The following is a 57,671-nucleotide window of genomic DNA, read 5'->3' on the forward strand; positions in this document are numbered from 1 at the left end:
CACGGACTTTTTCCGAAAAGTCCGCCATCGCGGACTTATCACCGCCTCCCTCAGCCAAAAAGTCCGCCGTGGCGCGCGCGCCATCACGGACTTTTTCCGAAAAGTCCGCCATCGCGGACTTATCACCGCCTCCCTCAGCCAAAAAGTCCGCCGTGGCGCGCGCGCCATCACGGACTTTTTCATCGCCGCAACCATAATCCAGCTCCTGCTGAGGGTTACTCTCATAGGCACGGTAGTCCGCGGCCGTGCCGAACAGAACGCCGGTTTTGGGGGTGCCGCGAGCCGCACAAAGCAGGCCGGCGGCACGGATGAGGTTCAGGGCTTTGTAGATCGACGAGCGTCGAAGGCCCGTGTCGGCCATTAGATCGTCTTCTGTGGGCATGGGTGACAGGTAGGCCCGACTGGTAGCCGTCGGGTCAACGCGGCTCGCCAGAGCCAGCAGGACGGGGCCTGTGACCGCACTAATGTCGGTGAGCCGTCTTAACTCGCCGTTGGTCCGCCAGGCGATGAGCAGCTCGATACGCCGATCACCGACAGGCTCATAGGTTGCCTTGTGGGGTTGGTCACTCGCGAAAACGTGCTGGTGGATTAGTCCGGCCACTTCAAGCCTCCGTGCTTATGCGGACAAAGGCGACCAGGCCGGACGGGACAGCCGGCCTGGTCACTTGCCATAAGAAACCCCGGCCGGCTCCGGCGCTCGAACATCGAGTGCAAAAGCGGATCGGTCGGGTCAACGCCAAAAGAAAAACCCGCGCACGCATCAGGGCGCGCACGGGCTTTGTGTGAAACTGGAAGAGGCTCGAGTTGTGCAGCGCGGCTGTCATACCGGCCCGCTACGCGAGAAGCGCGGGCGGATCGCCTTAGTGCAAGCCGAGTGAGGCGATCCGCCTCGCTGCCCGCGAGACGACCGAGCTTGAAGCGGCTCGGGTTTTCAACTTGTAACCGGGGTGATGGGTTCTTCAGGCCCATCGAGACCGGCTTGCACGAGAGCCATGTTGCGCTGATCGTCGGAGTGTGTCAACCCACTACTCGCGCAAAAAAACCCACCCGCGTAAAGCGGATGGGCTGCGGGGTGCGGTGAGTGTGCAAGCCGGTTAGGACTTTCTCACCGCAGGCCCTCATTTTACCCCACGGTTGAAGAGACCGCAGGGTTTACGACGAGTCTCCCCGTCGAATCGTCGCGGCCAGCGTCAGCCGGCCGCGGCGCGATCAATCGAGAATCACGAGCGGGCTCTTCGCGTAAGGCCGACGCTTTTTGGGCTTTGGTTTCATTTCCCAAACCCTGAGCAACCACGACGCGCCCCGCTCCGCATCGGGCTCGCTACAATCGAGTGCGAGCATCAGGTCTTCTTTCACTCTGCGTTTCAGCTCCGTTTTGCTGTCCATCCTTGGACTCCTTTGCTGGCCCCGCTGGTTAAGGGGTTCATCTCGACGCCCGGCAAGCCCCGTGGTAGGAGTGGCCGGGCGTCGCTTTATTCGTGGTCATTTCTGACCGATGTCTCTTTCACCAAAGCGGGCGAAGGGATTCGAACCCTCGACGTCCAGCTTGGGAAGCTGGCATTCTACCGCTGAATTACGCCCGCAGACGTGACGTATCGTACTCGCCATCGAAGGCGTTTCCAAACTCCCTCGCCCCGTAAAACGAGGCGACCATATCTTCATCGTCCATTCGTCTTTTCCGCTGCCTGCGACACTCCGCGCTCGCGAGGGTAGCGGACCGCAACGAATCGCTCTGCTCCGTCATCATGGCCGGAGCAACACAATGTCCGTCCAATCCAGAGGCAGCTCGATCTCGACATCGCGCTCGTTGAGTGTGCGCAGTTTCACTGCCACACCTTCGGTGCTCTCCGCATGGTTGATCCGCCCCACACCACGGAGCGTCACCTTGAGTGACTTGATCGGTTCATACGTGTAATTGACCAGCACGGCTGCCGAGGCTTTTTCGCCTTTGAGCAGACTCGACTCGACCACCGGCTGGTCCGCATGCGCCACCCCCGTCACTTGTGCGGTCTTCAGCGGCAGGCTGATGAGTTCGCGCGGCTCGGCAGTCCATTTTTCTTCCAGCGTGGTGGGCTTGAAGCCGGCCAGTTGCGCGTATGCCAGTCCGGGTAAAAATCCCACCGCCATGACCTCGCCCCTGCCGTGGGCGACGCGCACCGCCGCGGGCGATCCGTCCGTAAATGCAGGCATCGCGGGGTCCTTCTTCGCTTGACGAAGCGCAGCCTTGACGCCGATCACCGGCAGACGCGCCGCGTGTTCCCCGCCAACGCTAGCGTAGTCCATCGGCTTGATGCGGGGAAGGTCCGACCGCTCACTGTAGCGATGCCCGCGCTCGATCACGATGGTTTGCGTGACATCGTCGGGCCATACCTGTGCGGCAAAGGGCGGGCGGTATGGCTCGAAAAACTCATCTCGCGTCGCAGCACCTGCGGAAAGATAAACTCTGCCGCCCTGCCTGACCCACGCCTCGATCGCCTCGCCCGCTTTGCGAGTCAGGCATTGGCCGGTGACGTAAAGCACCTTGTAATTTTTCAATTCGCCTGACTCGACATCTTCCTCACGCAGCAGATCGGGCTGGATTCCTGAGTGTCGCAGCGCGCACCAGGTGAGCCTGTTTTCGACAAAGCTCGCCGGATCATCGGTATGCCAGAAATCATGGCTGACCGAGTAGAGCAGCGCGACCGGGTCGCGCTGAACTTTCGCGTCCATGATGACGTCCTCAGCTTTCACGAGTGCGGCTGAGAGCTTCGCGATGCCGTCGTATTCGCTGCGCAGATCGGACCAGTAGTTTTCCGTGCTGATGTAGGTCGGCCCGTACGTCCAGAAGAAAAAGCTGGTCGCCCCCTGCCCCAGTGCGGAATACGCTTTGAGCCGCAGAAATCCGTCATCGCTGCCGGTGATGAGTCCGCGCAGCGCGACCGGTCGATCGCCGATACCGGATCGGAAAATCGCGCTGAGATAAGCGAAGGCAGGCGCGCCCGTCCAGGTGGAACCGGGGCCGTACATGTGATTGAGTCCGAGCCAGTCCTCCGCGGAGATGATGTCCACCGCGCGTTGCTGGCCGATCTCAAAAAAATCCAGTCCGCGATAGGCCATCCCGATATGAGGCGGGCCCCATGCGTTGAAGAATGAATGGTCCGAGGGCAGCGTCTCGGTCTTCATGCCCGGCAGCGATCCTTTCACCAGTTCCGTGGTCTGCCGGAGTTGCTTGACCGACCACCACTGGCCGAATTTCGCTGCGTAATAGAGCACCTTTCGCGTGGTCAGGTCCGCATCGCGCGGGAGTGTTTTCTCGAACATCGCAGCCGCGGGATACTCGACCTGATCAATGGGTTTCCCCAGCGATGAGTCGGAGACGCCGTGCTGACGGAGATAGTCGCGGAAAAAGCCGTTGAGTTTTTCCGGGGCGATCGCGGCTGGCCGCAGGTCCATCGTCTGGATTTCATCCGCGACGACGTAGTGCGCGTAATGGGAGTTGAGCCATCGCCCTTCCTCCGTGGCATTGGCGCGTTCGATGGCAGCACCGTCGGATTTGCGCCACGTCTCGACCGATACATCCGGGTCGGCCACCAGATGCCAGGTGGCGGTGTAGGTTTTCACGTTGGCGTCACGGAGCACCTGCCAGGGTGCCCCGCCGATGACGTTGAAGCCCAGCGATTTAAGCGTCTCGACCTCCTGCCGCGCCAGCACCGGGTCGCTGTGGCCCCAAAGAGACGTGAGGAGTTCAAAACGCTTGAGCGTGCGGGGTTTACCGCCTGTTGCTTCCTTCGCCCATGCAGCATGACGAGCCGCCATCTGCGATCCGGTTTCAAACTCGCTCTTTTTCTCGCGCAGCGGATGCGGCAGGAGGAACGCAACCATGTTCGAGCCGCCCTTTTCCCGGAACTGGATCACGACATGCGCAGGATCAGGCTTGTCCGCCAGTTGCACTTCCAACTCGCAGCCGACGATCGGCTTTCCTGATCCGTCTGCGATGGAAATGTTCATCGCCGGCCATTCGGCAATGCCGCCTTCGCGGTTGAGCCGCCCATGAAGCTTCCACTTGGTCAGATCAAGCCACGGCGTCCACTGATCGCCCTCAGCCTCGCGGTTTTCCGTGGGCAGTGTCCAAGGCTCGACGTGGACCCACGCGCCAAAGGTGAAGGTGTGCTTGGGAGCTGCTGGCCCGATGACGCGGGCGCGGACATAGATGTCAGCCGCGACAGCCGGTGAAACGACAGCCGCCAGCAACATAAGCACGATCAGGCAGGCAATGCGACGGTACAGCATGATTTTGTCCATGGAAAGTGAGACGTTCCTCCCCGGAAACGTCACTGATCTGAGGCGTCTGTGTCGTGTCAGGCCTGTGAGTAGGAAGTCACGTATTTTTTCTGCGCCGGGGTAAGGAGCGCACGTGACTTTTCACTCAACTGCGTGTGGCCGATCTGCATATTGTAGTGACGTCTCGTGGTAAAGCTCTGGAGCACGAGGCGACGGCGTTGCTTCATCGGCACCACGCCATGCCAGTGATGCCCACGGTAGAGGACCACACCGCCGGGTTTCAACGGCACCGGCTTAAGCTCACAGTTGTCGAGCACAAAGTCGGGCTTGGCGAGGATCGGTTTCTTGTCGGGTGTCGCCCGCGCCAGATAGTGACTGCCCACCGCGCTGCAGTAGGCACCGTTGTCAGCAAACGTCTCATCGAGATACAAAAGACTGGCCAGCAACATCTGGATCGCTTCCGACTGCGGATTTTTCATCCCCACCACATCATCGTGCCAGCCCAGCGGACCATGCCGAAGGTTGGCCGGCTCATAAGACGGGCCGGGATTGGCTGGGTTATAAGAATCACGGGCACCTGAGCTGTTGGCGAAGACCGCTTCCTCACCCATGTATTCAGCGAAGGCGGTGACATATTTCATGAGGTTTGGGTGAGCCAGGTAGCCGACAAACTCCGGGATGCCGTCGAGCGTTTCCCAGTCAAACCAGCGCGTGCCGGTCTCCCTGGCGCGTCGCTCAAATGCAGCGTCGAGCGCAGCAAGCTCAGTACCGGTGAGAATGTCGGGCAGTGCGACGTAACCATCAACAAGAAGGCGAACGACGGCAGCCTGCGGGTCCATGTGAGTGTCCCTGTTGTAAAAGGAAAGCCGCAACACGCCGCGGCAGTCAATATCATCGATCATCTTTGCGGTGCTAGATCGTGATGACGTACATACCGCACTCAATAAAACTCAGCCGTCGCAAATCGCGGCCGTCAACCCAGAACCTTTTTCTTGACCATCTCTCCGACGACCTTGGCGTTGGCTTTGCCCTTGCTCAGCTTCATGACTGCACCGACGACCGAGCCGACTGCCGCGTCCTTGCCCCCACGGATCGCTTCCGCCGCTTTCGGGTTGGCTGCCAATGCCTGATCGATCCACGCTTCGAGTGATGAGTTATCGCTGACCTGCAACATGCCGCGTGACTCGGCGAGCTTGAGCGGGTCGGCTGACGGATCGTCACAGCACAATCCGTACAGATCATCCGCGGCCGCGGAGCCGATTTTGTCCGCAGCGGCGAGATCGGCGATCTGTTTCACCTGCAACGGCGTGATACCCAGTTGATCGACCCGACAGCCGCGCTCGTTACCCCGCTTGGCGAGGTTGTTCAGCACGATCGCCGCCGCTCGCTTAGGATCGACACCCGCCGTCACGACGCTCTCATAAAACAGGCAGACCTTCGGCTCGTCGATCAGTCCGCGCACATCCTTGGGATTCAGCCCGACCTTTTCGATGTACCGCTTCTCCCGCGCCAGCGGCAGTTCCGGCAGCTTTGCCCTGATCGAGTCGAGCCACGCATCATCGACGACGACCGGCACCAGATCAGGGTCGGGGAAATAGCGGTAGTCATGGGCCTCTTCTTTTTCACGCTGGAGAAACGTCGTCTCGCTGTTGTCGTCCCAGCCGCGTGTGCTCTTGGTTCCCGGCTTCATCGTCACGCCGGTTTCCAGCCACTCGTCCACCTGCCGTTCCAGTTCATGTCTCACCGAGCCGTGGACCGCTTTGAAACTGTTGAGGTTCTTGATCTCGACAATCGGCGTCTTATGCACGCGGCCATCAGGCGCGGTGATGATGACATTGATATTGGGTTCGAAGCGGATATGACCTTTCTGCATGACGCCTTCGGTCACACCCAGAAACCGGCAGATGTTGCGGAGTGTCTGCGCAAAACTCACAACCTGTTCAGGCGTGTCGAAGTCAGGATGAGTCACGATCTCCAGTAACGGCGTGCCGGCACGGTTGAGGTCCACGATCGAGTGATCGATGGCAAATCCTCCGGGCGCCTCGTGCAGCAGCTTGCCGGCATCCTCCTCCAGATGCGCGCGGATGATGCGAATTTTTTTTGTGTTCCCGGAGCCGTCACCAATGGGTATTTCCAGTTCCCCATCCTGACAAAGCGGCTGATCGTACTGGCTGATCTGGTAATTCTTGGGCAGATCGGGGTAAAAGTAGCTCTTGCGGTCCCACTTGGCGTGACGATTGATCCGGCATCCCAGTGCCAGCCCGACGAGCATCGACATCTCGACTGCGCGTTTGTTCATCACCGGCAGCGAGCCGGGCAGCCCCAGCACCACGGGATCACAGAGCGAATTAGGTTCGGCCTCGAAGTAGTCGGGATGGGCGACGTTCGGCGCGGAAGTGAACATCTTCGATCGCGTAGCCAACTCGACATGGACCTCGAGTCCGACCATGAGACGGACCTGAATATCATCGCGGGTGAGCGTGGCGGCCATTGCGGTCATCCTGAACCAAAAGCGGGATTCTAACGGGAGAGAGGCTGAGTTGAAGGCGTCTTCAATTTCAACTCCTCTTCGAGCACCTGAAAAAACTCCTCGGCGGTTGCCGGCCGGCCGGCGATCATGCGATCGTTGCTGAGGATCATCGTCGGCAGCCCGCCGCGCAGCTTCTGCCCCCGCTCGGTGGCACTGCGCCGCAGACGATTATTCAGCTCGATCTGTGCGTCAATCATCTGCGAAAGCCACGGCTGCGCCAGTTCCGCATCCAGTGTTGATCGATCGATCCATTGCTCCGCACGTTGCCGGGCGGCGGCGACAGTCGGCGGGCGGTCGCCCTGCATCAGAAAGGTGTCGAACTCCTCCAGATGACTCGGCGCGAGCCGGTACACCGCGAGCATCAGCTTTGCGTAAGCGCAGGCTTCGACGTGGAAGGGTTCCGTTTCATTGATCGTCTTGTTGCATTGGGCTGACAAAGGCACCGGAGCCAGCGCGATCGCCAACTGACCGGGATAGCGTGCGCGTGCTGCCTGGAGATAACCGTGCAATGCCCGGCAATGAGGGCAGGTGTAATCGAAAAAGCAGATGAGCAGATGCGGCGCGCTGCGTGAGCCGATGACGGGATAATTTTCCGTGGGAATGCCCAGATTCTGAAAACGCAGAACGCGATGCGTGGCAGGCGTGACGAGCACCTGCCCGGTCGCCAACCCGCCCACGAGCAACAACGCCAGCACAGCTGCGAAAACGACGCTTCCGCCGCCGACGCGGCAGGACGAGTCGCCGGCAAATCGCGGGCGACCGATCGGGGCGAGGAGCAATGTCAGCACCGTCAGCGCGACGCCGATCCAGTGTGCGCTCATGCACCAGACGCAGAACGCGCGGATGACATACACCTGAAGCGTGATGAACCACGCAGCAGCGCCGAAAATCACGAGTGACAGCACGATCATCAGCCACCATGCTGTCCGTTGTGCTTTGATGGAACGGCTGGGAGCGATCCCCAAACTCGCAGCCAGATAGGCCATGTAAACACCTGCCGCCAGCGGCGCGACGGGCACATGGCCGAGCCATATCGACCAGCGACTGCTGAGCACATGACTGCAACCCGATCCGGGTTCGCATCCAGCCAGCGAGGTACCGCGTGCGGATTGCGCGGCGATGTAACAGGTCACCAGCAGGCCCAGCAGTGCCAGCACCCGAAGCGTCCAGATACGAATGGCACTTTGCCGCGTCCCGTGGGTGATGATTTCTTCGGTCATGTCAGGGACGCCGATAGATGGAAAAAGTCGTAATCGGTTTGAAACCCGCCGCCTGAGAGAGAGATTGCGCCGGATCGTCTGCGGTCAATCCCAGAACCACATTTTCAAACAATACACGACGGCAGAACTCCAGCGCATGGCTCAGCAGCGTCGAGGCGACGTTCTGGTCGAGAAAATCCGGATCGGTGGCAATCCGGGTTATCACGCCGATGTTACCCAGCGTCAATACATTCACCAGCCCCACGGGTGTGCCGTTAAGTCTGCCGAGCAGTGATTCGAGCCTTGCCTCGTCATGGTGATCGATCTGCGTATCCGCCAACCGTGCAGCGAAGTCGTCGCTCGCCTCCGAACGCGATTTAGCGATCCGTACCAGCAGGCGGCGCAGCTCCGCATATGCGGCTCGACCGGGGATGATCTGCAATCGAGAGTTCTGCTGCGTCAATGGCACGGGCCTGTCGAGGAGCAGAAGCTGCATCACCTCCTCGCGGCAACCACGAGCCGTCAACGCCTCGCGCAGCGGCGCAGGCCATGTCGGATCGACCGCTTCCCATTGCAGGCAGCGCAAGCCACGCGATGCAAAGTGGGCATCAATCTCCGACAACACGGCTTCCGCAGTCATGCCTTCAGGAATCCGTACCTGAGTTGCACGATTAACGATGGCGATATCAGGCCGTGCGAGGTTTGAAAACACCGTCGCGCCGGCAAGCTCCGTTTCCTCCGCGGCTGTCCGCACGAGCACCTCATCAGCGCGACGAAGCGCGCGCACGAGGGCTTCGGCGGACGGCAGGTAACTCTGTCTTGCGATTGGAAGTTCCATGATTGATCACTGACGATCGAGTCCAGGCGGTACGACAAACGCTGCGGCGGTCAGCAGGGACTCATCACGCAGCGTATTACGATTCCGGCGGTTTCTCCCGGTAGATTACCGTGACGCCATGCCGGTGCTCAGCGAGTCCGCTGCTTCATAACATAGCCGTCATTGGGGAAACTCTCAGCCGCGCATACACGAGACGATGGCGTCGATATCACGCGGGGTCGTGTCCCACGAGCACATGAAGCGCGCGCCGCCTCCGATGAAGGTGTAGTACGACCAACCGCCGCGTTTGAGTCGTCCGGCAATCGCGGCGTCGAGCTTCGCAAAGACGGCATTGGCCTGAGTCGGGTAAAGCACCTCGACGCCGGGGATCGTCCGCATCTGGTCAGCCAGAGAAGCGGCGGCGGCGTTGGCACGCTGACCGTTGCGCAGCCAGGCGCCGGATTCGAGCAGGCCGACCCAGGGAGCCGCGAGGAAACGCATTTTCGACGCCAGTTGTCCTGCCTGCTTACAGCGGTAATCGAACTCACGCGCCAGATCCTTATTGAAAAAGATCACTGCGTCGCCGACCGCCATTCCGTTTTTCGTCCCGCCGAAACAAAGCACGTCCACGCCCGCCCGCCAGGTGATTTCACGCGGCGCGACATTCAGTGACGCGGCGGCGTTGGCAAACCGCGCTCCGTCCATGTGAATATGCAGATGATGCCGCTGCGCGACTTCACGGGCCGCAGCCAGTTCGGTGACGTCGTACACCGTGCCCACCTCGGTTGATTGCGTCAGGCTCAGCACGCGCGGCTTGGGGTAGTGGATGTCCCGTCGCCTCGTCACCATGTTGCTCACCGCTCCGAGGTCCGCCTTTCCCAGTGCCCCGCCCACGAGCAGGACTTTCGTGCCGTTGGAAAAAAACTCCGGCGCACCGCACTCATCCGTTTCAACATGCGAATTCTGGTGGCAGACGATGCTGTGATAGCTCTGGCAAAGCGACGCCAGCGCCAGCGCGTTGGCAGCGGTTCCGTTGAAGACAAAAAACACTTCGCAATCGGTTTCAAAAAGCTCGCGGAGCAGATCGGAAGCCCGCTGCGTCCACTTGTCGTCGCCGTATCCGGGAACGTGACCCTCGTTGGCGCGGAGCATGGCGTCCCACGCTTCGGGGCAGATGCCCGAATTGTTATCGCTGGCGAATTGCCGCACGGGAGCGGCGGTTGCGCTGACGCCGGAATTCATGGTTGGAATCGCCCCTGTTTTGCTGGGAATGTTAGCACGGATGACCGAGAGCTACGGATTTCGGAGCAGCAGCGCAGCGGACGGTTTACCCGCCGTCCTGATCTTCACGATCGGGAGAAATCGGCGTGACCACGAGAGTCCGGGCGAGGATGTCACCCAGACGCTGTCCATGCGGACGAACCAGCGGCAGCACCAGCAGAGGCCAGGCGAGCAGGTCGCAACTCTTGAGCAGGTTGCGGCAAAGCACCTGCCAGATATTCGGCGGTTTGCCGTCCACACTCACGACACGCAGGCCGAGCATCATTTTTCCCAACGTCCGCGCGGTGAACATTTCGGAGATCGTCGTGTGCAGGAGGAGCAGTCCGATGACGGCGAGATTCGACTGGAGCGTTTCCAGAGAAGGTAATGCGTAGTACCAGCTCGACACCAGATCAATGGGAGCAATCTGCTGGTAATAGGCGACGATCGCCACGGGAATCGCCATGTCGATCATTGCCGCGATGAACCGGCGCACGAGGTCTGCGGATTCATACCCATCGGGCAGGGTGATTTTGCCGCCGTCGCCGCCGCGTCGCCAGACCAGTGCCGCGACGAGAACCATTGCCAGCCCCATCATCATGAGCTGCATGGGTACACCCTTGCCGAAGAGGAGCACCTGGTTGTCCTCCTCGAGCGGTGAAGCGGGAGCAACCTCCTCGTTCATCAGATTTTTTCGGGTCCACAGGAGCTTTTTGCCCTGTGCGGAAATCAACGCGATGGTCTGTCCCGCGGTGGTCACACCCCAGACAGCGTCCTTGGGAACAACCATTGAAATGGTGCCAAAGCGCCGAATGCCTTCGGGACGGACGATGAGCAGTTCGAGCGTGACCCCCGCACTTTTGTCCTCTACTGGCCGCGCCAGGACGAGCTGATGATCCACCCCCAGAGGAATGATGTCTCTGGACCCTTCGAGGGTGAAGACTGACTTTTGCCAGTCGGTTTGCGTCGGGCGGTAAAGCCACAGCTCGGAATCCTCGCCGGCGGGTGCCGTCAGCAGCAGCGGTTTTTCATCCTGACTCGACTCGGCGACGATCCACGCTTTGCCCCGCGCCGGCCAGTCATTGGGCAGCTCGACCTTGTTCCAGCGGTTCTGCTCAAGCCGGAGCAGCCGATCAGCACGAACCACGCCGGGCGACGTTCGCTGCGTCGTCGGCTGGCTTGCCGCCGGCTGCGAAGCCGCTTGCGTCGCGACTTCCGCTTCCGTCATCCCGCTGTCAATGCGATCGAGCGATGCCTGGTCCTCGACGCGCACCAGTGCCCACGGCCCGGACTGCACCGCCCCGAAGGCCACCAACGCCTCGTGACGCGGGAGTTGCTGTTCCATCCGAGGCAATTCCAGAGGCAACTTGCCCGGCTGCGGGTGCAGATTGAGCGGCATGGATTGGACGGTGAGCTTGTCGGAGACCAGCCACAGGCAGTCGTTGCCGACCGCAATCCCCTCCGGCGCAAGCCGACCGGAAAAAGACGGTGCCTTGAGTACGCGATTGGCCGCGTCGAACTCGTTGCGCTGATAGACCTGGATCGAGTCGTCAGCGTTGAGGGCGATCCACAGATTTTCACCGTCGCCGGCGACGGGCAGCGTCTGGGCGGCGGCAGCCATGCACCAACCCATGACGAGCAAAATCGCCAGAGCCATACCGCCCCGCCGACGAATGAAACAGGCGCAGCTACGAAGCGGAATTGGGTGTGCCGTCATCACGCGCCACACGATACTGGATCGCCTCGCGCCCTGCCATGTTTCACCTGCTGCCCCGCCGGGTTGCTAACATTGCCGACATGCTCAAGTACCGGCTGATCTTCGGCCCGCTGATGATCGCGGCCTTTGCCGTCATCTTTCATTTTGATAACCGGCTCGACAATGTTCCCCTCAACGGCACCGTCTTTCAGCGGCTGTTCCTGGGGCGCGAATATCTGCCCGCCGGCCTGCTCATGCTCGGAGCATTCATCCTGCTGATCGTCCTGAGTGCCCGCGAGTTTTCCGCGATCGCCACCGCCAAGGGCATCCCTGCCGACACCTTCATGCTCACGCTCAGCGGCATCACCGGATGCGTGCTGATCTACATCATCCCGGTGGGAGTCAATTCACAGGTCGCCACCGCAGCGGTTGCCACGCTCATGAGCGTGCTGTTTCTGATGGCTCTGGTGAAATACAGTTGGGTCAACCAGCGGACACAGGGCGCGATTCTCGTCGGCGGACTGACGATGATGGCGTTTGTTTACCTGGGCATCCTGCCGGGCTTTTACGTGGCGATCCGCCGCTGGCACAGCGCCTGGGTGGTCGCGGCGATCATCCTCATCACCAAGTGCTGCGATATCGGTGCCTATGCCACCGGCAGACTCATCGGGCGACACAAACTTATCCCCTGGCTCAGTCCGGGTAAGACCTGGGAAGGTCTCATCGGCGGCGTCCTCCTCTCGGCGGTGGTCGCCACGGGACTGACTGCCCTCAGCAATGCCCTCAACAGCTCCGCTTCTCCTCACGGCCTGCATGTGTACGACAAAATCGGCGCGATCCGTCACGCCAGACCCGTCATCTTTCCGCTCTGGGCAGCTTTTCTCGCCGGTGCAACGATCGGCGTCGTCGGACAGTTCGGCGATCTGGTCGCCAGCCTCTTCAAACGCGACGCGGGATTCAAGGATTCAGGGAAATCCATTCCCGGCTTCGGCGGGTTGCTCGATGTGCTCGACTCACCCGTGATCGTCGCGCCGCTGGCGTACTGGCTGCTCTACCTGGCATCGCAACTAAGCGAGTCGGGCATCTGGGTACAGCACTGACCAGCAATGCTCAGGACTCCAGATTCAGATAGCGCAACTCCTCAGCGGTCAATTTCAGAGTCACCCCTTCGATGGATGTCCGCAACTCCTCGATGGTCCGAGGTCCGATCAAGGCGAAAGTGGGGAACGGCTGGTTGAGCACATATGCCAGCGCGATCTGCGTCGAGGTCACTCCCTTCTTCTTCGCCAGTTCCTGCGCCCGCTCCAGTCGCTGGAAGTTGTCATCGTTGAACCAGGTCGGCTCAAGGAGATTGACATACCAGTCGTCGATCATGACAGGCTTGACGCCTTTCTGGTATCGACCGGTGAAAAAGCCGTTGGCCTGACTCGACCAGGAAAACAGCGGCATCTGCGTGCGGGTGAACCACTCCCGCGATTGCGGGTCCGAAGCGGTGGTGCAGCCGTCCCAGGTGGGCTTGTTCCACCTCGCCAGAGAAAAATTGGGACTGCTGGCAGCGAAGGGCACGAGGCCGTTTTTCTTCGCGTAATCGTTGGCTTCCTGTATCCGCTGGATGGTCCAGTTCGACCCGCCGAAGGCGCGGATTTTCCCTTCTCGGTGATGCTTGTTGAGCACATCGACCAGCACGCTGACGGGCAGGTCGGGGTTGTCGCGGTGAAGGACATAGAGGTCGATGTAATCGACGCCGAAACGCCGCAGGCTTTCGTGCAGCTGTCGGGTGATCGCTTCGGGGTTGCAGTCGGGGGTGTGGCCGCCCTTGCCGAGGATCACGATCTGCTCACGGTTGCCTCGGTTCTTGATCCACTTGCCCACCGCCTGCTCGCATTGTCCGCCGCCGTAAATGTAGGCCGTATCGATGCACGTACCGCCGATCTCGACGAAGTTATCGAGCAGCGCATGGGTCAGAGGAAGCGCGCTGTTGTCGAAAATCATCGAACCCATCACCACGCGCGAGATGGGTTTGTTGACGCCTTCGACATGGCCGTAAGGCATGTTGTGATTGGCACGCGGGCGCAGAGGACGATTGGCGATTGTCGGGAAAGGCGCGTCAGGCTTTTCCGTGTCCCACACCAGGCCGGCTGACCTGCGCCAGGCGTCGAGGAACTTCATATTGGAAATCGTGTCCGCCCAGCTCATCGCGGGCGATGTCGCCTGCTTGTTATGCAGTTCGCTGGCGACACGATCCACTTCGATGCTGTAAAGGCCGGCCCCGCCATCGACTTTGATCGTCTCCGGCTTCTCTTGTCCCGCACGGTGGAGGGTCATGATGTTGTCTTTTTCCGCGGGGAACCACGGGTTGGGCACGCTCAGGTTGCCGTTGGTGCCGTAAACGCGGAGCGTTGAATCAATGGCGATGTTCATGCCGCAGGTCAGCGTGGCAAGGATGTTGCCGGGAAAGCGGGCGGTGGCTGTCGCCCAATGATCGACGCGGGTTTCCGGGCTGATCTGGGCGATTCCCTTGACCTCGATCGGATTCTCAAAATCCTTACCCACTGCCGCACCGGCGATGAGTCGCGTCATCGAAGCGGTGTAGCAGCCCACGTCCATGATTCCGCCGCCGCCCCACTCGTTGACACAGCGGATGTCCTTCCACTGATCGGGCGCTCGAAAGCTGAAGTTCGCTTGGATGATGCGTACCTCGCCCAGCGCACCGGAGCGGACGATCTCGACGATCCGGGCCGTCTGCGGATGACAGCGGTACATGAACGCTTCCATCAGGAACACGTTGTGGACCCGCGCGATCTCCGCCATCGTCATCGCCTCGGGGTAATTCATGGCGAGCGGTTTTTCGCAAAGGATGTGCTTGCCCGCTTCCGCGCAGCGGAGCGTCCAGGGGGCATGTAGATGATTGGGCAGCGAAATGTAAACCACCTGAACGCGAGGGTCATTCACGACGCCCTCATACGAACCGTATCGCTGCGCTGCGGTGAGCTTGAACTCCTCGCCGAACTTATCCGCCGACTCCTGCGTCCGGCTGCCGACGGCGACGAGTTCGCCGGTCGATGACGCTTTCAATGCTTTAGCCAGAGTCTTGGCGATGCGACCGGTGCCAAGAATACCCCAACGTAATTTGTCAGCCATGATGAATCTCCGCCTTGTGTAATAAGCAAATACAGGGGGAGGATCATAGCAATAGATGCCGCGACGCAACGAGTCGCATGTCGAAACGCAAAACGCCTAGAGATGGCGAGTCGGTGATTACGCCTGGGGCGGATCGGTCGGCGGAGGCGGATCGGTAGGCCGGCTGGCTTCGCGGCCATGAATCCCCGCCAGTCGATCCGCGAGCGGTGCTGCCGTGCTGATCGCCGCCTCATTTCCCACAGCGAAAATGGCGAGCGACTCCGTAGCGAACATCTGACCGACGCCCAGCAGTGCCAGCAGAACCGCGATGATCGGGAGAACAACCTTGGCCTTGACTCGGCGGCTCGGCGTCGCCGGGACGGTTGCGCGCGGGCCGGCGGCGGCGTCATCCAGCGCATTTACCAGCGCGGCTGCCTGTTCACGCCACGTCCGCCGCAACAGAGGAACCTCGACCTCACGCCACGCTTCACGGAGCAGTTGCGCATAACCGCCCTCTCGCGCCATGGATGTCTGGGCGATGGCGGCAACACTGCGGCTCCAGTTGACCGCTTCGGCATCCTCCGCAGCCAGAAGCCGCTCCAGCAGATCAAACATCGTCCGCCAGTGCGGATCGTGACGCAGATGAAAATCATGTGAGGCTGCGACCGCCTGCATCAGCCGTTCCATACCCTGCTGCCGCTGACCGCTGTGAAAGAGAACCACACCCGCGTAGGCGTTCATATTCACCGACGGCTGCACAGCCGCGAGAATCGCCTCGACCCGCGCGATCTGCTCGCGCACCAGACGATCAGCCTCCTCATCCGCCACGCCTTCATGCCTGAGTCGATCGATCAGCGGAGTCCATTCCGCACCCGGATCAACCACGGCCGCCAGTGCCAGCAATACGTTCTCCGACGCACGGCAGCGCAATGTCTCGCCGTTGGTGTTCGACGGCCTGGAGTCATCCAGACCGCGCGCCACCGCGAAGAACTCACCAATGCGGTGCAGCGACTCGAAGAGCGACCCCCGCGAGTTTTCCCGTAATTGGCGCAGCCGTACGCGATGAATCTTGAACGCCTGCTCGTCATCACTGGACCAGACCGCATCGTCGTCCGTCGCTTCGTTGACCACGTTTGGATCGCTCGTCCTGGCGCAGACGACCATCGCTGCCTGAAGAATCTGCATCGACCGGGGACGGTTCGGCGTGGGGACGTGCGGATCGACCGGATTGAGAACGCGCGAGAGCAGCGAGTGATCGCAACGATAATCCGCCTGACCGCGCCGCTGCCAGAACTCCTCGATGCAGCGAACCAGCAATTGCTGACTGGCATGCGTGCGGGCCATCCACTCGAACACCAGTTTCACCATCGCCTGGTGTCGCTGAATGTCCTCGGTGCGAACCACACCCTGAGATGCGTTGAAGCCTGCCTTTGTGTGCGTCCTTGTCATAACCAAACTCCTCATAGGCCCGACCAGCCGTGTGAACGGGCACCGAAGGTTAAACGCAGCCGATGCCTCGTTCTTGCACAAGGTCGGTGAAACGCTGCCATCTCTTGCATTATCCGCCACTTACGCGCAGCCTACCGCCTTTCACATGCCTGTGTGAACCTGCGACGATCGCAGTCGCGTTAGCCTTTCAGGTCGTGAGTGTGGACAACCCAAAACCTTTTTGCAAAGGAGTGCCGTCATGAAAACGAAATTGATTTCCTGGGTAGTCGGAGCAGTGGTTGCGTCATCGAGTTTGGCGTTGATGGCAAGCCCCGCCAACGCCGACCATGACAGCGGCAAAGGCCACTGGCGCGGATCGGATAGAAGTTGGTCGAGCTATCGCGAACGCGGACACGATAACGACCGTCGTGACAGTGACCATCGTGACAGTGATCATCGTGACTTTGGCGGCTGGAACAACCGTGGATGGAACAGCCGTGGGTGGAACCGTGATGACCGATCTTCGGATCGAGGTTCCAGCTTCTCATTCAGCATCAAAATCGGCGATCTATCCCGGCCGGTGTCGGCAATCTGCGCCCCGCCGACCCCCGTGTATTACGCGCCTCCTCCGCGGCGTGTCTGGGTGCCCGCTCATTATGAGGAACGTCAGGTCCAGGTCTGCGTCGAGCCGGCGCGGATTGAGCGGCGGTACACGCCGCCGGTGATCCAGCGGCGCTTTGACGACTGCGGCCGCCCCTACGAGTTGGTCGTGCGGCCCGGAACCTGGTGCGACGTCCGTGTACCAGCACGATATGAAACTCGCTGCGAGCAGGTGCTGGTTCCCGGTCACTGGGAGGAAGCGGACTGTCGGTAACGCAGCTTAGGTAATCACCCTGTACCTGCGGAGGCGATGTCGATGTCGCTTCCGCAGGTTTTTTTCGACTCGTTTGGAAGGCTTTGCGTCTTGCTTGACACGCGAAATAAGGCTAGTCTGTCTTTAAGTCCGGTTCAGGTGTTGGGGGTTATCGGGCGTCTGGATGCGACCCGAATCCCAACCGCCGGTGCCGCGTGGAAGCGTGACTCAATGAGTCGTGCGACCTGTTGAAAACGCGGAGCTTGATTCCTCTCTGGAGAACTGGCCATCGGCAAGGGACGATTTCAGCCGCCGCAACGGGACACCGGCAAGCGGCTACGTATCAACGATCTCATTCGCATCTCTCCCATTCGTCTGATCGACGACAACGACGATCAGGTAGGCGTCATCGACCTCGATGAAGCGAAGCGTCGCGCACGCGAGGCAGGCCTCGATCTGGTCGAAGTTTCCCCCATGAGCAAACCGCCGGTTTGCAAAATCATGGATTACGGGAAGTGGAAGTACCAGCAGAAAAAGAAAGACCAGAAGGCTGCCAGCCACTCCAAACAGAGCGAGCTTAAAGAGCTGCGGCTGCGCCCCAAGATTGATAAGCACGATCTGGACATCAAGACCGAACGTGCCAAGGAATTCCTCGGCGAAGGCGATAAGGTTCAGTTCACCATGCTCTTTCGCGGTAGGGAAATGGCGCATCAGGAAATCGGCCTGGCGACGCTGCGCTCCATCCGCGATGCACTCACGGAAGTGAGCAAGGTCGAAGCTGAACCCAAGCTCATGGGTAAGCGCATGACAATGACGCTGGCACCGGATCGCAAGCCCAAGGCAGCCAAGTCGGGCGGTCTCGGCATCCCTACCCCCGGAAATCCCGGAGCCCCCGGAAACCCCGGAAACCCCGGAACCTCAGGTACTGCCGGAGCCTCTGCGGGCACTGCGGCGGGCGGGCTGTCTCCATCGCCGCGTCCTGCGGGAACTGTCGCGCAGCCGTCCGCTTCCGCCAAGGCTTGAACCCTTCTATCACCCGGCTTCATCGCGCGGACTCGACAACCGCGGCGGCTGTGTTGTGGAGTTGTTGATTTTTCTACCGTTGATCTGCTGCTCAGCGCGGCGCGAGCAGGTTGGATTCGTGGCAGGGAAAAAAGCGGTGCATCAGTTCGTCGCAGTGTTCCTCCGCTGCGGCCCGGACAAAGCGCGGATCAAGCTGGGAGAGCATCTGGAACTTTCGCACGACCTTAAAGACGTGCGTCTGATCGAGGTCGAGTGAGCGTGCGGGCACGCCGACGAATTCCGCCAGGTCTGCTGACCGCTCCATGAGTTTTGTGACATCCACGACCATCAACCGCGACGCAGGCACCGCCTGGAGCACGCGCCGCATGTGCATTTTCCAGTAGGAAAAATAACCCGCCAGAGGCCAAAGCCCTTTTTCCCGCAGCGGTTGCTCCTGCGGTGCGTAGTCGTATTTCACATCACCGAAGCACAGTTTGCGATACTCCGCCCACGTACCTGACTTGTCCGGGCGGCTCAGCTCATCGTTAATCACTGAGTCGATCCAACTGTAACAGTCGCGTGTCGTCAGAATGAAATTCGCTTTGGGGAACAGCTCCACCAGCAGCTCGACAATGAACACATCGAACGGCGCGGACTCCATTTCCAGCCATTGCTGACGATTACGGCGGCGGAGCAGATTCGTCATCTCGGACGGCTCAATCGTGCCGTTGGTGTAACGGAGAATTTCCTTGAGAAACGATTCTCCGCCCGGCTCGTGTGCGGCACGGTAACCGCTGAACATCGCGGCCACCGAGTGCGTGCCGGCACGGGGCAGCCCGACGCAGAAAGCCTCGAAGCGCTTGGGCCTCAGCAGGGGTCGCAGACTCGCGGTCAACGAACGGATCATGCGGGAATTATTTTACCGCTTCGGACCGGCCATCGCGTCACCTCGCTCACGATCCATGACGCGGAGTTGGAAAGCTGTTTCATTTCTATAATCGCGACGCATCGGCGAACCGCGCGTGACACCATGACGACAGGCCCGCCCGATCCCGACGCGACAACGCAACCTCAACCCGTTGCGCCGACCCTTCCATCGCCAGCGGTTCGTGCTGCAACCATCAGTCCGTTCATCTCCCTGGCCCTGGCGTGCGTGGTCGGCATCATCGCGGGCACGCTCTGGCGGCAACTGCTGCCGTTCTTGATCGCCGGCGGCATCACTTCTCTCATCGCCTGCGTCATGCTCATCGCCGGCAGGTCGCGCGGGGCACGATGCTGGGGTGTGCTGGCGCTGAGTTGCTCGATGGCAGCATGGACCGTGGTGCGCGAGGAGTTCACCTCTGCCAATGATGTGCGTCGTTTCCTCTCGAATAATTCGCAGCTTGTCCAATTGAGCGGCACGGTTGACGGCGTGCCGTTTCTCAGCGCGCCTGCAATCGGCGGACTTGCTCAGTTCAGCTACAAACCGCCCGGCACGCTCTTTTTTCTCGATGTGGATTCGATCCTCGTCGATGGCGTCATGCAACCCTCAAGCGGCAAACTGCTGGCGAAAGTCGCGGAGGCTGATCACGAGCTGCGTGCCGGCGACCGCATCCAAGCCGCCGGCTGGCTCCGAACCATCGAAGGGCCGGTCAATCCCGGCGAAAGGGACTATCGCCAATTTCTGGCTGATCGCGGCGTGTACGGTCGGCTGTCGATGGGAGGACGGGAAAACTACTCCCTCATCGGTCGCTCCAGCGTCACCGCCGCCCTGCCCCTGGCGTCACGGTGGCTCAGCGACGCAGCCGCCCAGTCGCTCCGCGTCGGTATGACACCCGACGCCGGCCGCATTGCGCTGCTCGATGCCCTCATCCTCGGTCGATGGAGTTCTGACCTGAGCGAAGTGGATGATTCCTTCCGTCAGGTCGGCCTGGCGCACATCCTGTCCATCAGCGGAACTCATCTGACCATTCTGCTGGCCGTGGTCTGGTTCGCTGCGCGGCTGGTGTCGCGTCGTCCGAACCGCGCGTGCATCGCGGTGCTGCTGGTGCTGGGACTTTATCTGGTGCTCGTGCCGCCGCAGGTTCCCCTGACGCGGGCGGGCATCATGGCGGCGACCTTCGCCGTCGGCTTTGCAAGCGGCCGACGGGTGCGTGGAATCGACATGCTCGCGCTGGCGGGTGTGATCGTGCTGGTGTGGCGGCCCAACGATCTGTTCAACGCGGGTTGTCAGCTCAGTTTCGTGGGGGTCGCGGCACTGCTGCTCTTTGCTCGACCCGTGGGGCGATGGATATGGGCCGAGCCGTCGCTGCCCGACACCGAGATGACACGACAGCAACTCGTCGCCCGCACCGTGGCGGATTACACCGCAGCCAATGTCGTCGCTGCGTCGCTGAGTCTGCCGCTGGTGGCGTATCACTTCGGCGTCGTCGCTCCGCTGGCGGTGCTGCTTTCGATGATCGTCCTGCCGCTGGTGACAGGCGTGCTGGCGCTGGGATTTCTCAAAGTCATCGTCGGCCTGATGCTGCCGTCACTGGCTGCGCTTTTAGCCTGGCCGCTGGAGCGCATCACCGACGCGATGATCCGATTCACCAGCGATGCCGCACACTGGCCGGCCGCCTCCGTGCAGCTGGCCGAGCCGCCGAGTCTGGTGTGGACGCTCGCCGCCGTCGCAGTTCTCGTGGCACTTTTTGCCGGTCTGTTCGCACGAAGAAAGCTGGCACTGGCTTCCGCGGTCAGCATCAGTGCGATCTGGCTGTTCTGGCCGCACGCGCCGAGCCTGATCGCCGCTCATCTGGCTCCCGTCGAACATCAACCCGCCGTCACGATCAATATGTTCGACGTAGGTGACGGCTCGTGTTTTCTGGTACGCCTTACCGCCGACCCTCGAACGCCTGCGCAGACCATCATGTTCGACTGCGGCTCGATGCAGTACCTCGACATCGGCAAGCGAAGCATCGCGCCGGGACTGGCTGCTCTGCGCGTTTCCCGAATCGACACGCTCTTTATCTCTCACGCGGATATGGATCACTACTGCGGGATTCCTGAGTTGATCGATCAGGTATCGGTCTCACGGATCGTTCTCACGCCGCAGTTTCTCGACGAAGCGGCGGAGTATCCGCGCGGCCCGGCGGCACTGCTCCTCTTACGCATCCGGGAGCGGCATATCCCCATCCTCAAGGCAGAAGCGGGCTGGCACGAGTTTGCCGGCGGAGCTGATCTGGAACTGCTCTGGCCGAGGGAAAACTTCCGCACTCGCCGTGCCAATGACGCATCGATGGTGCTCTCGATCCGTGCTGCGGGACGGCGCGTCCTTCTCAGCGGCGACGTTCAACAGGAGTCGATTCCCCTTCTGCTGGCCGCGCACGATCTGCGTGCCGATGTAGCGGACCTGCCGCATCACGGCAGCTTTGTCGAAAGCTCACCCGCCTGGTACCGGGCGGTCTCACCCCGGTTTGTGCTCCAATCCAGCGGACCGGCACGACTGCTTGCGGATCATTGGAATGCGCTGATCGATCCTCAAACCACCCGTTTAATCACCGACCGCACGGGTATGGTCGATCTGGTCATCACGCGCAGCGGAGATATCTCCTGCTCCACTTTCAAGCCGGACACAGGCACATCGCGATAGCGGATGAACCGCATGCGTGAGAGGATCGAGGTGCGGCAGGTCGCATCGTTTCTTGACGAATGTTTTGATCACGCTACTCTCGCCGAACTTCCGCACGGTTGTTCAACGTCGAACGCCGCAGTCGCAGACCTTGTTGTGAACACTTCCGAGTTGTTATGCCTATCAAACGTGTCGGTCGGACAGCCGCGTGGCTGACGGTCATCATTCTGGCTGGTGTCACGACCCTGACGGTCCTGATGCTGGCGTACTTCGGCCACCTGCGCGGCTGGCCGGTGTTGTTCGGCCCCTTTTCCGCGATGATCTGGACCGTGCTCCTGCTCGTCGCGCTGGCACCCTGGTGGGCATTGGTAACGGTGGCGTTACAGCGCGAGTATGTCCGCAACCGCGAGCGATGACTCATCCCGCCTCGTACTTGCTGCGAACGCCTGGATAGGTTTGCCTGCGATCAATGATTCGGCTGCGCCGTTTCCGCGTCCTCGTGTACCACGACCGGCAGGCGAATCATCTCATCGTCGAGCAGAGATGTGTCCGGTTCCAGCTCCGCATATCCGCCGGATGTGCTTAGTTCCGTATTGCTCCTTGCGGGCTGCGTGGCTGCGAGGCTCTGCATGGCTTGCTTACCACCCGTCGAGGCGGCCTGCCCCGCCGCGTGCTTCTCCTTCTCTTGAGATGCCGAGGCGGGCTGAGTCTGGCTGATGCTCTGCGTCCCCGCTCTGTCGCGGCCGGCGTGATCTCCCAGCGATTGCAGCAGCGTCAGTGAAGCCCGCTGACCCTTCTGGCTGTTGAGATGCGTCATCAGCGGCGCGAGTTGCTTGCGGTGCAGCAGGAGCACGATTTCATTCGAGGCCTGCTTCTGCGTTTGGTTCTCATCCGAACCCGCTTTTTGATTCGCCTGTCGCGATTGGTCTTCCACCGCCATCTGGCTGCGGCTGATCATCTCCATGCGGACGTTGTTTTGCGCAGACCAGAGCGCGATCGCCTGGTTGGTCTGTTCGGTCGAAGTGCTCGAAACTTCCAGAAGCAACGGCGTGCGATCCGTCTCCGATCCGTTGGCTGCCGACTCATCCTTGCGTTCCCGCGGCAGGCTCGGAACCGCGGGCAGCTTCGACGCCACGCCGCCTCCTCCTGCGGCTGTCGCTCGCGGCGATTCCTGACCGGCAGCCATTGCCTGATCCTGATTCTCCGCTAGCGTCTGCACGGGTGGCGCTGTGACTGCTTCACCCTTCGACGCCGGCTTGGCTGCATCAGCGGGTTCCGCGGCCTTGAGTCGAGACTCCGATTGGCCTTTGCTCAGGCTGGTGCCCGGCGCGGAACTTCGTGCGGGACTCGATTCAGCCTTGAGATGTCCGACGACTCCCTCGCTGCCGTCTTTGTCGTTATGAAGCGCCAATCGCTTTTCCGCGTCGGCGGCGATTTCAGTCTCGACATTGGCTTTGGCGTTGGTATCGGCGGGAACTTCGCTATCGGCGGCAGCCGCTCCGCTGCCTTCCCCACGCTTGGTTTTTTCCGCAGCCATCGCCAGCCTGTCCGCAGATGTTTCTTTGGACTCGTTGACAGGGCCGGCGGGCGGTTGCCGGAAAGTCGGCGGCTCGGAGGCGTGAGGCGTGTTTGACGCGAGCGGGCCGGGCGACTGCGCCAGGCGGTCCAGCCCGTCGTTGCTGAGAGTGTTGACGATCAGCAGGGTGCTGATCGCGAGCAAGGCCGCGACCGCCAGATAACCCGCCACCCGCTTGAAGCGGTAACGACGGACGGGCGCGACAAAACCCGGATCGCTCGGCGCGACACCCAGGAGCATGTTGCGCTCCAGCCGCTGATTGACGCGCTCCATCAGGTCGGCAGGCGGTTCCTCATCCGGCAGGTTACGCAGACGATGACGATCGAGCACAAGCTGGGCGATGAGGTTTCGCAGCCGCGGATCATCCGCAGCCTGCTTTTCAAACTCGATCATCTCCTCGCGTGACAGATCGCCTTCGAGGTAACCGAGGAATTTTTCTTCGTCGTACCGCTCGTTCATGGCTTCAGGTTCTTTCCGTCCTTGCCGTCGCGTCCGCGGCCGTGTTTGTCTTGGTCGGCGGCGGACAGACACGCAGCACCTCGTGCCGCAGCGCCAGTCGCGCTCTGAAGAGCCTGCTCTTGACCGTCCCGACAGGAACGGCCAATACGTCAGCGATCTGCTGGTAATCCATCTCCTCGATATCCCGGAGCACCAGCACAGCCCGGAAATCCTCCTCGACCCTCGACAGTGCCAGATGCAAATGAGCGATCATCTCACGCTGTTGGACGGTCACATCGGGGGAAAGTTCCCGGTTATCAGACAATTCGTGCTTGAGGGCGGCAGCCTGATCGTCGTTATTCGCTGCGTGATTTCCCGTCGCGTCCAGACTGCCCGCCTGTCTGAGCTTGCGTCGGCGCAACAGCGAGATGGACAGATTCATGGCGATCCGCGTCACCCAGGTCGAAAACTCGCTCTGACCGTTGAAATCCTGAATGTGCTCGATGACCTTGAGCATGGTGTCCTGCGTGACCTCAGCCGCGTCGTCACGATTGCTGACCATGCGCAGACAGGTGTTGAAGATGCGTTTCTGGTTGAGTTCGAGCAGCCGTCCCAGCGCACTTGTGTCACCGCGCCGCACCGCTGCGAGCAGCGTGTGGGGATTTTCCGCGATGGCCGTGGTTTCCGGAGTTTCCGGTGGCGGCATGCGTTGAGATTCCAAAAATCGCGCCGGACGCGATGCCGGCGGCAGGCGTCGTGCGGGTTCAAAGCGCGGGGGTTCCTCCCTCGTCGCGGACCTTCTAACCTGTTACTATGACGGACCCTGCGCTGGGGGTCAATGGGCACGTCCTCCCCACGGGTGCAGGGATTACTCCGGCGGCCCACTACGAACCACCTATGAGCACGTCGCCCCGTCAGTCCGACCGCTACGAATCACCGCTGGCCAGCCGTAACGCATCACCGCAGATGCAGCAGGTCTGGTCACCGCAACGGAAATTTTCGACCTGGCGGCGGATCTGGCTCGCCCTGGCGGAGACTCAGCACGAGCTTGGGCTGCCCGTTACCGCCCAGCAGGTCGCGCAGATCAGGGAGCATCTGGACGACATCGACTTTACCGCCGCCGCCGCTCACGAAAAACGGCTGCGGCACGATGTGATGGCGCACGTCTATACGCTCGGCGAGGCCGCACCGCTGGCGCGACCGATCATCCACCTGGGCGCGACCAGTCAGGACATCGTGGACAATGCCGACATCATTCTGCTGCGCGATGCCTTGCAGATCGTGGCGGGCAAGCTGGCGAATGTGATCGACGCGCTGGGACGCTTCGCCGCGGAACACCGCGACCGCCCGACGCTGGGCTTCACCCATTACCAGCCCGCCCAGCCGACCACCGTGGGCAAGCGTGCTACGCTCTGGGCCTACGATCTGGCTCTGTCGCTGGAAGAAATCGAGGAGCGTCTCGCGCGGCTGCGGCTGCGCGGCATCAAGGGCACGACCGGCACACAGGCGTCGTTTCTCGAACTGTTCGCCGGCGATCACGGCAAAGTCATCGAGCTGGAACGCCGCGTCGTCAAAAAGCTCGGCTTCGACTCGGCCTATGAAGTCACCGGCCAGACCTACCCGCGCCTCGTCGATGCACAGATCATCAGCGCGCTGGCGGGGACCGCGGCTGCAGTGACGAAGATGTGCAACGACCTCCGTCTGCTGGCTAACCGCAAGGAAATCGAGGAACCCTTCGAGGAAGAACAGATCGGCTCCTCCGCGATGGCGTACAAACGAAACCCGATGCGCTGCGAGCGGGCGACCGGCCTGGCGCGCTTCGTCATCGCACTGGCGGACAGCCCATACATCACCGCAGCGACGCAATGGCTCGAACGCACGCTCGACGACTCCGCCAATCGTCGGCTGGCGATCCCCGAACCGTTCCTGGCGATTGACGGATGCCTCGACCTGGCGATCAACATCACCGAGGGGCTGGTCGTCTATCCGGCGATGATCCGGCGCAATCTCATGGCTGAGCTTCCCTTTATGGCCACGGAAAATCTGCTGATGGCCGCCGTGAAACGCGGCGCGGATCGGCAGGAGGCGCACGAAGTGATCCGCAAGCACAGCCAGGCCGCCGCAGCACAGGTCAAGAGTCAAGGCGCGGACAACGACCTGCTCTCCCGTCTGCGCGATGAGCCTGCCTTCCGGGGAATTGATCTGGACTTCGTGATGGATCCCGCGCAATTTGTCGGCCGGGCACCGCAGCAGGTGGATGAGTTCATCAAAAACGTCATCGAACCGATCCGCCAGCGATACCGCGCATCGCTGGGCTACCGCCCGCAGTTGAAGGTCTGATCCTCTGCATGACTGTGCCGCTCAAAATCACCGACCTTGGGCGCATGGCTTACGCGCCGGCGCTCGATCTTCAACGGAAAACGCTCGAAGGCGTCCTTGCGGGTGAACCCAACACCCTCCTGATCGTCGAGCATGACCCGGTCATCACCGTCAGTCAGCGGCGCGAGTCGGCTCAACATCTGCTCGCCTCGTCGGAGCGGCTCGCTTCACTGGGCATCGAGGTCCAACCGACCGACCGCGGCGGAGACATCACGTATCACGGCCCCGGACAACTTGTCGCCTACCCGATCATCCGGCTCGATGACTTCGGCCTCTCACTCTCTCGTTACATGCGCCTGCTCGAACAGGTCGTGATGGAAACCATCGCGCGATTCGGCATCGACAGCCACACCGTCAGCGGCGCCACCGGAGTCTGGGTGAGTCAACCCAACCGGACGCAGGCGGCGAAAATCTGCGCCATGGGTGTGCGCATCCGCAAGGGGGTGACCATGCACGGACTGGCCCTCAACATCACCACCGACCTTTCGCATTTCGACACGATCGTGCCCTGCGGGCTGGCCGGCAGCTCCGTTACGAGTTTGCAGCGATTACTCGGACAGCGGACGCCGACAGCGGATGAAGTGAAAAACGCCTTGTCCCTGGTGATGCAGTCGCATCTTTCCAAGCTGCTGCTCACGGCGCACCGGCAGGCACCATGAAGCTCGGCTGTTCCCGCTTTGACCCGTCGGGGGAAGTCTCCACGACCGTGTAGCCGTTGAAAAGATTGACGGGATAGGTTTTCTGGAGATATTCGATGCGCGGCCCGTAAACGCGCTGTTTGAACTTTGACGGACCTCGCGAGGTCGGCTGCACGACTTCAACCTCCGTGAAATCCGCATCGTTAAAGATGCCGACGGTCACAAGCGAGAGGAAGTTGCCGTGATAGAAGAAAGCCTGATCGCCTTTGGCGCGAAGCTCAGCGGCATATCGTTCCGCAGCTTTGCGGAAGTCCTTGCCGTAGGCTTCGTCAAAGGCCGCGACCTGAAGGGTGTAAAGCCCCTTGCCCGCGAATTGCCGCAGATCCATTGATCCCGTACCGCCGCGAGCCGACTCGCTCAGGGGCACCAGCTCGACCGATTCGTACGGCCGTGTGCCGTCAAGGACGAGCATCCGAGTCTGTCTGAGGTCGCTGCGGGCGGCTTCGTCGGAAGCGTCGAAGTAGTGTCCGCGCATCACGCTGGTCTTGTTGTCGATTTGCCGAATCCAGACATCGGGCAGGGAAAGATCATGTCTGAGCCGCTTGACGAGTTGCGCCGCGCGGGTGTCCTGTTTGCTGCCGTCGAAAGTCTCGAGCAGGATCGCCCATCCTTCGGTGAAGCTGGCCGGACCGTACGGCGATTGCGTCGCTGGCGTTGCCCTGCTCTTGTCAGCCAGAGCGCGGTACCTGTCCCACGAATCACTGACCACCCGCGTTTCACAGGCTGTCAACGTGAAAAACAGGAGCACGAGAATGGCGGAGAGAGCCTTCATGGGTGAGGCAAAGCGTGGTGGGACGCCACGGATGCGGCGAGGGAATCATTGTAGTCGCACCGTGCCGCACCATCCGGGTTGAGCAAACCAGGTCGGGCAGCGGCAGCTTACGCCAGCCGGGGACCGGCGAAGTGCCGGTAACCGCGCAGGTCTTTTTTCCCTGCCGGTTTCGACCAACTGACCAGGCCTGACTCGTGCAGCATCTGGTTTTTGGCGACACAGGCGACAAAAGCCGCCTCGATGCCCGGCAGCGTGGTCAGTTTGCCGTCGTGATAATCCACGACGCGCCGCGCTGCTGCGGGGGTGTCGTGGATCACCGTCGCTTCGGACGCACCGTTCACCGCTGCCAGCGGAGCACGCGCCGATTCAAGCGTCGCGATCATCGTGTCCGGGTCACTCAACCCGCGCACCGCTTTGGCGAGTCGATGCAGGGCCGGCACGCGCCCGTCACCCTGGCGCACGATCACCTCGCGGCCTTTGGAAGTCTCGCACGCGATCTGCTCCACGGTGCGGACGATCTTTCCGCTCGTGCCGTGGAACACGATCTCCGGGTTGATCCCCTGCTCGCAGGCATGGGTGAACAGCACCAGCAAGGTCGGATTTCCCGGCAAGTCGAGCGTGATTTTCATGCTGATGGTGTCGAAGTTTTCGATCGGATTAGTGCGGTAAAGCTCCGCCTCGACCGCGATGGGAACCGCGGAAGTCTCGAGCGTCGGCCCCATGAGAAACAGCGGGATGTTGATGTAGTGCGCCAGCGCGTTGTTGGCGGGACTGTCCATGACCCAAGCGCCGCGGCGTTTGAACTTCCCCGCCCAGTCGGCACGCCTGAAGTAAACATCGTGACGCGGCCAGCAGGCATGCACGGTCGCGTGAGTGATCCGGCCAAACTCCCCCGCCAAGATGCGCCGCTTCAGGGGTACGGTCGTCGGTTCGTAAACGTCCTGGTAACCGATCCCCACGGGCTTACCGGCGCGGTCCCGTGCTGCGATCATCGCGTCCGCGTCGTCGATGCTGCCTGCGACCGGCTTTTCGCACATGACCGCTTTGCCCGCAGCCAGTGCCTTTTCCGTGAACGGCCGGTGCAGGTCGATCGGCAGCGGAATCCACACCGCCTCGATCTCCGGGATCGCCAACACGTCCTCAAACCGCTCAAACACCTTCACGCCCGCGCCGCGCAATGTCGCGATCACTTCGGCGTGCAGCTTGTGATCCGGCTCGGCGACCGCTGCATATTTCACTCCCGGTGAGCCGGCGGGTGCGGAACCGCTCCGGCTGATGTCCAGCAGCATGTCGCTGATGCCGCGGGCGTAACCGCCCAGACCCACCGAACCAAACACCACGGGTTTCGTCGCCGCCTGCGTTGTCATCGTCAATCCTGTCAGAAATACGAGGTTGGGCACAATAACGGCCATGAACGGCCGGGGCAACAGGTTTGCTTTCAGGGCGGCGATAATCTATCCTTATATCCGGATGGAGCGATGATTAAATCAGACCCCCAACCCCAGACGATCGTGGGCTGGATGGACAGCCTCGCCGATCCGACACGGCTGCGCGTGCTCCGACTGCTGGAGCGGCAGGAGCTGGGTGTCGTCGAACTCTGCAAGGCACTCCAGATGCCCCAGTCAACCGTCAGCCGCCATCTCAAACTGCTTTCCAGTCAGGGCTGGCTCGCCAACCGGCGCGACGGCACCGCCAATTTTTATCGCATGACGCTTGATGAGCTTGAACCGGCAGCAAGAAAACTCTGGCTGCTGGCGCGTGAGCAGACCGCCGCCTGGCCGGCCGTCGAACAGGACCGCCGTCGCATGGAGCAGGTGCTCCGCGCCCGGCATGATGATGCGCAGGCTTTTTTCGCCGGTGCTGCTTCCGAGTGGGAGGCGATGCGCGGCTCGCTCTACGGTCGCTCGTTCAATCAGGCGGCTCTGCTGGGCCTGCTCTCCGAGGAATGGGTCGTCGCCGACCTGGGTTGCGGCACCGGCGCGCTGTCTGTCGAGCTGGCTCCGTATGTCCGGAGCGTCATCGGCGTCGATCAATCCGCCGCGATGCTCAAGGCCGCCCGTCGTCGCGCCGAATCGCTGAAAAACGTGGACCTGCGTCGCGGCGACCTCGAAGCGTTACCCGTCGATTCGGAAACCTGTGACGCAGCACTGATGGTGCTGGTGCTGACCTACGTCGCCGACCCGCAGCGTGTGCTCGCCGAAGCGGCGCGAATCCTCAAACCTGCCGGAAAGCTGATCCTCGTGGACCTGCTGCGGCATGACCGCGATGACTTTCGCCGCCAGATGGGGCAGCGTCATCCGGGCTTTGATCCCGCAGCGTTGCAACGTCTGCTCGAGGGCGTGGGCATGACCGCGCTCCAGCACCGCCCTCTGCCTCCCGAAACGGATGCCAGAGGCCCTGCACTATTCCTCACCGTCGCCCGCAAGAGCGCCGATAACCCTGTTCACCCTTAATTTCTTTTACTGGAGTCTCGTCGATGACCGCCACCACCACCCGCGCCCCGAAGATCAAGCAGTCCCGGCCCGCCGCCTCCGCCCTCGAATACAAAGTCGCCGACCTGTCGCTGGCTGACTGGGGCCGCAAGGAGATCGAGCTGGCGGAAAAAGAGATGCCCGGCCTGATGAGTGTCCGCCGCGAGTACGCCAAAGCGCAGCCGCTCAAGGGACAGCGCATCACCGGCTCGCTGCACATGACGATCCAGACAGCCGTGCTGATCGAAACGCTCGTCGAGCTGGGCGCGGAAGTCCGCTGGTGCTCGTGCAACATTTTCAGCACGCAGGACCATGCGGCAGCGGCGATCGCCGTCGGACCGCGAGGCACGGTGCAAAAGCCCGCGGGGGTCGCGGTCTTTGCCTGGAAAGGCGAGACGCTCGACGAGTATTGGTGGTGTACGGAACGCGCCCTCGATTTCGGTGACAACAACGGCCCCACCCAGATCGTCGATGACGGCGGCGATGCGACGCTGCTGATCCACAAAGGCGTCGAGTATGAAAAGGCCGGCAAAGTCCCCGCCATCAACTCCACCGAAAACGAGGAGTTTCAGATCATCCTCAAGCTGCTGACCAAAACACTCAAGGAAACGCCTAAACGCTGGACAAAAGTCGCCGCCGATTGCAAAGGTGTCAGCGAAGAAACGACCACCGGCGTCCACCGGCTCTACGAGATGCAGAAGAAAGGCACGTTGCTCTTTCCGGCCATCAACGTCAACGACAGCGTGACCAAGAGTAAGTTCGACAACCTCTACGGCTGCCGTCACTCGCTCGTGGACGGCCTGATGCGCGCCACCGACGTGATGCTCGCCGGCAAGGTCGCCGTCGTCTGCGGCTACGGCGACGTGGGCAAGGGCTGCTGCCAGAGCCTCAAGGGGCAGGGCTGCCGCGTGATCGTCACCGAGATCGACCCCATCTGTGCGCTTCAGGCGGCGATGGAGGGCTACGAAGTGCTCACCGTCGAGGAGACGCTCCCTTACGCTGACATCTTCATCACCACCACCGGCAACCTCAACATCATCACCACCGCGCACATGTCCAGAATGAAGGATTGCGCGATCGTCGGAAACATCGGCCACTTCGATAACGAGATCGACATGGCCGGCCTCAAGAAAGTCAAAGGCATCAAACGCATCAACATCAAGCCGCAGTACGACAAGTGGGTCTTCCCCGCCACCCCCGGCCGGGAAGCTCACTCCGTGCTGATCCTCGCCGAGGGGCGTCTGCTCAATCTCGGCTGCGCCACCGGCCATCCGAGCTTTGTCATGAGCAACAGCTTCACCAACCAGACGCTCGCCCAGATCGAGCTGGCGGTGAATCGCAGCAAGTACGAAAAGCAGGTTTACGTGCTGCCCAAGCACCTTGATGAAAAAGTCGCGCGGCTGCATCTGGAGCAGATCGGCGTCAAACTCACCAAGCTCACCAGGGAACAGGCTGAATACATCGGCGTGCCGATCGAAGGCCCTTACAAGCCCGACTCGTATCGCTATTGAGTACCGACCGCAGCTTCTGCGGCGATACCTGTTTAGCAGCCGGCGGCTTCAACCCCGCCGCGCTGCATCGCGGTTAATCGTCGAGGCCTTTGCCTTCGAGGATGCGCAGGATGTGTTTTTCAATCCGTGACGCTCGCGTCTTGGATTGCTTGGCTGCGGAAATGTAGAGGATGTACGCGCGTTGTCGGCCGGGTGTCAACGAGGTAAACGCGGTTTCCAACTCGACGTTTTCATCAAACCGGGCCTGAAGCTCCGCGGGAATATCAAACTCCTTCTTGAACTCCACCTTCAAGCCCGCCCGTTCTGCGGCGATGGCCTGCTCAAGCAGTTCCTTGAGGACGGGGCGGAGCCGGGTGATCTCTTCGACGCTGGTGAATTTCGCCATGCGAGCGGATTGCGTGTTGGCACCGGGCGCGACGAGGATGCCGCGAGTGTCCTTGAGCAGGACTCCCTTGAGGAAGCTCATCGCGCAGTTGTTCTTACCGCAGCCGATGAGAACGATGTTCTGGCCCTGGTCGGTGTAGCAGGGAGTGCGCCACTTGATGTCTTCGGTCAGTCCGCTCTCAAGCGCGATCCGGCGCAGAGCTGTCAGCTCCGCCTGCCACTGTTTGTTTTTGCGGATGTAGCCGTCCACCTTGGGGGTTGTGTTGTTCATGGTTGGCATCTCCGAATGGCGCGAGCATCTGCCGCACAGCCGCGAGTGAGCGGCTCAGAGACGACTCACCGAGCCGTCTGGGACTCCGACTTCAAAAGCAGTCGCCGGACATTCGGACCTTGCCACATCCAGAATCCCGTCAGGAGCAGCAGCGGCACAAAGACAAACCGAAACATGAAACGGTACTGCTCGGTTTCCGCCGGCGGGCCGTAAATAAATCCGACCAGCGGCAGGCCGGAAAGAATGTGAACCCAACGAATGATCGAGCGTTTGGCGCCATTGGACATGATGACACCCCCGGAATGGTTATTTGCAAAACACCACAAACCTCGACACATGACGACTTGCCGTATCATGATGCCAAGTCTTTTCCTGAAAACAAAACCTGTAATCTTCACCCATGACCCGCCCGCTCATTGGTATCACCAGCGACAACAAGGAAAACCGCATCGAGTCGGGTCACTATGAGTCAGCCGTCGCCTATAGCCGCGCGATCACCCTGGCCGGCGGCCTGCCGCTGATCCTCCCGCAGGAAGTGACGCTCATCGGTGATTACCTCCGCCTCTGCGCGGGCTTCCTCCTCACCGGCGGAGCCGATGCACGTATGGAACGGTTCGGCCAGCGCATGCACCCGAAGGCTAAACCCGTCGCGTCACAACGACAGCTCTTTGAGCTGGCGCTTCTCGATGAGCTAGCGAAAAATCGTCGCATCCCCGCCCTGGGCATCTGCCTGGGTATGCAGTTCATGTCCCTCCACGCGGGGGGACAGTTGAATCAACAACTGGCTGACACGCTCGGCGAACAGGCGCTGGCTCATCAGCAGAACAACCGTCACCCGGTGAAAGTCGAAGCAGCGGACTGCGTGCTGGCTGCCGTCGCGCAGGAGGCGGGCGATCCGACCGTGGTTTCCTGGCATCGTCAGGCAGTCGAGGCGAGCGGCTCGCTGCGCATCATCGCCCATGCGCCTGATGGCGTGATCGAAGCGGTGGATGATCCCACGCGGCTGTTCTACGTCGGCGTGCAATGGCACCCGGAGCGCGGCGGAGACGGACCGTTTAACAGCTCTCTGCTGGCGCGATTTGTCGATACCTGCCGAAAAACGCAATAGCACCTGCTGCACGCACCCTCACAGGCAGAGGGCGTGACGCTTACTCCGCTGTGTCGGCGGTTTTCGCTTCGGCTTGATCCGAGGTCGCTTTATTCGGTCGAGGCTTCCAGAGGCTGACCATCATCATCAGCACCCCGACGACCAGTGCCACATCCGCGATGTTGAAGATCCACGGGTAAAGCTCGTGGTTGCCCCCGCCGGGACCCGGCCAGGCCCAGCCGAAGGGCAGGTTCACACCCGGAAACAGGTGCAGCATGTCGCGCACCTGAGAGTAGATGGCCCGGTCATAGAGATTACCCAGCGCGCCGGCGAGGATCAGCGCCAGCGACACATGCAGCCACCGCTGCTGCGCGAAGCTGCGCGCAAAGATCACCACGATCACGACAATCGCAATCAAGCTCATGGTGATGAAAAAGAACCGCTGCCCCTTGCCCATGCCGAACACCGCACCGTCATTGGTCGTCAGGTGCAGATTGAGCAGGTAAGGCACCACGATCACGGGTTCATGGTCGATGGGTTGGATCTGCGCCGGGTCGATGATGACGGGCTGCGGGGCGACATTGGCGAACGCCCACGCTTTGAGCCACAGGTCCGCGCCGAGAACCACAGCCGCGAGGATGCAAAACAGCGCGACGGCAGGCGGATGTCGATAAGCAAGCAACGGAGCATCGTCGGACATGCGAGGATTCTAGCGAGGATCAAAAAAATCGTGTCATCCGCGCGCATCGGCGTCGATGACGACGGGAAATCGAGTCACCTGCTCCGCCGGATACGACGCCCGGCCCGGAGCGGGACACGGCCTGTGGAGATCGTTCTGACGCGGCTGGTCTTGACCGGAGATTTTGTGACCAGCAGCACCACCGCATGACAGGCGATGGCCCGTCCCTCGCCGATCGCATCCACGTTTTCGTGCGTCTTGCCTTTGATGTTCACCCGCGCCGGTTCGCAGCCCAGCAGTTGGGCGATGTTGTCCTTGATGGCTGCCTTATGCGGGCTGAGTTTCGGCCGTTGGAGAATGACGGTGATGTCGAGGTTGCCGACGGTGTACCCAGCCGTGCGCATGCGCCGGGTCGCTTCCTCGACAAACACACGGGAATCGGCCCCCTTCCACTTCGGATCGTTGTCGGGAAAGAGCTGTCCGATGTCATCCTGCCCCAGCGCGCCGAGCAGTGCATCGGTCAGAGCGTGATAAACGACATCTCCATCGGAATGCGCAGCGCAGCCGCGGTCGTGCTGAAAATCAACCCCGCCGACGATGAGCTTCAATCCCGGCTCAAGTCGGTGCAGATCAAATCCGTGGCCTATGCGGGGCAGAACCATGACTATTTCAATCCGTACTCTTTGAGTTTCCGATACAGCGTCCGCTCGCCGATACCGAGCATTTTCGCTGCGGCTTCACGATTGCCCTTGTTGACGCGCAGGGCGTCGCGGATCGCCTGTTTTTCCAGTTGATCGAGGCTCATGGGCGGGCCGCCGACGCTGATCTCTCCGGCGCCATCGGCACCGCGAATCTCCGGCGGCAGGTGACGCAATTCCAGCCGTTCGCCATCGGCGATGGCGATCATATTCTGAAGCACGTTGATGAGCTGCCGCACATTTCCCGGCCAGTCAAAGCTCATCAGCGCGGTCTGCGTCTCTTCCGTCAGGTCGATGGCGGGCCGGTCGAACTGCGCCGCGAACTTATGCACGAAGTGCCGCGCCAGCACCGGGATGTCCTCACGCCGTTCACGCAGCGCGGGCAGGTGGAGGTTCACACCCTTGATGCGGAAATAGAGGTCCTCGCGGAACTGGTGTTGTTTGACCATCTCATCGAGGTTGCGATTGGTCGCCGACAGCAGCCGCACATCGACGTGTCGCGGCTCATTCGAGCCGAGGCGGACGACTTCGCCGCTTTCGAGGACGCGCAGGAGCTTGGCCTGCATGAGCGGGGGCATGTCGCCGACCTCATCGAGGAAAAGCGTGCCGCCGTTGGCGTACTCAAACCGTCCCTGCCGGTCGCGGTCAGCGCCGGTGAATGCGCCTTTGACGTGTCCGAAAAGCTCGTCCTCAAGGATCGACTCGGACAGGCCGGCACAGTTGATCGCGACGAAGTGATGCCGGGCACGCTTGGAGTTGTTATGGATCGCCTGGGCGACGAGTTCCTTACCCGTTCCCGACTCGCCGGTGATGAGCACCGGGATGGTTGATGGGGCGATTTGCCGCATCGTCGTGATGAGGCGGCGGATCGCGGGCGAGGAGCCGATGATGCCCTCGAATCCATACGTCTCATCGATCCGCTCTCGCAGGTGCGTGTTCTGCGCCCGGAGCATGACCGCCTGGATCGCGTGCTGGGTCAGCGTGCGAAAGACATCGAGATCGAGCGGTTTTTCGATGAAGTCGTAGGCTCCCTGCTTGAGCGCAGCCTTGCAGGTGGACACGCCGCCGTGTGCGGTGACGAGGATGGTCTCCGCGCCGGCCTGCGACTGCCGCGCCGTCGCCAGCACCTGCAGGCCGTCCTCCTCACCCTCCATGCGCAGGTCGGTGACGATCAGATCGAACTGGCCGTGCCTCAATTCCTCCTGAGCGGCTGTGAGGCTGTGGACGATTGTGCAGACGTGGCCCTGACGGCGCAGCACCTCGGCCATCACTTCGGCGTGATCGACCTCATCATCCACGACGAGGATCTGCGCAGTCGGTGTATCGGTGGCTTCAGACATATCGGATGGGAATGATGGATGAGCATGCGGATTCGGTCAAGGCGGCTATCTCCGGGGTCCGTACCTATAATGCCCCCATGAGTTCAACCCGCCCTGATGCGTTTACCTCCTCCCCGCCCGCGGTCGTCACCCGGCGCATCGGCTGCGTGAGTTATCTCAACGCCAAACCGCTCATCGAAGGCGTGGAAAAAGACCCCGGCATTCCCGGCGCGCTGGTAAAGCTCGACATACCCAGCCGCCTGCTGGATGACCTGCTGGCCGGCGAGGTGGACATCGCGCTTTGTCCGGTCATCGACTACTTCCGCAGCACCACGCCGCTGGAAATCGTGCCCGTCGGCGGGATCGGCTGCGACGGGCCGACCCTGACGGTTCGCCTTTTCAGTCGCGTGCCGATTGATCGAATCACCGCCATTTACGCTGACACCGACAGCCACACCAGCGTCGCGCTGCTGCGCGTGCTGCTGCACCAACGGGACGGCCTGACGCCGACGCTCATCGACTACCACGCCCGCGAGCGCGTGGCGGGACACAAGCTCGTCACCGCACCCGAGGCGATGCTGCTCATCGGCGACAAGGTGGTGGCGGACTGCCCCAGCGAGGACGAGTACCCGCATCAGCTCGATCTGGGGCAGGCGTGGCGCGAGCTTACCGGTCTGCCTTTCGTCTTTGCCGTCTGGCTGGCGCGACGCGGGGCAAAGCTCGGCGACCTGCCTCAACAACTCGACCAGCAACGGATCCGCAATGCGGCGCGGATCGATCAGATCGTCGATCGCCACGCAGCGGCGCACCACTGGCCGCGCGAGCTAGCGACCCGCTATCTGGGCGAGTTGCTGCGCTACGCCATCGGACCGCGCGAATGTCAGGCCATCGAACGCTTCGGCGAACTGGCGGCCCGGTGCGGCGTCATCCCCGCCAATCGTCCGCTCGTTCTCCACTCCGACGGTTGAGGTGGCCCGAAGCGATGCGGCGTCTCTTTCCGCTCAACTCCGTCGGCTCTGCCGAACCTACCCGTGGCGCGACGAATCTCCCAACCTTACCACTGCCAACCACTGGCCGACCTGGCGCGGCAGCTTCTCTTTGCGCCGCCCGACAAACGCATCGAACAGGTTCGCCGTGCTGAGAAACTGCACGATCAGCTCGATACGTCCGTGGCTTATCCGTTTGAGTTCATCAGCTACCGCATCACCGGATATCGCAGCGAAACCGAGAGCGACTCGCTGCTGGTGGGTGAAGCGATCCTCCCCGACCTGCGTCTGCTCATCGATTCGCTGAGCCGGGCGACGGACATTCCCATCCAGGGAAACGAAGCCTTCGAGGAACCCAAAGAACTGGCGGCTCGCGCACGGGTGAGCGAAAAAACCGTGTCGCGCTGGCGTCAGGCCGGCCTGCGCTGGCGCTGGGTGATCGATCAGAAATCCGGCCAGCGACGGCTGATGATTCCGCGTGAGGCGGCGGATCGGTTCCTCGCCGAAAATCAGGTCAAAGTCGCGCGGGCGGCGCAGTATTCCTACCTCTCCGACGACGACAAAGTCCGGCTGCTGGCTCGCGCCCGGCGGATCGCCGAGGCCGGTGACTTCACGCTCAACCGCGTCGCCACTCATCTGGCCAGACGCAGCGGCCGCGCCATCGAGACCATCCGCGCCCTGCTCGAAAAGCATGATCGGGAAAACCCGCGGAACGCTATTTTCATCAACCGCACCGGTCCGCTGACCACCAAGCAGAAGCGTCTGATCGCACGGGCGCATCGCATGGGCGTGCGCAACCGCCTGATCGCTGCCCGCTTCAAGCGAACCCGCGCGACGATCCACCGCGTGATCCAGGAACGCCGCGCCGCCGCCATCCGACGCATTGAGATCAACTACGTCATGTCGCCGACCTTTTCCCGCGATGATGCGGATCAGGTCATTCTCCACGCGCCCGAACCTCGTGAAGGCAAGCAGAAGTCCGACGCGAAGATGCCGACCGATGACCTGCCCGAATCACTCCGACCGCTTTTCGACGAACCCGAATGGTCCGCTGATCGGCAGCGGCGTTCACTGGTGCGCTACAACTATCTCAAGTTCAAGGCTCATCAACTGCGCCTCGCGCTTGATCGGCATGAGCCGCGCGTCGCTGCGATGGACCAGATCGACGCAGCCCTGACGCAGGCGCGCCTGATCCGTGACGGACTGGTTTTATCGAGTCAGCGTCTGGTGCTGTCGGTGATCCGGCGGCATCTGCTCGGACAGGCTGACCGCTCCACCAATGCTGTCATGGAACTTCTCGAAATGAGTCAGGATGTCCTGCGCACGGCGATCGACGACTTCGACGTGTCACGCAGGCAGACCTTCGACGCCCATGTGACCTGGCATCTCATGCGTCACTTCGCCACGCAGCAAGGCAGCCGCAAAGCGCATCGGCGTGTCGGTGCGGAGGAAGTGCTGCGGAAAATCCGCGCGGGTGATGTTCTCTCGGACCTGCAACCGCTCGAAGCAGCCGCCGAACGCGACGCGAAGGATGATCTGCGCTAAACCCCTACGGGTGAGCCGATCTGCTTGTGGGTCATGACATAGATGTAGCCGATCACCACAGCCGTCAGTCCCAGCGTGATGCCGACGCGCGATTGGAGTATTTGCGCGGTGATCGTCGGGAGCTTTCCCGCGTGTCCGCGATAAATCCAGAGCACGAGCACGCCGGTGCCGATCGCCAGCGGGTCGAGCACCAGAAACGACACCGACACCCAGCGATCCGGCCAGGGCAGCACCCACAGCAGGGCCGCCACCGTCACCGCCAGCACGCCGCCCCACGCGCTGCCCAGCGCCAGCCACGGCGCCCAGCCGAAAAACCGCTCGCCCGCCTGCGGCATGCGCCACATATAGACAATCACACCCAGGACGATCAGCGCGGAAAGAATGAGTTGGACAGCCAGTTGAATCGTCATGTTTGAAGCCGCCGGTGACGCCGCTACTGTCCGCGATACTCCGCCATCGATGTGCAGGTTTCATGCACCCGGACGATCGACAGCAGAGGCAACGTCGGCTTCAATCGGTCGTACACCCACCTGGCGAGCACCTCCGCGGTAGGGTTGGCAAGCCCCTCGATCTCATTGAGCACGTAATGATCGAGCTGCTGCTGAATCGGCGCGATAGCCGCCTTGATCTCGCCGAAGTCCTGGAGATAGCCCTTCTCCGGAGACACTTCGCCCTCGATCACCACGTCGATGTGAAACGAGTGGCCGTGCATCCGTCGGCACTTGTGGCCTTGGGGAAAAGTCGGCAGCCAGTGTGCCGCCTCGAAGTCAAACGTCTTGGATAGTGCAATGCGCATGTCTCTTGAGTTTACACGCCTCTGGTCATCGGATCCCAGATGAGCTTGTGCAACTGCGTCTGCAAGCGAACGGGCAGGCCGTCCGCCAGCACCCATTCCGCCAACTCGCGCAGCGACAGGCCATCGACTCCCGCGATCTCCAGCCCCGGCTTCATCGGCGCAGCCGCACTCATCAGGACGGCATGGACGCGCTCCGATAATTGGTATTTGGCGATGACCTGGCGTGCCCACTGGTAATCCTCGCGCGAGCAGAGGACAAACTTCACCTCGTCACGATGCGTGAGGTGATCGATGTTGGACCAGAGGTTCCGCTGCGCCTCGCCGCTGCCAGGCGTTTTGAGATCCATGATGCGAATCACGCGCGGATCGCAGCGTGAAATGTCGCTGGCACCGCTGGTCTCGATCAGCACGGTAAAGCCCTCGTCGGCCAGTCGTCGCATCAGCTCGTGAACATTCGGCTGGAGGAGCGGCTCACCGCCGGTGATTTCCACCAACCGGCCGTTCCCCGCCATGCGGCGCACTTGCGCCAGCACCTCGTCGATTTCGTATCGCCTGCCTTCGTGAAAGGCATACTCGGTATCGCAATAGTGACAGCGCAGGTGGCAGCCGGTGAGCCGTACAAAGACGCAGGGCAACCCCGCCCAGGTGCTTTCACCCTGGATCGAATGGAAAATCTCGTTAATCAACAAGGTAGCCACAGCGTTGATTTTAGCCGCTGTCCTCGTTTGCGAGCCGGGGCCGTGAATAGCGCGACTCATTTCACGCGGCTCGCTTTACGCCTTCACCCGCTCGCCGCGAAACCTCACTCCGGCGCCTCCACCTTTTCTAATAACTCCCGAACTGTTTTTTTCAGCACCGGATGGACCGCATCAGGCGCGACATCCGCGAGCGGTCGGAGCACGAACCAGCGTTCGTGCATCGCGGGATGAGGGACGCGCAGGTCACCCGTGTCGATCACCCGATCGTCGTAGAGCAGCACATCCATATCCAGCGTGCGCGGCCCCCATTTAATGCGGTGTCCCGGCGGCTGCCGACCTGTCTGACGCTCGATTTCCAGCAGTTTCGTCAACAAATCATGCGGATCCAGCGCGGTCTCCAGCAAGGCGGCAGCATTGAGAAACTCGCCTTGGGGCACATGACTTACGGGTGCGGTTGCGTAAACCCTGCTGAAGGCGAGAAGCTCCGTCCGCGGCAGTCGAGCCAGCCCTTGCCGTGCGATCTCGATGTGCGCAGCACGGTCGCCGACGTTGCTGCCGATACCGATCATCGCGTGGGCCATGCGACGATTGTGGCGGGTGTCGGGGCTGCGAGCAAACATCGCGGTACGAATCTTCGCCTTCTTCCGCTAGAATCTCGACACCACTCGATTCAGGAGATGCTCTCATGCGGATTCCGGCCACCATCGCTTTGGTATTGACGATCGCGTTCACAACGGCCGCTCAGGCGGCTCTGCCCGTTTATCTCTGGTACGAACCGGAATGGTTTGAAGGCGTTTCCGGCAACTTTGGTTACTGGTCGGGATTCGACTCCTCGAAGCCCAAGGGTTCGTGGGGCATCGCCGGGCCGGGCATCGCGGCGGAGTTTTCGCAAGGCGGCGAGAGCGAATGGAACTCGATGGGTGTGCCTGCTGCGGAGACCTCCGCCACCGCGCAGCGCAATATCACCATTCCGCGTGCGGGTAAGTACCGCGTATGGGTTCGCTATTACGACCACCGCGACTTGACCGAGCCGTTCACGATCCGTGTCGAGCAGAGCGGCAAGACGGTTGCCGGTGAGCTGGGCGTCAAGCCGATTGTTCCGCGGAACGACGAGTATCAGCTGTATTGGGGATTTTCGTTCGGCTGGGGATCGGTGGACGGCCAACTCGATGCCGGTCCTGCGACGCTGAAAGTCGTGGTGGACAAGGCTGGACAGGCGTTTCGTCAGGTTGACGCGGTGTTGATTACCGACGATCTCGACTACGTTCCGCAGGTGCGTGAGAAGCCGCCTTTCAATTACTTCAGCGCGTACCGCATTCATCCCGGCGACGGGAAAGCGTGGCGCGGGCAGATGAGCAAGGCGGGCGACTCGTGGAAGCGTCCCGCCCTCGGCGGCCGTGATTTCTCGATGTGGGTCACCGGCGCATCGGACGCCAAGGCTTCGCCGAATCTCGCTCAGCAGAGCCTGCTCGACTACTACTACGACGCGGCGATTCCCAGAGACCTGACCGCACTATTTCCCAAGCAGTTCCCCGACAAGCAGAAGACTCCGCTGGTGAACTGGCCGGGATATTTCCCTGGTCTGTATCTGGGTGTGACTCCCGACCTCTCGCCCGGCTCACCGATCCGCACGTTCCTGGAAAGGACCAAAGCTCCTTTCTACATCATGACCAACTACGCGAATCCTCAATACACGGACCAGACCGGACCGGCGACTTATCAGGCTCTCACCGGGGTGTTCAAGGATCAGTTCCTCGGCTACATCCACGGTGAGGCGACAGGCACGCTGACGGTGTATCCGTCGGGGATTTCACTGCAGGGCAAGACGCGGAAGCAATTCATTGATGCCTTCATCGCCGACCTGAAAAAGCAGCAGGAGGCGGAGTGGAGCAAGTTTTACAAGACGCCGGTTCCGGTGGATCACTGGGACAAGGGCATCGCCTGCATGTCCTGCGACACCATCGCCCTGGCGCACGCGATGCTGGAAAGCGGCCGGCAGATCTGCGCGTATGAGATAGATGGAACCAACGACAACGCCAACCAGCGCGTCGCCTTCATGCGCGGGGCGGCGCGACAGTACGGCAAGAACTGGATCAACTACGCCAGCGGAAACTTTGGCGATTCGTGCAACTATTTCTCGCAGAACCCCGCCGTGCCGCGCGGGGCACCGTCATGGTTTCACTCGCGGTACGCCATCACCGACGGCGTGGACATCGGCTGGTATCGCAAACTTTATTACCTCAACTTCATGGGCGGCGCCTCGGCGATCTACTGGGAGCAGGGCTTGCACAACCAGTGGATCAAGCCGGGACCGGGCGAGCATCCGGTTCAGCTTTCGCCCCTCGGTCGGGCGACAGAGGATTTTCAGGATTTCGTCACGCGAGTCGGTGACCGCGGCGAGCCTTACACGCCGGTGGCAGTGCTGCTCTCCTACGGCCACGGCTATGAGCGCGTGAGCAACACCTGCAAAGCCTTCGATGTTTACACCCAAGGCACCAACGACCTGGAGCTGCGCGAACTCTTCAGCGTGCTCTGGTTCCCCGCACCGATCCGCGCCAGCGCACCGATCACGCCGGAAAAGCAAAGCCTCCAGCCAAGCGTGTTCGGCGACATCTTCGACATCCTCGTCGATCGGCCGAACCGCCTGGATGCGCTCAAGAACTACCCGATCGTCATCGCTGCGGGTGACGCAGACCTGACCGGCGCGACGGGTAAAGCGGTGCTCGACCATGTAAAAAACGGCGCAACGCTGGTGGTCAACGCCTCTACGCTGCGACGTGATGCCAACGGCAAGGTCAAGATGGATGACTACGGCCTGACGCTGCTCGGCAGCCGTGCGACCTTCACCGCCTGGTCCCCCGATGGGAAGGAATCCCTCGAAGCCACTCCCTTTGAAGTGGAAAACGTGGAACTCCACGGCGCCAAGCCGATCATCTGGGCCGACGCCCAGACACCCATCGCGGTGCGTCAAAAGGTCGGAAAGGGCGCGATCATCGTCACGCTCGTGCCGCACATGATCGGCATGGACGAGCGGGCCCATCCCGCGCTGCCCTACCTGATGCGCACCCTCACCAGCGGGCTGATGCCTGTCGAGGTGCTGACGCCCGACGGCGATCCCTCCGATGGCCGCGTCATGTTCAGCATCAACCGCACCAAGAGCGGCTACCTCGTCTCGCTTTACAACAACGAGGGCATCGACAAGACGCAGAACGGCATCGCCCGTGTGGACCGCACAAAGGTGGCGAACGTCCTCATCCGCACACGCGAAGATGTCAAGACGGCGAAGGAACATACTCAGCCGGACGACCTGACATTGGAGAAGGACGGCGACGCACGACTGCTGCGTTTGAGTATCCCGGCGGGTGAAATCGCGGTGATTTCCCTGACGAAATGACCTCGAACGACCGCTTCAGCCGGGCAGATATTTGCAGGTCTGCTCTGCGCCGGGGCCGAACTTGATCGCGTTTTTCCCGTCGCGCTTGGACTCCATCGCGCGGGAATCCGCAAGCTCGTGAAGCTCCTGCGTGGTTCTGCCGTCCCACGGATACCCCGCCAGCCCGCCGGAGATGGTCAGCGTGCCCGGCGCCTGATGGAGCAGCTTGGGGAAGCGGTGCTCGCAGATCGCGCGCTGGAACCGCTGCGCCGCGCTGAGCACGCTCTGGGGGTGCTGGCTATTGGGCTGGCGCGGTCCTTCGGCATCCCAGAAGATGACCGCGAACTCATCACCGCCGATCCGTGCGACCACATCGTGCGTCCGCACGACTGATTGCATGAGCTTCGCCGTCTCACGGAGGATGTCATCGCCGGCGGCGTGACCGTAGCGGTCGTTGTAGGTTTTGAAATCGTCGATGTCGAAAACCAGCAGCGTCACACGGAAGCGTTCCTTGACCGCTCTGGTCATCACCTGCTCGAAGAACCGGTTGAAGTACCGCCGATTCCACACGCCGGTCAGTTCGTCCTTGTAGGCGATGTCGGACAGGTCGGTGAGCTTGCGCTCCAGTGCTATCCAGTAACTCAGCCACGACGCCCAAGGCACCAGCTCGTCGCGCGAGGTCGGCGGAGCAGCGTGCAGGATGCCGAGCTTGATATTTCGATATTCGACCGGCACGGCGACGTGACCGGCGGGCGGAGTCTCCTGCGCTGTCATCAGGCCGACCTGCGCCAGGCCGCTCTGAGCGGTGAGCAGACGCAGGATCAACGGGCGGAACTGCCGCGGATCGGCGAGCAACTGCTGAAGCAGATCGACATCACCCAATTCGTGTCCCGGCGTGGGTACGGCTGTCGATCGCAGGGACGCGGCTGACGGCGGCGCGGGCGGCGGAACGGCGGAAGGCGTCACCAGACCCGCTGTCGCCTCCGGACTGGCGAAGGCAAACTCCGTCACGCCCCACTCATCGTTGACGGCTGAGACCGTCGCGGTTGAGCCGGCCCCGGTTCGCGGCGGAGCAGCGGGCGACACCGGCGCAGCAGGCGCGGCATCCGCCCGTTGTCCGGCGGTCTCCTGCTCCGGCTCGCGCGTGCGAACGGTCAGCGAGTCGCCGATGGCTTCCATCAACTCATCGGGGTTGATCGGTTCGATCACGTAGTCGTCAAAGCCCGCTTCAACCGCGCGGGTCGCCAGCGGTTCCTCATCGGGTCGGACCACCAGCAGCAGCCGGGTACGCGGGGCGAGACGGCGCAGAGCTGCGGTCGTCACCAGCAGGCTTTCATCCAGCTCGCGCGCCCGGCCGATGAGCACGCGCGGCGTCTCCCAGCCGAGCTTGCCCAGAGCCATGAGGTAGTCCTCGACCCGTTCGACGGCGATGGGCAGCTCCGCCTCGTTGAAGATGTCGCGGACGGTGCGCTCGAGCGATTCCTCGCCGACCACCAGTGCCGCCGGTCGAGGCCGCATCATCGTGTTGATCGGATCGAGATCGCGCGGCGAAGCGGCGGACGACGCATTGGCTGCCGGATGTGTGCTCATCGTTCCGCCTCCGCATCACGGTCGTTGAAGATACGCGGCATCGGCGAATCGGGCAGCGGTTCAAGCAGCATCGCCAGTTCGTCAGGAGTAATCAGCGGCTCCTCTTCGGGCGGCTTGATGAGCAGCAGACCTGAGCCGTTCCCGCGTGTGGTCGCGGTGGGCGTCGTTCGGCGCGGGGCGGCGGGAGGCAGGGTCGCTGTCGGTGCCGGTGCCGTGGGAGGCAGGATGCTCTCGACAGCGGATTTGGTTTTGACGTTGGCGCGATCGATGGGTCGCAGAGCCGGTGCGCCGACCGCGTTGGGATCAAAGCACCAGCACTTGGCGCGGGGGTAATAGCGACGGATCGCCGCCATCAGTTCGGGTAAACGGCGAACGGTATGAGGCTCGCTGACGACGATGACTCGTGCGCCGCGTGCCATCTCGACCATCGCGCTGGGCGGATCGTTGACGACACGGACAGACGCGCCGCGTTTTTCCAGTCCGTCGAGGAGGACATCGGGGGTTCGGTTCAACCGACCAACCAGCACGACACAGCGGGTCTGATCGCGCCGCCCCGCCGCTGCGGTCGTGTTGTCGAACTCCTCTCCCATCGCAATCATTCTATCCTGTGAAGATGCAGGCCCCAACCGGACTATTTCAGGGAATTTCCGCGATTTTTACCGCTCCGCCCCGCCGCGACCGGCGCGTTTCGACTATTCGATCTTCAAGGGCACCTCGACCGTGCGCGGTTCCAGACAGCTCATTTCCGTGCAAACCTGATAGCTCAGGACCAGAGCCGGCTTCCGTCCGCTCAGCGAAGCGGCTGCCTCCCTGCGCGTCAGCGTGGCGATGATCCGCACATCTCCGGCGTAAACAATCACATCGCGGTCCGCGAAGGGATAACGCCGAGTTACGCCCTGGGGATAGTCCACCGTCAGCTCCACGCCGGGGGCGTCACGCAGCTCCAGCTTCGTGGGGATCAGGTCGTCCTGTCCGGGGACGTTGGCGTTGAGGTGATAATCCGGGCCGATCCGCAGCGTGAGCGTCACCCGGCCCGTCGCACCGACACGCCCCAGTGCGACGCGCTCGCCCTCCACCTCCAGCGATACGACGCGCCGCTTATTCGATTCCTGCGTCGGCTGCATCACCGCTGCGCTGAATTTAGTCGGAGCCAGCGTCATCACGCGGAGCAACGCCTGCTGCATGCGCGCCATGCCCTGCCCGTTGCGCCGCATCGCGTCAGCGAAAGATTCGAGATCGACGATCGCCCGGTCGAGCAGCTCGCTTTGTCGCGTCTGCTCATAAAGATCGATCAGGTTGTGAATCATCTGGCTGTTACCGCTGGGGATCGCGCCGTCGTAGGTCGAGCGTGTCCGCACGAAAAGATCAGCCTGCCCCGCCAGCGTGTCGAAATATCCCCCCGTCGCAGCAGCGAACCGTCTGGTCGCCTGCTCCACGAGTGACCGCGCCGTCTCGATCCACCGCGCCTCGCCGCTGGCGCGGTGCAGCTCGATCAGTCCGTGAATGAAAAACGCATAGTCATCCAGAAAAGCCGGGATTCTTGCACTGCCCTTGCGCATGGAGCGCAGCAGGCCGCCTTCCCCATCGCGCATCCGGTCGAGGATCGCCTGCGCTGCGCGGGCTGCCGCCTGCGTGTATTTCGCCTCACCCAGTTCGTTTCCTGCCCGCGCCAGGGCAGCGATCATCATGCCGTTCCACGAGACGAGCACCTTGTCATCCGTGCCCGGCTGCTTGCGTCGATCACGTGTCGTCAGCAACAGGTTGTCAATTCGTCGCTTGGACTCCAGCAAGTCCGCCAGCGAGATGCCCTGCTCAGCCGCCAGCTCGTTGAGCCGCACGGGCAGGTGGAGCACGTTCCCCGCCGGCTGCTCCGGGTGATGCGGGTCCTGGAAGTTTGTCCCCTGGTCGAGGCCGTACATCCGCGCTGCCAGCTTTGCGAGTTTTTCATCGCCGATCACCTTGGTGAACTCCGCCAGCCGCCAGAGGTAGTTGCCGCCTTCGAGCGCATCGACCTCCGCATCCTGCGCCGACCAGAACGCGCCGGTGGCATCGGTCATTTCGCGCAGGATGTAATCGCACGTCTGCCGGATGATCCGCGGATAGAGCGTCGGCTCTGCCTCGTCGGGCTTGATCGACTGTGCGGTCAGATAGACCTCGACGAGTTGGCCGTTGTCGTAGAGCATTTTTTCGAAGTGAGGCACGAGCCACTTGGCATCGGTCGAGTAGCGGTGGAATCCGCCGCCGATCTGGTCATACAGCCCGCCGCGCGCCATGCGGTCGAGCGTGTTGGCCAGCACGTTCCACAAATCGATATTGGATCTGTTTCGATAGACCTCCAGCAGAAAGAGCAGGTTGCTGGGTGTGGGGAATTTGGGCGCGTCACCAAAGCCGCCGTTCTGGTCGTCATAAGTTCGCAGCAGCCGGTTGGCGGCCGTCGAAATCAGGTCGATGTCCAGCGTGCCCGCCGGATCGAGCCGGCCCAGATGCTCCGAAACCGTCGCGGCGATCTGCTCGGCCTGCTGGATCACCTCAGGGCGGCGATCACTCCACGCCTCGTCCAACGCCTCGATGATCTGAGGAAATCCCGGACGGCCGTGCATCGGCTCCGGCGGAAAATATGTGCCCGCATAGAACGGCTTAAGCCCGTGATCCGCCTCGCCTCCCGCGCCAGGCGGAGTCAGAAACACACTCATCGGCCAGCCGCCGTGACCCGTCATCACCTGCACCGCCAGCATGTAAATGTCGTCCACATCAGGCCGCTCCTCACGATCAACCTTGATGTTGATGAACTTCTCGTTCATCAGCGAGCCGATGGCGATGTTCTCGAATACCTGCCTCTCCATGACGTGACACCAGTAGCACGTCGAGTAACCGATCGAGAGAAAGATGGGTTTCTGCTGTCGGCGCGCCAACGCAAACGCATCCGGCCCCCACGGATGCCACTCCACGGGATTATGCGCGTGCTGGAGCAGGTACGGACTGGTTTCCCGCGCCAGTGCATTGGTAAACCGCGGTGAGCCGTCGGGATTGATCAGCTCGGATTTCTGATGATTGGCGTGGGCCATTGATATTCCTGCACTTCAAAAAAGCAGCGTCATCCGCCGAGTCTCGGATCGTAGCAGTACGCCGGATCAGAGACAAAAGCCGTGCGACGACTGCTGCCGCCCGTACCTGCCGAGTGCGGCATCCTTCACGGAAAACAAAAGAAAAACCCGGTGCGCGAATACACCGGGCGTAGGAGGAGGATTTCTGTGTTACAGACGACGGCTCAGGCGACGCGGTGACGCTTGAAAATCAACACGCTGCCCAGGCAGAGCAATACCAGGCTCGCCGGCTCAGGAACACTCAAGGCCACGTTGCTGATCTCGATCTTGTGATCCACGAATGCGGCACTTCCGCCGTCAACGATGTACACGGCATAGACCAGATCGCTGGCATCAATGCCGTCATGCGGCAGGTGGCCGGCGCCCAGCACACTGCTCCAGGGGTAGTAGTCAGAAAAGTTGAGTCCGTTCTGGGTCGCATTCGAGTGATACCACCCGCCGCCCGTATCAATGATGCTGCCGGGGCCGATGAGGGACATGGTGTGGAGCGAGGCTTCCGGCGTCGATCCGAGACCCGAATACATCGCGTCGCTGGAATAAATCGCATCGCCACCCAGATCCGCCGGGTTGAGAGAATCAATCCAGACGGGAGGATTGGCGGTGTGATTGCTGTCGTTATCCGCATCAATGACGAGAATCGGATTGGCGATGTAATTTCCGTAGGGGAAACCGCCGTCGAGCACCCGGATGGTGTAGGTCAGCCCCGTGATGTCACCCAGAGGCTGAGGCGTGCTGAGGTTGTAGCGTGCCCAGGCAAAGCCGGACCCCGTCTCGTTGTAGAGTTCAACATTACCGCTGCCGTTCGTGATCGCGTAGGAAGAATTACCCGCCGCCACGCCTGAGGTGCCGAGGCTGTCAAACGTCAGCGGGACATCAATGTCCGCCTGTACGACCGACGCCAGACCAGCAACCATTGCAATACCGACCGCTGCTTTGACAAAACCTGAAAGTGACATGCTTTCTCCTCCCTCTTGATCCCGTCTGCGATGTGATGAGGTGAAACCAAATCCGATTCTTTGGTTTTCACCTGTACGACCTGAGTTTTTGATTTTGCAAAACGTGTGCCAGCACTTCAGAAATGGAAAACCGCTTTATATCTGGCTCTTAAGTCGCGTATTTCCACGAGTTATCGATTGAGGTGCGTGCCGACTCAAATCACAGTCAGTCGGTCATACGTCAAAACTCATTCACAGCTAAAAATGTAATAAGTCTTGACGAAAACTAATCTAGTAACAAAGAGTGTTGGTTTGATACCGTCGTTTTATTTTGAAACGCGCTCAAGACGCTCCCCAATAAAAAAGGGCCTCACAGGGAGGCCCTTTCATAAGCAGCTCAGGTTTTCGGTTCACATCTCCACCGGCTTGAGCCAGGGCATCATTCGCCGGAGTTTCTTGCCCGTGACTTCGACGGGGTGATCGTGGTCCTTGGCACGCTGGGCCTTGAACCACGGGAAGCCCTTGGCATAGTCATCGCGGAAGGTCTTGGCGAACTTGCCTTCCTGGATCTCCTTGAGGATCTGCTTCATCACCTGTCGCGTTTCGGGGGTGATGATCTTCGGGCCGGTGTGGTAATCGCCGAACTCCGCGGTGTTGCTGATGGAGTAGCGCATGTAGTTGAGGCCGCCGCGCTCGATGAGGTTGATGATGAGTTTCAACTCGTGCGCGACCTCGAAGTAGGCCATTTCCGGAGGATAGCCCGCCTCGATGAGTGTTTCAAAGCCGGCCTTGATGAGAGCGGAGAGTCCGCCGCAGAGCACTGCCTGTTCGCCGAAGAGGTCGGTTTCGCATTCATCTTTGAAGGAGCAGACGAGGATGCCTGAGCGCCCGCCGCCGACGCCGATCGCCCACGCCAGCGCGATATCGCGTGCTTTACCGGTGGCGTTCTGATGGACCGAGAGCAGGCAGGGCACGCCGCCGCCGCGCTCAAACTCGCTGCGCACCGTGTGACCGGGGCCTTTGGGGGCAACCATGATGACATCCACATCCTGCGGCGGGATGATGGTCTTGAAGTGGACGTTGAAGCCGTGCGTCCATCCCAGCGCCATGCCGGGGCGGAGGTTGGGCTTGACCGACTTTTCATAAACCTCCGGCTGAACCTCGTCGGGCAGCGTGAAGATGACGAGGTCCGCCTGCTTGACCGCATCCTCAACGCTCAGGGGCTTGAAGCCGTGCTCGATCGCCAGCTTACCGTTGGCGGAGTCGGGCTTGTTGGCGACGATGACTTTGACGCCGGAGTCGCGGAGGTTCTGGGCATGGGCGTGCCCCTGGCTGCCGTATCCAAGCACAGCCACCGTCTTGCCGCGCAGCGCATTGAGCGAACCGTCTTTCTCGTAGAGTGTTTCGATGCCAGCCATAATGGACTCCTGGGAAAATTGGCCGGATGAACCATCCGGCGCGAAGCCCAATAAGTTAGGGCAATCCGCCGCGACAGGCAAAGCCGTCACCCGATGAGGGGGCGAAAAGCACGCCGCAAGCGACTGCGATCCATCGTGGTTTACGCGCCCGCAGCAGCTTGATCCATGAACCACGTCAACACGTTGTGCCCCGTCGGTTGAATGCCCGTTATGGGCATCGTCATCGCATCCGGGCCGGCACTTTGAAGCTGTCGCTCCACACGTCGCAACGTCTCCGCCTTTTTCGCACCGGTCACCAGCACCGCAACTCGCCGTGATGCGTTCAACAACGGATACGTCATCGTCACACGCGGCGGCGGGGTCACGCTCGGACCATCATTGACCGCGATCCATCTGCGGCTCTCACTCACCGCACGGGAACCGGGGAACAAGCTGGCGGTGTGCGCATCATCTCCCATTCCCAGCAGAACAAAATCCAACTGCGGCACCGACGGATCATGCCCCGCATCCCCCGGTGCTGCCGCGGACGGGCTGGACTTTCCGGGAGTTACGGGGGTTACGGGGGATGGAAGGTCAAACGCCTCCGCGAGCTGCGCTTCGTATAGCGTGGCCGGGTCTTCTTCCATCACCGGCATCGGATGCACCTGTCGTCTGCTGATCGTCACGTGATCGACCAGCGCTTCACGAATCATTCTGAAGTTGGACCGGGGATCGTTCTCCGGCACCCGGCGCTCATCAACCATCCAGATATGAGTCTTGTCCCAGGGGATAGCACGAAACCGGGGATCGGTCACGAGTCGAATGTAGAACGGCTCAGGGGTCGTCCCGCCGGAGAGCGCAACGTGAAAGACGCCGCGTTGATAGATCGCCAGACCTGCCGCACCCATGAAAACCTTGGCCAGATCATCGTAGAGCTGGTCGAGCGACTGGCCGACATGGATCGAGCCGGAAAGTTTCATAGGTAATGCTGATTGCGGTTGCGGACGACTTCGCGGGAACATTCACGCAGCACGGAGCAGTCCCTTTACGGATTATGCCAGTGTCTGCCCTCACGCGCCAGCATGATGTCGCTGGCGGATGGTCCCCAGGTGCCCGCAGCGTAATTGGGCAGATCGTCCTGCGGATTATCCGTCCAGCAGTCCACCACCGGCTGGACGATCCGCCAGGCTTCTTCGATCTCGTCGCGGTGTTTGAAAAGCGTCTGGTCGCCGCGCATCGCGTCGAGCAGCAGAGTCGCGTAGGCTTCGGGCGGTTCGACCTTGAATTGCTGCACGTAATCAAAATCCATCACGACAGACTTGATATTCATCCCGCCCGTGCCGTTGGAGATTCCCGGCACTTTCCCCTCGAAGCGCAGACGAATGCCCTCATCGGGCTGGACATTGATCACGATCTGGTTTGGTGAAAGCGCGCCGCCTCTGCGCGCCTGCTCGCGGAACAGGCCGTGCGGAGTCGGCTTGAAATAGACCACGATCTCCGTGAGTTTCCGGGCCATCCGTTTCCCGGAACGGAGATAAAACGGGATGCCGCCCCAGCGCCAGGTGTCCACCTCGACCTGCAGGGCTGCGTAGGTGTCGGTCTGGCTGTCGGGTTTAACACCTGATTCTTCGCGGTAGCTCGGCACCGCTTTGCCGCCGATCTGTCCCCGTCCGTACTGCCCGCGCACGGCAATCTGCGCGATCTCGTCAGGCCGAGGCGAGCGGATCGCACTGAGCACCTTGGTTTTTTCCCGCCGGATGTCATCCGCACGCATCGTCACGGGCGGCTCCATCGCCACCACCGCCATCACCTGAAGGAGATGGCTCTGAATCATGTCGCGCATCGCCCCGCCGCTGGGTGAATCGTAATACCCGCCCCGACCTTCGACGCCCACCGTCTCAGCCGCGGTGATCTGAATGTGGTCGATGTAATTGCGATTCCAGATCGGCTCGAAAATCGTGTTGGCAAAGCGGAAGACCAGCAGGTTCTGCACGGTCTCCTTACCCAGATAGTGATCGATGCGGTAGATCGCTTCTTCCTCAAAGACCCGACCCAGCGTGCGGTTAAGCTCCGCGGCGGATTCGACATCCTGACCGAAGGGCTTTTCAACGATGATGCGCTGCCAGGAGCGATTGCTCCGGTCCAGACTGCACCAGGCCTTGCCCTCGGTGACCATTTCATTCATGCCGATCAGCGTGATGATCGGCGCGTAAAGCTGCGGCGCGACGGAAAGGTAAAAAAGCACGTTGCTGCCGCACTTGTGCTCGCTGCTCAGGGCCGCCATCCGCTGCTTGATGCCTTCGTATTCCTCCATCTTCGTCGAGTCGGCGGCGTGATAATGCAGACGCCCGGCGAACTCGCGCCAGCTCGCCTCGTTGAGATCGGGGTCGTGCTCCTTCGCGGCTGTCAACAGATGGTTGCGGAACTGCTCATCGCTCATCTTCGTCCGGCTGATGCCCATGACCGCGACGTTTTCACCAAGCTGCTTCGTCTCATAAAGATGAAACAGCGAGGGCACGAGTTTGCGCTCGGTCAGGTCGCCCGAAGCACCAAAGATGACGATCAGACAGGGTGAAGGTTTGGCGGTGGAGTTCATGGGGAGCGTCAGTTCGTAGAGTCAGGTTCAGAAAGCAAGGTTCATGTCAGGCGTGTTGTCATTCTCACGAGCGGTCGGATGATTGGAAAGGTTCGAGCGACAGCCAATGATCAACCGTAGCGTGATTATTGGCAAACCGGCAAATCGGCATGCACAATTTGTAGCCGACGACGGGATGTTCAAGCGGCTCGGCGCCGCGTCCTTTTCCCTTTTCGTGTCCACAGCGTCAGCGTCCCATCGACACCGCCAGCAGCATGATGTCCGCCGGCGTGACGCCCGCCAGCCGTGACGCCTGACCGAGCGTCGCGGGCTGGAACCGTTGCAGAGTCTGCTGCGCCTCGCGGCGCAGGCCGGTGACGCGCTGGTAGTCGTAGCCCGTGGGTAGCCGCGTGCTCTCCTGCGCAGCCAGCTTCGCCACTTCACGATGCTGACGCTGGAGATAGCCGGCGTATTGGATGTCCGCCAGCACCCGTGCCAGCAAACGCTTGTCGGCAGAGGCGGCACCAACCTCACTCAGCGCCGACGCCAGTGCCTCGACATCCACCTCAGGGCGGCGCGCCCACTCGGCGAGCTTCTGCCCGTCACGGGTCGCCCGGTTCATCACCTCACGCAGCCGCGTCAACGCTGCGCGACGATCCTGATAAAGATTCCAGCTCGCATCATCGACCAGTCCCCACTGACGGCCAAGCTCGGTGAGCCGTTCGTCTGCGTTATCCGCACGCAGGGAGAGCCGCCACTCCGCACGGCTGGTGAACATGCGGTAAGGTTCGCGCGGCGTCTTGGTCACCAGGTCATCGAGCATCACGCCGATGTACGCCTGATCGCGCCGAAGCATGACCAGCGATTGTCCTCGCGTCAGCCGCACTGCGTTGAGTCCGGCAATGAGGCCCTGCCCGGCTGCCTCCTCGTAGCCGCTCGTGCCGTTGATCTGTCCCGCCAGAAAAAGCCCTTCGACTCGCTTGGTCATGCACGTTGCGTCGATCTGATGCGGCCAGACCATGTCGTACTCCACCGCGTAGCCGTGACGGAGAATCTTCGCGTCGGCGCAGCCGGGCATGTTGCGCACGACGAACTCCTGCACATCCGCGGGCAGACTCGTGCTGATGCCGTTGCAGTAAATTTCGTTAGTATCGAGCGATTCAGGTTCGAGGTAAACGTGGTGGCTGGGACGGTCAGCGAAGCGGACGACCTTATCCTCGATACTCGGGCAGTAGCGCGGGCCGCTGGTTTCGATCTGGCCGTTGTACATCGGCGCACGGTGGAGATTGGCGCGGATCAACTCATGAATCGCTTCGTTCGTGTGCGTGATGTGGCAGGGTCGCTGTTCGAGCACAGGGAAGCGTCGCCCGGACGGAACAGCCGCACCGCTGAGTGTCAGATCGCTGAACGGTACAGGCTGGCGATCTCCCGGCTGCAACTCCAGCGCGGAAAAGTCGATCGTCTCGGCGGCCAGTCGCGGCGGTGTGCCCGTCTTGAGTCGCCCAAGCTCAAATCCCAGCTCGCGCAGTGCCCCGCTGATGCCGACCGCTGCCTCCTCATTGACCCGCCCCCCCTGCGTCTTTCGCTCACCCGTGTGCATCAGGCCGCGCATGAACGTGCCCGTGGTCAACACCACCGCCTTCGCCGCGAGGTATAGCGTGTCGCCATCCGCATTTTGTGTGCGTGCTTTCACCCAGACGCCGGCCACTTTCCCCCGCTCAACGACGATGCGTTCCACTTCGCCGGCGATCACGTCGATCTCTCGCCGCGACGCGAGCAGTTCCTGCACCTGTGCGGCGTAGCGGTGCTTGTCACACTGGGCACGCGGTCCCCAGACGGCCGGACCTTTGCTGGCGTTGAGCATGCGAAACTGAATGCCCGTCGCATCCGTCGCCAGGGCCATCATTCCACCCAGAGCGTCGATCTCGCGGACCATCTGCCCCTTGGCCAGGCCGCCGATCGCCGGATTGCACGACATCGTGCCGGTGCGCCGCGGGTCCATCGTCACCAGCGCGACGCGCGCACCGAGATTTGCTCCGGCCCACGCGGCTTCCGCGCCAGCGTGTCCGCCGCCGATCACGATGATGTCAAACGGTTCCTGCTTCATCGTTGCATGAATCTGAAATCGCACGGTTCACCGTCTTGCAACGGTACCGCGTCGAATTGCAAAAGGGGACAATGATATCGCGATTCGCCGCCGTTCTCATCCTCGACGGCCGATCATTCCCATCCATGCGGCGGGTGCCGTGGCGGGCGGCATCTGGCGGAAAAAGTGATCCCACAACGCCGACAACCCGTCGGCACCCAGCAGCAGCAGCATGGCGAATATCCCCACGACGATGAGCACCGTGACGTAACCGCAGAATGAAAACAGGCCGTCACGTTCCATCAGGCCGGCCGCCACCAGGATGATGGGAACCGCTGCGATCAGATTCGTACCCGGAATGGGCAGCGGGAGAAACAGCAGCATTGCCGCCACCACGATCGCCCAGCCGTGCAGGACGCGCACGCCGGGGACGAAAAAGATTCCCCAGCGCGGCCTGACGATCTTTTCCATCGGTCGCGCGATCCGTAACGCCCCGCGCAACAGCCGCTGAAGCAGGCTTTGCTTGACCTCTCGCCGCAGAATGAACTCCGGCAGCCAGGGACGCAGACCAAACCCGATGCGGATTCCGATGATCGCAATCGCCAGGGCAAACGGCATCGACAAACCCGGCAGCGGGATCGGTAGCGCAAACGGTGCCGCCAGCAAAATCACCAGCACCGCGAAACCGCGACCCTTCAGCTCGCGCTCCAGACAGCCGATCGTCATCGCTCGCGTCCGGGAAAGCTCGATGAGCTGCTGAAGGTCCTCAGTAAACGTGTTTTGATGGGACTCGAAAATTGTCTCCGATCCCGACGCAGCAGCATCGGTCGAGGCGGGCGGTGTGGCGCGTGGTGTCGGGGCGATTGGGCCGGGTCGCACAAATTCCGCCTTGTCAGTTGGGAATGTCGTCCCTGAATCTTATGCGCATCATGCTGCGCGAGTTCACCCGTCGATCAGACCCGCAATCTACCGCCCCACCGCCATCGGTCCTGCGTGCGAATACTCCGTCGGCTTGACCGCATCACCGAAAAGCATTTCGCCGCAGCCATCTCGATCAAACCGGAACATCGCCTGCGTCGCACGGTCAATGTCGATCTCCGACACCAGCAACTCCTCGCGCTTCAGCTCCGTCTGCGCGTGAATCCGGCCGTCAGGCGCCACGATCATCGAGCGGCAATTCTGATGTTCGAGATAACAGCAATTACACGAGGCAAACCAGATCGTATTCTCCGCGGCGCGGGTCGTGATCATGGCGTGATGCACGGGTATCTTCCAGTCGGCGGGACGTGTCGTATTGTTCTGCGGATGAAAAACGAGCTGCGCGCCAAGCTCGACGCAGGCACGGGTCGTCGCCGCAAAACGGAATCCCTCAAAACAGATCACGACGCCCACTTTCACCCCGCACAAATCAAACACCGCAAATCCTTCGCCGGGCGAGTAGGCGACCGCATCGAGAGGCGTGAGGCGCGTCTTGTGATGCACACCCAGGATGCGGCCCTGCTCCGAAATCACCAGCGCGGAGTTGTACGGCTTACCGTGTCGCGGATCGCTCTCCAGCGGCGTCTCGGTGCCCAGTATGCACGCCATGCCAAGCTCGCCGCAGCGCCGGGCGACCTTCTCATGGAGTTCCTTCAACGCCTCGACCGGCACCGGCGCATCGGTCGGTGTCACATCCACCCGATAGCCCACCGTCTGCGTCTCCGGAAAGCAGACGATCTGCACGCCCGCTCGGCCGGCATCCTCCAGAAATCGCGTAATCGTCGCTGCGTTTTCCGCGAAATCAGCCGTCTGCTTCGTCTGCGCCAGTGCGATCCTGATCGCTTTCATGGTTGTCTCCAAAATCCGATATTTCACGGCTTGTCGAGAGGTTTTTCCGTCGTCTGGCCGGTCATTTTCCGCGCATCCAGCAGTTCGTCGAGTTGCGCATCATCGAGCAGTTTGTACTCGCGGACCAGTTGGCGGATCGTCTTGCCGCTTTCGTGAGCCTCCTTGGCCAGCCGGGCGGCGGTGTCGTAGCCAAGCACCGTCGCCAGCGGCGTAACCATCATCAGCGAACGCTCCACCAGTTCCGCACAGCGTGTCCGGTTGACCTCCAGCCCGGTGAGCAGCTTGTCCGCCATGACCCGACACGCACCGGTGAGCAGACGGATCGACTCGATCATCGCATCGGCCATCACAGGCATGGCGACATTCAGCTCCAGCAGCGAGCCGACCCCGCCCAGCCCGCCCGTGGTGATGACCGCATCATTACCGATCACCCGACAGCAAACCTGGATGACGCTTTCGCAGATGACGGGATTGACCTTGCCCGGCATGATCGACGATCCGGGCTGGATCGCCGGCAGAATAAGCTCGCCCAGCCCGCCGCGCGGCCCGGAGCCGAGCAGACGGATATCGTTGGCGATTCTCGTGAGCGAGACGGCGAAAGTCTTGAGCTGACCATGAGCCGCGACCATGCGGTCCTTGACGCTCTGAGCAGCAAAGGGATTCGCAGCCGTGGCCAACCGATCATGCAAGCTCTTGATGCCGTAAATCCGCTCAAGTTCTTT

The 57,671-nt window shown here is 61.5% G+C and carries 49 protein-coding genes and 1 tRNA gene (1 of these 50 running past the window's edge); 13 read left to right on the forward strand and 37 right to left on the reverse strand.

Annotated features, from left to right (window positions below):
* From IT444_11465 to IT444_11510, 10 genes are all read right to left on the reverse strand, one after another.
* Positions 1-601, reverse strand: a 601-nt coding sequence (locus tag IT444_11465; protein MCC7193390.1) for a hypothetical protein, incomplete at its 3' end; no start/stop codon positions are given.
* A 608-nt stretch (positions 602-1,209) separates the two neighbouring features.
* Entirely contained in the window at positions 1,210-1,386 is a 177-nt protein-coding gene (locus IT444_11470) for a hypothetical protein (GenBank protein ID MCC7193391.1), read from the reverse strand.
* A gap of 125 nt (positions 1,387-1,511) precedes the next feature.
* Positions 1,512-1,583, reverse strand: a tRNA-Gly gene (locus IT444_11475).
* Positions 1,584-1,743: 160 nt separating this feature from the next.
* On the reverse strand, positions 1,744-4,269 hold the full coding sequence (locus IT444_11480; protein ID MCC7193392.1) for a hypothetical protein: 2,526 nt from the start codon (positions 4,267-4,269) through the stop codon (positions 1,744-1,746).
* A 68-nt stretch (positions 4,270-4,337) separates the two neighbouring features.
* On the reverse strand, positions 4,338-5,162 hold the full coding sequence (locus IT444_11485; GenBank protein ID MCC7193393.1) for a phytanoyl-CoA dioxygenase family protein: 825 nt from the start codon (positions 5,160-5,162) through the stop codon (positions 4,338-4,340).
* Positions 5,163-5,233: 71 nt separating this feature from the next.
* Positions 5,234-6,751, reverse strand: a complete 1,518-nt coding sequence (gene gatB / locus IT444_11490) for an Asp-tRNA(Asn)/Glu-tRNA(Gln) amidotransferase subunit GatB (protein ID MCC7193394.1) — start codon at positions 6,749-6,751, stop codon at positions 5,234-5,236.
* 29 nt (positions 6,752-6,780) lie between these two features.
* Positions 6,781-8,010, reverse strand: coding sequence for a thioredoxin domain-containing protein (locus IT444_11495; GenBank protein ID MCC7193395.1), 1,230 nt, complete (start codon positions 8,008-8,010; stop codon positions 6,781-6,783).
* 1 nt (position 8,011) lies between these two features.
* Positions 8,012-8,827 (reverse strand): GNAT family N-acetyltransferase, encoded by an 816-nt coding sequence (locus tag IT444_11500; protein ID MCC7193396.1) that lies wholly within the window; start codon positions 8,825-8,827, stop codon positions 8,012-8,014.
* Positions 8,828-9,001: 174 nt separating this feature from the next.
* Positions 9,002-10,048, reverse strand: coding sequence for a low specificity L-threonine aldolase (locus tag IT444_11505; GenBank protein MCC7193397.1), 1,047 nt, complete (start codon positions 10,046-10,048; stop codon positions 9,002-9,004).
* 85 nt (positions 10,049-10,133) lie between these two features.
* On the reverse strand, positions 10,134-11,783 hold the full coding sequence (locus IT444_11510) for an RDD family protein (protein ID MCC7193398.1): 1,650 nt from the start codon (positions 11,781-11,783) through the stop codon (positions 10,134-10,136).
* Here IT444_11510 and IT444_11515 point away from each other — a divergent pair.
* Entirely contained in the window at positions 11,774-12,862 is a 1,089-nt protein-coding gene (locus IT444_11515) for a phosphatidate cytidylyltransferase (protein MCC7193399.1), read from the forward strand. The genes IT444_11510 and IT444_11515 overlap by 10 nt on opposite strands.
* A gap of 10 nt (positions 12,863-12,872) precedes the next feature.
* On the opposite strand, the gene IT444_11520 is transcribed toward IT444_11515, so the two are convergent.
* Positions 12,873-14,903, reverse strand: a complete 2,031-nt coding sequence (locus tag IT444_11520; protein MCC7193400.1) for an aldo/keto reductase — start codon at positions 14,901-14,903, stop codon at positions 12,873-12,875.
* Positions 14,904-15,020: 117 nt separating this feature from the next.
* Positions 15,021-16,331: a hypothetical protein gene (locus tag IT444_11525; protein MCC7193401.1), complete on the reverse strand. Its 1,311-nt coding sequence runs from the start codon at positions 16,329-16,331 to the stop codon at positions 15,021-15,023.
* Between the two features lie 238 nt (positions 16,332-16,569).
* On the opposite strand from IT444_11525, the gene IT444_11530 reads away from it, so the two are divergent.
* Together IT444_11530 and IT444_11535 are read left to right on the forward strand one after the other, a co-directional pair.
* On the forward strand, positions 16,570-17,184 hold the full coding sequence (locus IT444_11530; protein ID MCC7193402.1) for a hypothetical protein: 615 nt from the start codon (positions 16,570-16,572) through the stop codon (positions 17,182-17,184).
* Positions 17,185-17,445: 261 nt separating this feature from the next.
* Entirely contained in the window at positions 17,446-18,186 is a 741-nt protein-coding gene (locus tag IT444_11535) for a translation initiation factor IF-3 (GenBank protein ID MCC7193403.1), read from the forward strand.
* A 91-nt stretch (positions 18,187-18,277) separates the two neighbouring features.
* Here the strand turns inward: IT444_11535 and IT444_11540 are convergent, their stop codons facing one another.
* Positions 18,278-19,072 (reverse strand): hypothetical protein, encoded by a 795-nt coding sequence (locus IT444_11540; protein ID MCC7193404.1) that lies wholly within the window; start codon positions 19,070-19,072, stop codon positions 18,278-18,280.
* Positions 19,073-19,195: 123 nt separating this feature from the next.
* On the opposite strand from IT444_11540, the gene IT444_11545 reads away from it, so the two are divergent.
* Together IT444_11545 and IT444_11550 are read left to right on the forward strand one after the other, a co-directional pair.
* Complete coding sequence (locus tag IT444_11545) at positions 19,196-21,775, forward strand: ComEC/Rec2 family competence protein (protein ID MCC7193405.1); 2,580 nt, start codon at positions 19,196-19,198, stop codon at positions 21,773-21,775.
* Positions 21,776-21,930: 155 nt separating this feature from the next.
* Entirely contained in the window at positions 21,931-22,170 is a 240-nt protein-coding gene (locus tag IT444_11550) for a hypothetical protein (GenBank protein MCC7193406.1), read from the forward strand.
* Between the two features lie 50 nt (positions 22,171-22,220).
* Here IT444_11550 and IT444_11555 read toward each other — a convergent pair whose 3' ends face one another.
* Together IT444_11555 and IT444_11560 are read right to left on the reverse strand one after the other, a co-directional pair.
* Positions 22,221-23,789 (reverse strand): hypothetical protein, encoded by a 1,569-nt coding sequence (locus IT444_11555; protein MCC7193407.1) that lies wholly within the window; start codon positions 23,787-23,789, stop codon positions 22,221-22,223.
* A 4-nt stretch (positions 23,790-23,793) separates the two neighbouring features.
* Entirely contained in the window at positions 23,794-24,474 is a 681-nt protein-coding gene (locus IT444_11560; protein ID MCC7193408.1) for a sigma-70 family RNA polymerase sigma factor, read from the reverse strand.
* A gap of 191 nt (positions 24,475-24,665) precedes the next feature.
* Here IT444_11560 and IT444_11565 point away from each other — a divergent pair, with 191 nt between their 5' ends.
* Together IT444_11565 and lipB are read left to right on the forward strand one after the other, a co-directional pair.
* Positions 24,666-26,108, forward strand: a complete 1,443-nt coding sequence (locus tag IT444_11565) for an adenylosuccinate lyase (protein MCC7193409.1) — start codon at positions 24,666-24,668, stop codon at positions 26,106-26,108.
* Positions 26,109-26,116: 8 nt separating this feature from the next.
* The gene (gene lipB / locus IT444_11570) at positions 26,117-26,806 is read left to right on the forward strand and encodes a lipoyl(octanoyl) transferase LipB (GenBank protein ID MCC7193410.1); all 690 of its coding nucleotides are present in this window, start codon (positions 26,117-26,119) and stop codon (positions 26,804-26,806) included.
* Here lipB and IT444_11575 read toward each other — a convergent pair.
* Complete coding sequence (locus IT444_11575) at positions 26,781-27,617, reverse strand: SPOR domain-containing protein (protein ID MCC7193411.1); 837 nt, start codon at positions 27,615-27,617, stop codon at positions 26,781-26,783. The two genes, lipB and IT444_11575, sit on opposite strands and share 26 nt — an antisense overlap.
* Before the next feature lie 107 nt (positions 27,618-27,724).
* Positions 27,725-28,984, reverse strand: a complete 1,260-nt coding sequence (locus IT444_11580; protein ID MCC7193412.1) for a Gfo/Idh/MocA family oxidoreductase — start codon at positions 28,982-28,984, stop codon at positions 27,725-27,727.
* 111 nt (positions 28,985-29,095) lie between these two features.
* Between IT444_11580 and IT444_11585 the strand changes: the two genes are divergently transcribed.
* Positions 29,096-30,070 (forward strand): metalloregulator ArsR/SmtB family transcription factor, encoded by a 975-nt coding sequence (locus IT444_11585; protein MCC7193413.1) that lies wholly within the window; start codon positions 29,096-29,098, stop codon positions 30,068-30,070.
* 23 nt (positions 30,071-30,093) lie between these two features.
* Positions 30,094-31,599: an adenosylhomocysteinase gene (locus IT444_11590; protein ID MCC7193414.1), complete on the forward strand. Its 1,506-nt coding sequence runs from the start codon at positions 30,094-30,096 to the stop codon at positions 31,597-31,599.
* Between the two features lie 73 nt (positions 31,600-31,672).
* On the opposite strand, the gene IT444_11595 is transcribed toward IT444_11590, so the two are convergent.
* Together IT444_11595 and IT444_11600 are read right to left on the reverse strand one after the other, a co-directional pair.
* Positions 31,673-32,254: a YdeI/OmpD-associated family protein gene (locus IT444_11595; protein MCC7193415.1), complete on the reverse strand. Its 582-nt coding sequence runs from the start codon at positions 32,252-32,254 to the stop codon at positions 31,673-31,675.
* 65 nt (positions 32,255-32,319) lie between these two features.
* Positions 32,320-32,541 (reverse strand): hypothetical protein, encoded by a 222-nt coding sequence (locus tag IT444_11600; GenBank protein MCC7193416.1) that lies wholly within the window; start codon positions 32,539-32,541, stop codon positions 32,320-32,322.
* Positions 32,542-32,654: 113 nt separating this feature from the next.
* On the opposite strand from IT444_11600, the gene IT444_11605 reads away from it, so the two are divergent.
* A complete protein-coding gene (locus IT444_11605) occupies positions 32,655-33,362 on the forward strand; it encodes a gamma-glutamyl-gamma-aminobutyrate hydrolase family protein (protein MCC7193417.1) in 708 nt (235 codons plus the stop codon).
* A 40-nt stretch (positions 33,363-33,402) separates the two neighbouring features.
* Here the strand turns inward: IT444_11605 and IT444_11610 are convergent, their stop codons facing one another.
* The 3 genes from IT444_11610 to IT444_11620 form a co-directional block, all read right to left on the reverse strand.
* A complete protein-coding gene (locus IT444_11610) occupies positions 33,403-34,041 on the reverse strand; it encodes a signal peptidase II (protein MCC7193418.1) in 639 nt (212 codons plus the stop codon).
* Positions 34,042-34,115: 74 nt separating this feature from the next.
* On the reverse strand, positions 34,116-34,682 hold the full coding sequence (gene ispF / locus IT444_11615; protein MCC7193419.1) for a 2-C-methyl-D-erythritol 2,4-cyclodiphosphate synthase: 567 nt from the start codon (positions 34,680-34,682) through the stop codon (positions 34,116-34,118).
* 2 nt (positions 34,683-34,684) lie between these two features.
* Positions 34,685-36,058, reverse strand: a complete 1,374-nt coding sequence (locus tag IT444_11620) for a sigma-54-dependent Fis family transcriptional regulator (protein MCC7193420.1) — start codon at positions 36,056-36,058, stop codon at positions 34,685-34,687.
* Between the two features lie 77 nt (positions 36,059-36,135).
* Between IT444_11620 and IT444_11625 the strand changes: the two genes are divergently transcribed.
* On the forward strand, positions 36,136-37,005 hold the full coding sequence (locus IT444_11625) for a menaquinone biosynthesis protein (GenBank protein MCC7193421.1): 870 nt from the start codon (positions 36,136-36,138) through the stop codon (positions 37,003-37,005).
* A gap of 63 nt (positions 37,006-37,068) precedes the next feature.
* A complete protein-coding gene (locus IT444_11630) occupies positions 37,069-38,568 on the forward strand; it encodes a hypothetical protein (protein MCC7193422.1) in 1,500 nt (499 codons plus the stop codon).
* On the opposite strand, the gene IT444_11635 is transcribed toward IT444_11630, so the two are convergent.
* The 4 genes from IT444_11635 to folK form a co-directional block, all read right to left on the reverse strand.
* Complete coding sequence (locus tag IT444_11635) at positions 38,565-38,978, reverse strand: hypothetical protein (GenBank protein MCC7193423.1); 414 nt, start codon at positions 38,976-38,978, stop codon at positions 38,565-38,567. The genes IT444_11630 and IT444_11635 overlap by 4 nt on opposite strands.
* A gap of 23 nt (positions 38,979-39,001) precedes the next feature.
* Positions 39,002-39,364, reverse strand: coding sequence for a 6-carboxytetrahydropterin synthase QueD (gene queD / locus IT444_11640; GenBank protein MCC7193424.1), 363 nt, complete (start codon positions 39,362-39,364; stop codon positions 39,002-39,004).
* An 11-nt stretch (positions 39,365-39,375) separates the two neighbouring features.
* The gene (locus tag IT444_11645; GenBank protein ID MCC7193425.1) at positions 39,376-40,062 is read right to left on the reverse strand and encodes a radical SAM protein; all 687 of its coding nucleotides are present in this window, start codon (positions 40,060-40,062) and stop codon (positions 39,376-39,378) included.
* Between the two features lie 104 nt (positions 40,063-40,166).
* The gene (gene folK, locus IT444_11650; GenBank protein MCC7193426.1) at positions 40,167-40,682 is read right to left on the reverse strand and encodes a 2-amino-4-hydroxy-6-hydroxymethyldihydropteridine diphosphokinase; all 516 of its coding nucleotides are present in this window, start codon (positions 40,680-40,682) and stop codon (positions 40,167-40,169) included.
* Positions 40,683-40,747: 65 nt separating this feature from the next.
* On the opposite strand from folK, the gene IT444_11655 reads away from it, so the two are divergent.
* Positions 40,748-43,456: a hypothetical protein gene (locus IT444_11655; GenBank protein ID MCC7193427.1), complete on the forward strand. Its 2,709-nt coding sequence runs from the start codon at positions 40,748-40,750 to the stop codon at positions 43,454-43,456.
* Positions 43,457-43,471: 15 nt separating this feature from the next.
* Here IT444_11655 and IT444_11660 read toward each other — a convergent pair whose 3' ends face one another.
* From IT444_11660 to IT444_11710, 11 genes are all read right to left on the reverse strand, one after another.
* Positions 43,472-45,025: a diguanylate cyclase gene (locus tag IT444_11660; protein MCC7193428.1), complete on the reverse strand. Its 1,554-nt coding sequence runs from the start codon at positions 45,023-45,025 to the stop codon at positions 43,472-43,474.
* On the reverse strand, positions 45,022-45,624 hold the full coding sequence (locus IT444_11665; protein ID MCC7193429.1) for a hypothetical protein: 603 nt from the start codon (positions 45,622-45,624) through the stop codon (positions 45,022-45,024). The genes IT444_11660 and IT444_11665 overlap by 4 nt, the downstream gene beginning before the upstream one ends.
* Positions 45,625-45,717: 93 nt before the next feature.
* On the reverse strand, positions 45,718-48,090 hold the full coding sequence (locus tag IT444_11670) for a DUF255 domain-containing protein (protein ID MCC7193430.1): 2,373 nt from the start codon (positions 48,088-48,090) through the stop codon (positions 45,718-45,720).
* Between the two features lie 203 nt (positions 48,091-48,293).
* A complete protein-coding gene (locus IT444_11675) occupies positions 48,294-49,085 on the reverse strand; it encodes a PEP-CTERM sorting domain-containing protein (GenBank protein ID MCC7193431.1) in 792 nt (263 codons plus the stop codon).
* Between the two features lie 389 nt (positions 49,086-49,474).
* Positions 49,475-50,473 carry a ketol-acid reductoisomerase gene (gene ilvC / locus IT444_11680; protein ID MCC7193432.1) on the reverse strand — a complete coding sequence of 333 codons (999 nt, stop codon included), beginning with the start codon at positions 50,471-50,473 and terminating at the stop codon, positions 49,475-49,477.
* 149 nt (positions 50,474-50,622) lie between these two features.
* A complete protein-coding gene (locus IT444_11685) occupies positions 50,623-51,441 on the reverse strand; it encodes a 6-phosphogluconolactonase (GenBank protein MCC7193433.1) in 819 nt (272 codons plus the stop codon).
* Positions 51,442-51,506: 65 nt separating this feature from the next.
* Positions 51,507-53,057, reverse strand: coding sequence for a glucose-6-phosphate dehydrogenase (gene zwf, locus IT444_11690; protein MCC7193434.1), 1,551 nt, complete (start codon positions 53,055-53,057; stop codon positions 51,507-51,509).
* A gap of 226 nt (positions 53,058-53,283) precedes the next feature.
* Positions 53,284-55,143 carry a tRNA uridine-5-carboxymethylaminomethyl(34) synthesis enzyme MnmG gene (gene mnmG / locus IT444_11695; GenBank protein ID MCC7193435.1) on the reverse strand — a complete coding sequence of 620 codons (1,860 nt, stop codon included), beginning with the start codon at positions 55,141-55,143 and terminating at the stop codon, positions 53,284-53,286.
* Between the two features lie 96 nt (positions 55,144-55,239).
* Entirely contained in the window at positions 55,240-56,001 is a 762-nt protein-coding gene (locus IT444_11700; protein MCC7193436.1) for an exopolysaccharide biosynthesis protein, read from the reverse strand.
* Positions 56,002-56,088: 87 nt separating this feature from the next.
* Positions 56,089-56,949, reverse strand: coding sequence for a carbon-nitrogen hydrolase family protein (locus IT444_11705; GenBank protein MCC7193437.1), 861 nt, complete (start codon positions 56,947-56,949; stop codon positions 56,089-56,091).
* Positions 56,950-56,972: 23 nt separating this feature from the next.
* Positions 56,973-57,671, reverse strand: partial view of a class II fumarate hydratase gene (locus tag IT444_11710; GenBank protein ID MCC7193438.1) — the end only. It continues 765 nt past the right edge of the window; only the last 699 of its 1,464 coding nucleotides appear in the window; its start codon lies beyond the right edge, outside the window; it ends in the stop codon at positions 56,973-56,975.

The organism is Phycisphaeraceae bacterium, from assembly GCA_020851465.1.
Classification (GTDB): Bacteria; Planctomycetota; Phycisphaerae; order Phycisphaerales; family Phycisphaeraceae; genus JADZCR01.

What these genes read in the sequence shown, in the direction of transcription:
- IT444_11560 (MCC7193408.1), bottom strand. Translation starts at nt 24,474, where the DNA reads ATGCCGCCACCGGAAACTCCGGAAACCACGGCCATCGCGGAAAATCCC.
- IT444_11520 (MCC7193400.1), bottom strand. Translation starts at nt 14,903, where the DNA reads ATGGCTGACAAATTACGTTGGGGTATTCTTGGCACCGGTCGCATCGCC.
- IT444_11605 (MCC7193417.1), top strand. Translation starts at nt 32,655, where the DNA reads ATGACCCGCCCGCTCATTGGTATCACCAGCGACAACAAGGAAAACCGC.
- IT444_11565 (MCC7193409.1), top strand. Translation starts at nt 24,666, where the DNA reads ATGAGCACGTCGCCCCGTCAGTCCGACCGCTACGAATCACCGCTGGCC.
- IT444_11555 (MCC7193407.1), bottom strand. Translation starts at nt 23,789, where the DNA reads ATGAACGAGCGGTACGACGAAGAAAAATTCCTCGGTTACCTCGAAGGC.
- IT444_11620 (MCC7193420.1), bottom strand. Translation starts at nt 36,058, where the DNA reads ATGTCTGAAGCCACCGATACACCGACTGCGCAGATCCTCGTCGTGGAT.
- IT444_11670 (MCC7193430.1), bottom strand. Translation starts at nt 48,090, where the DNA reads ATGGCCCACGCCAATCATCAGAAATCCGAGCTGATCAATCCCGACGGC.
- gatB (MCC7193394.1), bottom strand. Translation starts at nt 6,751, where the DNA reads ATGGCCGCCACGCTCACCCGCGATGATATTCAGGTCCGTCTCATGGTC.
- IT444_11495 (MCC7193395.1), bottom strand. Translation starts at nt 8,010, where the DNA reads ATGACCGAAGAAATCATCACCCACGGGACGCGGCAAAGTGCCATTCGT.
- IT444_11635 (MCC7193423.1), bottom strand. Translation starts at nt 38,978, where the DNA reads ATGACGATTCAACTGGCTGTCCAACTCATTCTTTCCGCGCTGATCGTC.
- IT444_11470 (MCC7193391.1), bottom strand. Translation starts at nt 1,386, where the DNA reads ATGGACAGCAAAACGGAGCTGAAACGCAGAGTGAAAGAAGACCTGATG.
- IT444_11580 (MCC7193412.1), bottom strand. Translation starts at nt 28,984, where the DNA reads ATGACAACGCAGGCGGCGACGAAACCCGTGGTGTTTGGTTCGGTGGGT.
- IT444_11665 (MCC7193429.1), bottom strand. Translation starts at nt 45,624, where the DNA reads ATGATTGCGATGGGAGAGGAGTTCGACAACACGACCGCAGCGGCGGGG.
- IT444_11595 (MCC7193415.1), bottom strand. Translation starts at nt 32,254, where the DNA reads ATGAACAACACAACCCCCAAGGTGGACGGCTACATCCGCAAAAACAAA.
- folK (MCC7193426.1), bottom strand. Translation starts at nt 40,682, where the DNA reads ATGTTTGCTCGCAGCCCCGACACCCGCCACAATCGTCGCATGGCCCAC.
- IT444_11590 (MCC7193414.1), top strand. Translation starts at nt 30,094, where the DNA reads ATGACCGCCACCACCACCCGCGCCCCGAAGATCAAGCAGTCCCGGCCC.
- zwf (MCC7193434.1), bottom strand. Translation starts at nt 53,057, where the DNA reads ATGAACTCCACCGCCAAACCTTCACCCTGTCTGATCGTCATCTTTGGT.
- queD (MCC7193424.1), bottom strand. Translation starts at nt 39,364, where the DNA reads ATGCGCATTGCACTATCCAAGACGTTTGACTTCGAGGCGGCACACTGG.
- IT444_11660 (MCC7193428.1), bottom strand. Translation starts at nt 45,025, where the DNA reads ATGAGCACACATCCGGCAGCCAATGCGTCGTCCGCCGCTTCGCCGCGC.
- IT444_11540 (MCC7193404.1), bottom strand. Translation starts at nt 19,072, where the DNA reads ATGATCCGTTCGTTGACCGCGAGTCTGCGACCCCTGCTGAGGCCCAAG.
- IT444_11505 (MCC7193397.1), bottom strand. Translation starts at nt 10,048, where the DNA reads ATGAATTCCGGCGTCAGCGCAACCGCCGCTCCCGTGCGGCAATTCGCC.
- IT444_11655 (MCC7193427.1), top strand. Translation starts at nt 40,748, where the DNA reads ATGCGGATTCCGGCCACCATCGCTTTGGTATTGACGATCGCGTTCACA.
- IT444_11600 (MCC7193416.1), bottom strand. Translation starts at nt 32,541, where the DNA reads ATGTCCAATGGCGCCAAACGCTCGATCATTCGTTGGGTTCACATTCTT.
- IT444_11625 (MCC7193421.1), top strand. Translation starts at nt 36,136, where the DNA reads ATGAGTTCAACCCGCCCTGATGCGTTTACCTCCTCCCCGCCCGCGGTC.
- IT444_11485 (MCC7193393.1), bottom strand. Translation starts at nt 5,162, where the DNA reads ATGATCGATGATATTGACTGCCGCGGCGTGTTGCGGCTTTCCTTTTAC.
- mnmG (MCC7193435.1), bottom strand. Translation starts at nt 55,143, where the DNA reads ATGAAGCAGGAACCGTTTGACATCATCGTGATCGGCGGCGGACACGCT.
- IT444_11510 (MCC7193398.1), bottom strand. Translation starts at nt 11,783, where the DNA reads ATGACGGCACACCCAATTCCGCTTCGTAGCTGCGCCTGTTTCATTCGT.
- IT444_11500 (MCC7193396.1), bottom strand. Translation starts at nt 8,827, where the DNA reads ATGGAACTTCCAATCGCAAGACAGAGTTACCTGCCGTCCGCCGAAGCC.
- IT444_11545 (MCC7193405.1), top strand. Translation starts at nt 19,196, where the DNA reads ATGACGACAGGCCCGCCCGATCCCGACGCGACAACGCAACCTCAACCC.
- IT444_11685 (MCC7193433.1), bottom strand. Translation starts at nt 51,441, where the DNA reads ATGAAACTTTCCGGCTCGATCCATGTCGGCCAGTCGCTCGACCAGCTC.
- IT444_11705 (MCC7193437.1), bottom strand. Translation starts at nt 56,949, where the DNA reads ATGAAAGCGATCAGGATCGCACTGGCGCAGACGAAGCAGACGGCTGAT.
- IT444_11585 (MCC7193413.1), top strand. Translation starts at nt 29,096, where the DNA reads ATGATTAAATCAGACCCCCAACCCCAGACGATCGTGGGCTGGATGGAC.
- IT444_11525 (MCC7193401.1), bottom strand. Translation starts at nt 16,331, where the DNA reads ATGACAAGGACGCACACAAAGGCAGGCTTCAACGCATCTCAGGGTGTG.
- lipB (MCC7193410.1), top strand. Translation starts at nt 26,117, where the DNA reads ATGACTGTGCCGCTCAAAATCACCGACCTTGGGCGCATGGCTTACGCG.
- IT444_11610 (MCC7193418.1), bottom strand. Translation starts at nt 34,041, where the DNA reads ATGTCCGACGATGCTCCGTTGCTTGCTTATCGACATCCGCCTGCCGTC.
- IT444_11550 (MCC7193406.1), top strand. Translation starts at nt 21,931, where the DNA reads ATGCCTATCAAACGTGTCGGTCGGACAGCCGCGTGGCTGACGGTCATC.
- IT444_11530 (MCC7193402.1), top strand. Translation starts at nt 16,570, where the DNA reads ATGAAAACGAAATTGATTTCCTGGGTAGTCGGAGCAGTGGTTGCGTCA.
- IT444_11480 (MCC7193392.1), bottom strand. Translation starts at nt 4,269, where the DNA reads ATGCTGTACCGTCGCATTGCCTGCCTGATCGTGCTTATGTTGCTGGCG.
- IT444_11675 (MCC7193431.1), bottom strand. Translation starts at nt 49,085, where the DNA reads ATGTCACTTTCAGGTTTTGTCAAAGCAGCGGTCGGTATTGCAATGGTT.
- ispF (MCC7193419.1), bottom strand. Translation starts at nt 34,682, where the DNA reads ATGGTTCTGCCCCGCATAGGCCACGGATTTGATCTGCACCGACTTGAG.
- IT444_11575 (MCC7193411.1), bottom strand. Translation starts at nt 27,617, where the DNA reads ATGAAGGCTCTCTCCGCCATTCTCGTGCTCCTGTTTTTCACGTTGACA.